Origin of the sequence: Nocardioides sp. zg-DK7169, assembly GCF_013155365.1 — a bacterium.
Classification (GTDB): Bacteria; Actinomycetota; Actinomycetes; order Propionibacteriales; family Nocardioidaceae; genus Nocardioides.
In genome coordinates this window covers 1-55,785 of record NZ_JABJRA010000006.1, presented here as the reverse complement: position 1 = coordinate 55,785, position 55,785 = coordinate 1, and the positions used below count along the sequence as shown (strand labels likewise).

The 55,785-nt window shown below is 69.1% G+C and carries 58 protein-coding genes and 1 pseudogene (1 of these 59 only partly in view); 23 read left to right on the top strand and 36 right to left on the bottom strand.

Going from position 1 to position 55,785, the window contains the following annotated elements; genetic code table 11:
- Positions 1-567, top strand: the 3' portion of a protein-coding gene (locus HOQ23_RS11025) for a helical backbone metal receptor (protein WP_172214653.1). It extends 138 nt beyond the left edge of the window; only the last 567 of its 705 coding nucleotides appear in the window; the start codon falls outside the window, past its left edge; it ends in the stop codon at positions 565-567.
- 15 nt (positions 568-582) lie between these two features.
- On the opposite strand, the gene HOQ23_RS11020 is transcribed toward HOQ23_RS11025, so the two are convergent.
- Positions 583-1,659: an App1 family protein gene (locus HOQ23_RS11020; RefSeq protein WP_172214652.1), complete on the bottom strand. Its 1,077-nt coding sequence runs from the start codon at positions 1,657-1,659 to the stop codon at positions 583-585.
- Complete coding sequence (locus HOQ23_RS11015) at positions 1,656-2,414, bottom strand: enoyl-CoA hydratase-related protein (RefSeq protein WP_172214650.1); 759 nt, start codon at positions 2,412-2,414, stop codon at positions 1,656-1,658. Before HOQ23_RS11015 ends, HOQ23_RS11020 begins: the two co-directional genes overlap by 4 nt.
- A gap of 214 nt (positions 2,415-2,628) precedes the next feature.
- On the opposite strand from HOQ23_RS11015, the gene HOQ23_RS11010 reads away from it, so the two are divergent.
- Complete coding sequence (locus HOQ23_RS11010; protein WP_172214648.1) at positions 2,629-4,161, top strand: hypothetical protein; 1,533 nt, start codon at positions 2,629-2,631, stop codon at positions 4,159-4,161.
- A 27-nt stretch (positions 4,162-4,188) separates the two neighbouring features.
- Here the strand turns inward: HOQ23_RS11010 and HOQ23_RS11005 are convergent, their stop codons facing one another.
- From HOQ23_RS11005 to HOQ23_RS10975, 7 genes are all read right to left on the bottom strand, one after another.
- Positions 4,189-4,497, bottom strand: coding sequence for a hypothetical protein (locus HOQ23_RS11005; protein ID WP_172214646.1), 309 nt, complete (start codon positions 4,495-4,497; stop codon positions 4,189-4,191).
- Positions 4,498-4,587: 90 nt separating this feature from the next.
- Positions 4,588-6,291 (bottom strand): DUF4012 domain-containing protein, encoded by a 1,704-nt coding sequence (locus HOQ23_RS11000; RefSeq protein WP_172214645.1) that lies wholly within the window; start codon positions 6,289-6,291, stop codon positions 4,588-4,590.
- A 139-nt stretch (positions 6,292-6,430) separates the two neighbouring features.
- Positions 6,431-6,832 carry an Ig-like domain repeat protein gene (locus HOQ23_RS10995; RefSeq protein WP_172214644.1) on the bottom strand — a complete coding sequence of 134 codons (402 nt, stop codon included), beginning with the start codon at positions 6,830-6,832 and terminating at the stop codon, positions 6,431-6,433.
- Positions 6,833-6,991: 159 nt separating this feature from the next.
- A complete protein-coding gene (locus tag HOQ23_RS10990) occupies positions 6,992-7,684 on the bottom strand; it encodes a dihydrofolate reductase family protein (protein WP_172214643.1) in 693 nt (230 codons plus the stop codon).
- Complete coding sequence (locus tag HOQ23_RS10985; RefSeq protein ID WP_172214642.1) at positions 7,672-8,172, bottom strand: hypothetical protein; 501 nt, start codon at positions 8,170-8,172, stop codon at positions 7,672-7,674. The genes HOQ23_RS10990 and HOQ23_RS10985 overlap by 13 nt, the downstream gene beginning before the upstream one ends.
- Complete coding sequence (folP, locus tag HOQ23_RS10980; protein ID WP_367650457.1) at positions 8,169-9,032, bottom strand: dihydropteroate synthase; 864 nt, start codon at positions 9,030-9,032, stop codon at positions 8,169-8,171. Before folP ends, HOQ23_RS10985 begins: the two co-directional genes overlap by 4 nt.
- Entirely contained in the window at positions 9,029-9,949 is a 921-nt protein-coding gene (locus HOQ23_RS10975; RefSeq protein ID WP_172214641.1) for a glucosyl-3-phosphoglycerate synthase, read from the bottom strand. The genes folP and HOQ23_RS10975 overlap by 4 nt, the downstream gene beginning before the upstream one ends.
- Before the next feature lie 96 nt (positions 9,950-10,045).
- Here HOQ23_RS10975 and galE point away from each other — a divergent pair, with 96 nt between their 5' ends.
- The 3 genes from galE (at position 10,046) to HOQ23_RS10960 (ending at position 12,924) form a co-directional block, all read left to right on the top strand.
- Complete coding sequence (galE, locus tag HOQ23_RS10970) at positions 10,046-11,023, top strand: UDP-glucose 4-epimerase GalE (protein WP_172214640.1); 978 nt, start codon at positions 10,046-10,048, stop codon at positions 11,021-11,023.
- 83 nt (positions 11,024-11,106) lie between these two features.
- Positions 11,107-11,280, top strand: a complete 174-nt coding sequence (locus HOQ23_RS10965; RefSeq protein ID WP_172214639.1) for a hypothetical protein — start codon at positions 11,107-11,109, stop codon at positions 11,278-11,280.
- A 207-nt stretch (positions 11,281-11,487) separates the two neighbouring features.
- Positions 11,488-12,924: a sugar transferase gene (locus tag HOQ23_RS10960; RefSeq protein WP_253945429.1), complete on the top strand. Its 1,437-nt coding sequence runs from the start codon at positions 11,488-11,490 to the stop codon at positions 12,922-12,924.
- 91 nt (positions 12,925-13,015) lie between these two features.
- Here HOQ23_RS10960 and HOQ23_RS10955 read toward each other — a convergent pair whose 3' ends face one another.
- From HOQ23_RS10955 to HOQ23_RS10935, 5 genes are all read right to left on the bottom strand, one after another.
- Positions 13,016-13,375 (bottom strand): phosphomannose isomerase type II C-terminal cupin domain, encoded by a 360-nt coding sequence (locus HOQ23_RS10955; RefSeq protein WP_253945414.1) that lies wholly within the window; start codon positions 13,373-13,375, stop codon positions 13,016-13,018.
- 96 nt (positions 13,376-13,471) lie between these two features.
- Positions 13,472-13,753 (bottom strand): DUF2516 family protein, encoded by a 282-nt coding sequence (locus HOQ23_RS10950; RefSeq protein ID WP_172214637.1) that lies wholly within the window; start codon positions 13,751-13,753, stop codon positions 13,472-13,474.
- A 117-nt stretch (positions 13,754-13,870) separates the two neighbouring features.
- The gene (locus tag HOQ23_RS10945) at positions 13,871-14,545 is read right to left on the bottom strand and encodes a hypothetical protein (protein ID WP_172214636.1); all 675 of its coding nucleotides are present in this window, start codon (positions 14,543-14,545) and stop codon (positions 13,871-13,873) included.
- Between the two features lie 52 nt (positions 14,546-14,597).
- Positions 14,598-14,984 (bottom strand): helix-turn-helix domain-containing protein, encoded by a 387-nt coding sequence (locus tag HOQ23_RS10940; RefSeq protein ID WP_172214635.1) that lies wholly within the window; start codon positions 14,982-14,984, stop codon positions 14,598-14,600.
- A 108-nt stretch (positions 14,985-15,092) separates the two neighbouring features.
- On the bottom strand, positions 15,093-16,049 hold the full coding sequence (locus HOQ23_RS10935; RefSeq protein ID WP_172214634.1) for an asparaginase: 957 nt from the start codon (positions 16,047-16,049) through the stop codon (positions 15,093-15,095).
- Between the two features lie 41 nt (positions 16,050-16,090).
- Between HOQ23_RS10935 and cysC the strand changes: the two genes are divergently transcribed.
- Genes cysC through HOQ23_RS10920 form a run of 3 tightly spaced genes read left to right on the top strand, consistent with a single transcriptional unit; the run spans position 16,091 to position 19,482 of the window.
- On the top strand, positions 16,091-17,893 hold the full coding sequence (cysC, locus tag HOQ23_RS10930; protein WP_367650456.1) for an adenylyl-sulfate kinase: 1,803 nt from the start codon (positions 16,091-16,093) through the stop codon (positions 17,891-17,893).
- Positions 17,890-18,903, top strand: coding sequence for a sulfite exporter TauE/SafE family protein (locus tag HOQ23_RS10925; RefSeq protein WP_367650455.1), 1,014 nt, complete (start codon positions 17,890-17,892; stop codon positions 18,901-18,903). Before cysC ends, HOQ23_RS10925 begins: the two co-directional genes overlap by 4 nt.
- Before the next feature lie 9 nt (positions 18,904-18,912).
- Positions 18,913-19,482, top strand: coding sequence for an acetyltransferase (locus HOQ23_RS10920; RefSeq protein ID WP_172214633.1), 570 nt, complete (start codon positions 18,913-18,915; stop codon positions 19,480-19,482).
- Here HOQ23_RS10920 and HOQ23_RS10915 read toward each other — a convergent pair.
- Genes HOQ23_RS10915 through HOQ23_RS10905 form a run of 3 tightly spaced genes read right to left on the bottom strand, consistent with a single transcriptional unit; the run spans position 19,466 to position 23,126 of the window.
- On the bottom strand, positions 19,466-20,656 hold the full coding sequence (locus HOQ23_RS10915; RefSeq protein WP_172214632.1) for a glycosyltransferase family 4 protein: 1,191 nt from the start codon (positions 20,654-20,656) through the stop codon (positions 19,466-19,468). The two genes, HOQ23_RS10920 and HOQ23_RS10915, sit on opposite strands and share 17 nt — an antisense overlap.
- 20 nt (positions 20,657-20,676) lie before the next feature.
- Positions 20,677-21,807, bottom strand: coding sequence for a glycosyltransferase (locus HOQ23_RS10910; protein ID WP_172214631.1), 1,131 nt, complete (start codon positions 21,805-21,807; stop codon positions 20,677-20,679).
- A 5-nt stretch (positions 21,808-21,812) separates the two neighbouring features.
- Entirely contained in the window at positions 21,813-23,126 is a 1,314-nt protein-coding gene (locus HOQ23_RS10905) for a UDP-glucose/GDP-mannose dehydrogenase family protein (RefSeq protein WP_172214630.1), read from the bottom strand.
- Positions 23,127-23,328: 202 nt separating this feature from the next.
- Between HOQ23_RS10905 and cysD the strand changes: the two genes are divergently transcribed.
- Both cysD and HOQ23_RS10895 read left to right on the top strand, forming a co-directional pair.
- Positions 23,329-24,243, top strand: a complete 915-nt coding sequence (cysD, locus tag HOQ23_RS10900) for a sulfate adenylyltransferase subunit CysD (RefSeq protein ID WP_172214629.1) — start codon at positions 23,329-23,331, stop codon at positions 24,241-24,243.
- Entirely contained in the window at positions 24,243-25,517 is a 1,275-nt protein-coding gene (locus tag HOQ23_RS10895; RefSeq protein WP_253945413.1) for a sulfate adenylyltransferase subunit 1, read from the top strand. The genes cysD and HOQ23_RS10895 overlap by 1 nt, the downstream gene beginning before the upstream one ends.
- Before the next feature lie 59 nt (positions 25,518-25,576).
- On the opposite strand, the gene HOQ23_RS10890 is transcribed toward HOQ23_RS10895, so the two are convergent.
- The 7 genes from HOQ23_RS10890 to HOQ23_RS10860 form a co-directional block, all read right to left on the bottom strand.
- The gene (locus HOQ23_RS10890; RefSeq protein WP_172214628.1) at positions 25,577-26,548 is read right to left on the bottom strand and encodes a GDP-L-fucose synthase; all 972 of its coding nucleotides are present in this window, start codon (positions 26,546-26,548) and stop codon (positions 25,577-25,579) included.
- Positions 26,545-27,591, bottom strand: coding sequence for a GDP-mannose 4,6-dehydratase (gene gmd / locus HOQ23_RS10885; RefSeq protein WP_172214627.1), 1,047 nt, complete (start codon positions 27,589-27,591; stop codon positions 26,545-26,547). Before gmd ends, HOQ23_RS10890 begins: the two co-directional genes overlap by 4 nt.
- Positions 27,592-27,624: 33 nt before the next feature.
- Complete coding sequence (locus HOQ23_RS21570) at positions 27,625-28,362, bottom strand: glycosyltransferase family 4 protein (protein WP_367650479.1); 738 nt, start codon at positions 28,360-28,362, stop codon at positions 27,625-27,627.
- A 323-nt stretch (positions 28,363-28,685) separates the two neighbouring features.
- On the bottom strand, positions 28,686-29,945 hold the full coding sequence (locus HOQ23_RS10875; protein WP_172214625.1) for a polysaccharide pyruvyl transferase family protein: 1,260 nt from the start codon (positions 29,943-29,945) through the stop codon (positions 28,686-28,688).
- Positions 29,945-31,339, bottom strand: a complete 1,395-nt coding sequence (locus tag HOQ23_RS10870) for a lipopolysaccharide biosynthesis protein (protein WP_172214624.1) — start codon at positions 31,337-31,339, stop codon at positions 29,945-29,947. The genes HOQ23_RS10875 and HOQ23_RS10870 overlap by 1 nt, the downstream gene beginning before the upstream one ends.
- The gene (locus HOQ23_RS10865) at positions 31,336-32,256 is read right to left on the bottom strand and encodes a hypothetical protein (RefSeq protein WP_172214623.1); all 921 of its coding nucleotides are present in this window, start codon (positions 32,254-32,256) and stop codon (positions 31,336-31,338) included. Before HOQ23_RS10865 ends, HOQ23_RS10870 begins: the two co-directional genes overlap by 4 nt.
- Before the next feature lie 77 nt (positions 32,257-32,333).
- Positions 32,334-33,176: a glycosyltransferase family 4 protein gene (locus tag HOQ23_RS10860; RefSeq protein WP_172214622.1), complete on the bottom strand. Its 843-nt coding sequence runs from the start codon at positions 33,174-33,176 to the stop codon at positions 32,334-32,336.
- A 554-nt stretch (positions 33,177-33,730) separates the two neighbouring features.
- On the opposite strand from HOQ23_RS10860, the gene HOQ23_RS10855 reads away from it, so the two are divergent.
- Positions 33,731-34,972: a hypothetical protein gene (locus HOQ23_RS10855; RefSeq protein WP_172214621.1), complete on the top strand. Its 1,242-nt coding sequence runs from the start codon at positions 33,731-33,733 to the stop codon at positions 34,970-34,972.
- A 158-nt stretch (positions 34,973-35,130) separates the two neighbouring features.
- Here HOQ23_RS10855 and HOQ23_RS10850 read toward each other — a convergent pair whose 3' ends face one another.
- The 3 genes from HOQ23_RS10850 to HOQ23_RS10840 are packed head-to-tail and all read right to left on the bottom strand — an operon-like array spanning position 35,131 to position 36,796.
- Positions 35,131-35,427 carry a DUF1416 domain-containing protein gene (locus tag HOQ23_RS10850; protein WP_172214620.1) on the bottom strand — a complete coding sequence of 99 codons (297 nt, stop codon included), beginning with the start codon at positions 35,425-35,427 and terminating at the stop codon, positions 35,131-35,133.
- A 2-nt stretch (positions 35,428-35,429) separates the two neighbouring features.
- The gene (locus HOQ23_RS10845) at positions 35,430-36,278 is read right to left on the bottom strand and encodes a sulfurtransferase (protein ID WP_172214619.1); all 849 of its coding nucleotides are present in this window, start codon (positions 36,276-36,278) and stop codon (positions 35,430-35,432) included.
- Between the two features lie 53 nt (positions 36,279-36,331).
- A complete protein-coding gene (locus tag HOQ23_RS10840; RefSeq protein WP_172214618.1) occupies positions 36,332-36,796 on the bottom strand; it encodes a DUF4395 domain-containing protein in 465 nt (154 codons plus the stop codon).
- A 303-nt stretch (positions 36,797-37,099) separates the two neighbouring features.
- Between HOQ23_RS10840 and HOQ23_RS10835 the strand changes: the two genes are divergently transcribed.
- Positions 37,100-38,119, top strand: coding sequence for a GDP-mannose 4,6-dehydratase (locus HOQ23_RS10835; protein WP_172214617.1), 1,020 nt, complete (start codon positions 37,100-37,102; stop codon positions 38,117-38,119).
- Between the two features lie 273 nt (positions 38,120-38,392).
- Here HOQ23_RS10835 and HOQ23_RS10830 read toward each other — a convergent pair whose 3' ends face one another.
- Positions 38,393-38,677 (bottom strand): thioredoxin family protein, encoded by a 285-nt coding sequence (locus tag HOQ23_RS10830; RefSeq protein WP_253945423.1) that lies wholly within the window; start codon positions 38,675-38,677, stop codon positions 38,393-38,395.
- Between the two features lie 166 nt (positions 38,678-38,843).
- Here HOQ23_RS10830 and HOQ23_RS10825 point away from each other — a divergent pair.
- Positions 38,844-40,033, top strand: a protein-coding gene (locus tag HOQ23_RS10825; protein ID WP_172214616.1) for an IS3 family transposase whose coding sequence is annotated in 2 segments (ribosomal slippage) — positions 38,844-39,122 and positions 39,125-40,033 — 1,188 coding nt in all. Because the reading frame shifts where the segments join, the coding sequence is not laid out codon by codon here.
- A 223-nt stretch (positions 40,034-40,256) separates the two neighbouring features.
- Complete coding sequence (locus HOQ23_RS10820) at positions 40,257-40,460, top strand: hypothetical protein (RefSeq protein WP_172214615.1); 204 nt, start codon at positions 40,257-40,259, stop codon at positions 40,458-40,460.
- Between the two features lie 105 nt (positions 40,461-40,565).
- On the opposite strand, the gene HOQ23_RS10815 is transcribed toward HOQ23_RS10820, so the two are convergent.
- Both HOQ23_RS10815 and HOQ23_RS10810 read right to left on the bottom strand, forming a co-directional pair.
- A complete protein-coding gene (locus tag HOQ23_RS10815; protein ID WP_172214614.1) occupies positions 40,566-44,036 on the bottom strand; it encodes an Ig-like domain-containing protein in 3,471 nt (1,156 codons plus the stop codon).
- Positions 44,037-44,202: 166 nt separating this feature from the next.
- Positions 44,203-44,478, bottom strand: coding sequence for a MoaD/ThiS family protein (locus HOQ23_RS10810; protein WP_172214613.1), 276 nt, complete (start codon positions 44,476-44,478; stop codon positions 44,203-44,205).
- A 108-nt stretch (positions 44,479-44,586) separates the two neighbouring features.
- Here HOQ23_RS10810 and HOQ23_RS10805 point away from each other — a divergent pair, with 108 nt between their 5' ends.
- The 3 genes from HOQ23_RS10805 (at position 44,587) to HOQ23_RS10795 (ending at position 46,083) form a co-directional block, all read left to right on the top strand.
- The gene (locus HOQ23_RS10805; protein WP_172214612.1) at positions 44,587-45,327 is read left to right on the top strand and encodes a response regulator transcription factor; all 741 of its coding nucleotides are present in this window, start codon (positions 44,587-44,589) and stop codon (positions 45,325-45,327) included.
- A gap of 199 nt (positions 45,328-45,526) precedes the next feature.
- Entirely contained in the window at positions 45,527-45,724 is a 198-nt protein-coding gene (locus HOQ23_RS10800) for a hypothetical protein (RefSeq protein ID WP_172214611.1), read from the top strand.
- A gap of 185 nt (positions 45,725-45,909) precedes the next feature.
- Complete coding sequence (locus tag HOQ23_RS10795; RefSeq protein WP_172214610.1) at positions 45,910-46,083, top strand: hypothetical protein; 174 nt, start codon at positions 45,910-45,912, stop codon at positions 46,081-46,083.
- Between the two features lie 38 nt (positions 46,084-46,121).
- On the opposite strand, the gene HOQ23_RS10790 is transcribed toward HOQ23_RS10795, so the two are convergent.
- Genes HOQ23_RS10790 through HOQ23_RS10780 form a run of 3 tightly spaced genes read right to left on the bottom strand, consistent with a single transcriptional unit; the run spans position 46,122 to position 48,031 of the window.
- The gene (locus HOQ23_RS10790) at positions 46,122-47,096 is read right to left on the bottom strand and encodes a folate-binding protein YgfZ (protein ID WP_367650454.1); all 975 of its coding nucleotides are present in this window, start codon (positions 47,094-47,096) and stop codon (positions 46,122-46,124) included.
- Entirely contained in the window at positions 47,093-47,524 is a 432-nt protein-coding gene (locus HOQ23_RS10785; protein ID WP_172214609.1) for a Fur family transcriptional regulator, read from the bottom strand. Before HOQ23_RS10785 ends, HOQ23_RS10790 begins: the two co-directional genes overlap by 4 nt.
- Positions 47,525-47,536: 12 nt before the next feature.
- Positions 47,537-48,031, bottom strand: coding sequence for an FABP family protein (locus HOQ23_RS10780; RefSeq protein ID WP_172214608.1), 495 nt, complete (start codon positions 48,029-48,031; stop codon positions 47,537-47,539).
- A gap of 121 nt (positions 48,032-48,152) precedes the next feature.
- Here HOQ23_RS10780 and HOQ23_RS10775 point away from each other — a divergent pair, with 121 nt between their 5' ends.
- On the top strand, positions 48,153-49,526 hold the full coding sequence (locus HOQ23_RS10775; RefSeq protein WP_172214607.1) for an SGNH/GDSL hydrolase family protein: 1,374 nt from the start codon (positions 48,153-48,155) through the stop codon (positions 49,524-49,526).
- On the opposite strand, the gene HOQ23_RS10770 is transcribed toward HOQ23_RS10775, so the two are convergent.
- The gene (locus tag HOQ23_RS10770; protein WP_172214606.1) at positions 49,510-50,169 is read right to left on the bottom strand and encodes a GDSL-type esterase/lipase family protein; all 660 of its coding nucleotides are present in this window, start codon (positions 50,167-50,169) and stop codon (positions 49,510-49,512) included. The genes HOQ23_RS10775 and HOQ23_RS10770 overlap by 17 nt on opposite strands.
- Positions 50,170-50,416: 247 nt before the next feature.
- On the opposite strand from HOQ23_RS10770, the gene HOQ23_RS10765 reads away from it, so the two are divergent.
- The gene (locus HOQ23_RS10765) at positions 50,417-50,917 is read left to right on the top strand and encodes a hypothetical protein (protein WP_172214605.1); all 501 of its coding nucleotides are present in this window, start codon (positions 50,417-50,419) and stop codon (positions 50,915-50,917) included.
- A gap of 222 nt (positions 50,918-51,139) precedes the next feature.
- Complete coding sequence (locus HOQ23_RS10760; protein WP_172214604.1) at positions 51,140-51,502, top strand: DsrE family protein; 363 nt, start codon at positions 51,140-51,142, stop codon at positions 51,500-51,502.
- 9 nt (positions 51,503-51,511) lie between these two features.
- Here the strand turns inward: HOQ23_RS10760 and dtd are convergent, their stop codons facing one another.
- Positions 51,512-51,970: a D-aminoacyl-tRNA deacylase gene (gene dtd / locus HOQ23_RS10755; RefSeq protein ID WP_172214603.1), complete on the bottom strand. Its 459-nt coding sequence runs from the start codon at positions 51,968-51,970 to the stop codon at positions 51,512-51,514.
- Between the two features lie 42 nt (positions 51,971-52,012).
- Here dtd and HOQ23_RS10750 point away from each other — a divergent pair, with 42 nt between their 5' ends.
- A complete protein-coding gene (locus HOQ23_RS10750; protein ID WP_172214602.1) occupies positions 52,013-52,873 on the top strand; it encodes a 3-keto-5-aminohexanoate cleavage protein in 861 nt (286 codons plus the stop codon).
- 25 nt (positions 52,874-52,898) lie between these two features.
- Here the strand turns inward: HOQ23_RS10750 and HOQ23_RS10745 are convergent, their stop codons facing one another.
- Positions 52,899-54,290, bottom strand: a complete 1,392-nt coding sequence (locus HOQ23_RS10745; RefSeq protein ID WP_172214600.1) for a polysaccharide biosynthesis tyrosine autokinase — start codon at positions 54,288-54,290, stop codon at positions 52,899-52,901.
- Between the two features lie 124 nt (positions 54,291-54,414).
- On the opposite strand from HOQ23_RS10745, the gene mshD reads away from it, so the two are divergent.
- The gene (gene mshD / locus HOQ23_RS10740; RefSeq protein ID WP_172214598.1) at positions 54,415-55,230 is read left to right on the top strand and encodes a mycothiol synthase; all 816 of its coding nucleotides are present in this window, start codon (positions 54,415-54,417) and stop codon (positions 55,228-55,230) included.
- A 158-nt stretch (positions 55,231-55,388) separates the two neighbouring features.
- Positions 55,389-55,785, top strand: a pseudogene (locus tag HOQ23_RS10735) (hypothetical protein); the annotation flags it as partial.

The following is a 55,785-nucleotide window of genomic DNA, read 5'->3' as shown; positions in this document are numbered from 1 at the left end:
AAGAACCCCGACCTCGCCAAGATCCTCCAGCTCGCTCCCGACGTGGTGGTGGCCAACAAGGAGGAGAACCGCGAGCTCGACGTACGCCGCCTCCGCGACGCGGGCGTCACCGTCTGGGTCAGCGAGATCGAGAGCGTGCCCGACGCGTTCACGGCGTACGACGAGCTCTTCGACGACGTCCTCGGCTGGCCCCGCCCCGACTGGCTGGAGGAGGCCCGCGCGCTGTGGGCCGGGCCGCCGCCTGAGGTGACCCGCCGGGTCGCGATCCCGATCTGGCGCGACCCGTGGATGGTGGTCGGCTCGCGCACCTTCACCGGCGACCTGGCCCGGCGCCTCGGCCTGGCCAACGTGTACGACGGGCACCCCGAGCGCTACCCGCGGGTCGAGCCGGCCGACCTGGACGCCTGCGGCGCCGACGTGGTGCTGCTGCCCGACGAGCCCTACCTCTTCACCGCCGAGGACGGCCCCGAGGCGCTCGCGCTGCCCACCGAGCTGGTCAGCGGCCGCCTGCTCACCTGGTACGGCCCCTCGCTCCTCACCGCCCATGCCTCGCTGGCGCGCCCGTAACCGAGCAGCAAGCCCTCAGCGGCCTCCGCGCACCGCCGCCTCGACCGCAGCCACGTCGGCGTCGGTGAGCAGCCCGAGACCCACGGCGTGATGAGCCACCGCGGCGGAGTCGTGGGCGAGCACGAACGGCACGTCGTGCTCCCAGCTCTCCGCGACCTGCTCGACGCGCCCGTCCTCGGGGTCCAGGCGCACCTCGCGGATGTAGACGGCCTCGATGCGCCCGGGGTGGCGGCGTACGACCTCGGCGTAGATCTCCGGGTCGTGCTCGCCGGAGTCCCCCACCAGCACGAAGCGCAGCCGGGGGTGCAGGCGCAGCACCTCCTCGATCCGGGCGAGCTTGTGCCCGCGCGAGCCGATCCGGCCGTCGCCGACCAGGTCGCGCAGCAGCAGCGGCCCGGCGGGGAAGCCACGGTGGTCGAGGAAGCCGAGCAGGAAGTCGTGGAGGTTCCAGGGGCTGGAGGAGACGTAGAAGAACGGGTTGCCGGGCCCCTCCAGGGCCCGGTACAGCTCGGCGGCGCCGGCGAACGGCGTCCGGGTCAGCGCGGAGCCGGTCAGGGTCTGGCGCACCATCGACCAGGTGCGCTGCACGCCGGTCTGCAGGATCGTGTCGTCGACGTCGGAGATCACCCCGAGGCGCGCCTGCGGGCCGGCGACGCGCACCTGCACGACGGCGCCGGCGGCCTCGATGCCGCGGTACGGCGCGGCGAGCGAGACCCGCGCGTCGGTCCAGGGCGCGACCAGGTCGTGGGCCTCCAGCTCGACCTCGAAGTAGCCGTCGCGGTCGGTCTCGGTGGTGGCCTCCGCGACCCCGATCCGGGCCTTGAGCCGCACGCCGGGCATCTGTCGGGTGAGGAACCCCGCGGCGCTGCGGCGGACCGCGGCCCACACGGCCTCGCCCTCGATGGTCTCCGCCGGGGCGGGGTTGTCGAGCACCCGGCCGCGCAGGATCACCCGCCCGGGGCTGCCGTGCCCGACGTAGGCCACGATCCGGAAGTGCGCGGGCCGCTCGTCGCTGCGGCGCCGGTCGCGCAGGTCGTCGAAGCGCCGCTCGACGGCGGCGAGCACGGCGCGGGCGCGGGAGGCGTCGCTCATCGGAACGCCGGCTTCTCCTTGGCGAGGAACGCCCGCACGCCCTCGGCGAAGTCCGGTCCGGTGTAGACCTCGCGCAGCAGCACGTCGTCCTCACGCGGGGAGGCCTCGGCGACCCGGGCGCGCGCCAGTAGCTGGGACTTGGTGGCGCGCAGGGTCACCCCGGAGGCGGCGCGCAGGCCGTCGAGGACGGTGGCGACCTCGGCGTCGAGGTCGTCGGTGACGGCGAGCAGCGCGCCCACGGCGTACGCGCGGTCGGCGGCGAGCAGCCGCGAGGTCAGCAGCATCTCGCGGGTCAGCGACTCCCCGAAGACGGCGGCGCAGCGGTAGACCACCGAGGCGGAGAGAGCGTTGCCGAGGGTGCGCGCGATGGGGTAGCCGAAGCGCGACCCGGGGGTCGCGATCCGCAGGTCGCAGTGGGTGGCGACCGCGAGGCCGCCGCCGACGCAGACGCCGTCGACCGCGGCGATGGTGACCTGCGGGAGGGCGTGGAGGGCCTCGAGGAGCTCGCGGATCCAGCCTTCGTAGGCGACCGCGTCGGTGTCGAGGAAGTCGCTGATCTCGTTGCCGGCCGCGAACGCCTTGCCCCCCGCGCCGCGCAGCACCAGCGCGCGCACGTCGTCGGCGCCTTGGAGCTCGGCGCACAGGTCGCGCAGCTCGGCGTACATCGCCCGGGTGAAGGCGTTGCGGCGCTCCGGCCGGTTGAAGGTCACGGTGACGACGCCGTCGCCCCGCTCGATCAGCACCTCGTCGCTCACGTCGGCGAGCCTATCGGGCGGCTGGGACACTCCCCCGTGGACCGGCGGCACGCATCCTCCCGACCCGAGAATGGGGAAAAAATCCCCCAAAAGGATGGTTGGCAAGCCACTCGACTTAAAGACCGGTAAAATCGACCCCGATCGGCGCCCGGGGGATACCGTCGTCGGACCGCGACAACGACGTCGCAACAATCCAGGGGGACGACCACTTCGCATGGCCGCGCCACTCACCGTGCTCGAGGACACCACGCCGCTCCTCGGTCCCACCATCGACACGGGCGCGCGCATCGGCTGGCTGCTGCGGATGGCCCGGCTGGTCGCCGGCGAGGGGCGCTTCGTCCGCCTCGAGGACATGGCGGCGGTCGTCGAGACCAACGTGACCGCGCTGCACCGCATCGAGACCGGCCGGACCCGGCGCGGGGTGGTGATCGACGCCTACGAGCGGGTCCTGGGTCTGCCGCCCGGGGCGCTGCGGGCGCCCGTGGACGTGCTGTGCCGCCACTTCGGCAACGGCCCGGTGGACCGGGAGCCGGGGCAGGTGGTCGACACGGTCGCCGGGCTCTCCGCGCTCACCGATCTGGTGCTCGACGGGGACCCGGACGGCAGCGAGTGGCTGACCTGGGCGCGCGCGATGTCGCAGCCGTTCGCGCTCGGGCTCCCCCACCGCATCGCCGAGCCGCTGGTCCGCCGCCTGGCCGGCGAGCTGGGCCGCTCCCAGGGGCGGGCCTACCCGATCCGGCACGAGGCGCTGGCGCTGCTGCGCCGCAGCGGGTACGGCGCGGTGGTGCTGGAGGCGGTCAAGGACATCGTGGCCGACCCCCACGCGCAGATGGTGGGCGGCCCGCTGAGCGTGCTGGCCGAGCAGCCGAGCTCGGACGCGGCCCGGTGGCTGGCCACCCAGCTCGGCGACCCGCGGATGCAGATCAATGTCAGCGCGGCGGTCGCGCTGGAGAAGATGGGGCAGGCCAGCCCGGACCCGGAGTTCTGGGTCCCGCTGGTGGACCTCGTCGCCGCGGCGTACGAGACCACAGAGCCGGGCTCCCAGCACTGGGAGTGCGTCTCCCACGTGCTGCGGCTGATCCCGCCGGACCAGCGCCGCCGCCGGCTCGCCGGGTGGGCCCCGCCGCACCGGCTGTCCTCGGTCGGGGTGGAGACGCTGCGCGCGGCCGACGACCAGGACAGCGCGATCTGGCTGGAGTGCGTCGAGCGGGCCCGGGCGGTGTGCCGCGAGGTCGAGGTCCCCTACCAGCCGATGCTGGCCCGGCTGCTGTTCGACAGCGCCTTCGGCCCGTACGACGTGCGCGCCAGCACCGCGTTCGCGCTGCTCTCGGGCCTGCCCGCGATCACGGTGCCGCTGCACGAGCAGATCGCCCAGATCGCCACCGAGCACACGGATCCCTACGTCGTCCTGCGCGCCCGCTCCCGGCTGTCGTTCTCCCGCCTCGGCGCGGTGCCCCGCACCGCCCGCACCTGGGTCGACCACCCGGACCCGGTCTTTCGCCACATCGGCCTGCTGCTGCTCGGCACCGCCGGGGAGAAGCCGCCCGAGCGGCAGGTCGAGGAGGCGCTGCGCGGCGACATCAACGCCGCCAACGCCGCCCTCCAGGGCCTCGGCATGGTCGGCGACCCCCGCCTGCGCACCATCGTCGCCGACGACACCCTCCCCCAGGTCGTCCGCGACAACGCCGCCTGGTGGCTGCGCAACGGCACCCGCGTCGTGGACGACAGCGACCACGTGGCCCGCTGAGGGGCGTCGCAGGACGGCGCGCGCGGGCTACGCGCCGGGCCCGGTGGCGTGGCCCTCCTGCGGCTGTCGGTCCAGACCGAGCCCGAATCCGAGCTCGACGCGATGAGGCGGGTGTCCGAACTCCTCGGCAGCGCCCCGCCACTCCTGACCGGCGAGCAGGATCCCGACCGTGTTGACCAGCAGCTGCACCGCGGCGGTGTGCGCGGCGCTCGGTGAGGAGTAGCGGCGGATGGTCCGGTAGGCCTCGATCCCGCCCACTCGCACGACTCCGACGAAGCCCCACGAGTCCGACGCCTCGACGGTCTCGACCGAGATGATCAGGTGGTCGTCGGTCATCGCAGTACCTCCCGAGGCTGCCGACCCGGCGTGGGTTCGGTGGAGGCACTATGACCGGCCAGGAACGACTGAAACTTCGAAGGGGGCGGCTCAGCAGGCGCTGCGCGCCACCGACGACTTCGCACCCGGCTGCACGCCCGGGGTCACCTGGACCTCGGTGTCGCCGGTCTGGTCGGCGCCCGACTTCATGGTCCAGCGGATGTTGCTCTCCTGGCCGGGCTCGAGGGCGAGCTGGATCTCGGCGATCTTGCGGCCGTCCTGATCGATCGGTCGGTCGTTGATCGACATGGCGTCGAGCTTGACGCCGGCGACCTCGCCACCGGCCGGCGAGTAGAGCCGGATCGCCACGAACTGGGTGCCGGGATCGGCCGGGGAGGCCTCGCCGCCGGTGATGTAGCTCGGCAGCGACGCCGCGTCGTCCGGGGCGCTCGACTTCACGCGCATGTGGCCGGTGTAGGCCTGGCGACCGCCGCCGCAGTGGGTCGCCGTGACGCTCACGTCGTAGTCGAGGAAGTAGGACATCTTGCTCATCGTGAGGTCGTTGAGCGTGACCGTGACCTGCGGGTCCGCCGCCACGTCGGTGACGAACTCGCCGGCGACGTCACTGCCCACCAGTGCCTGCTGCTCGCCGTCGTCAAAGGAGTGCACGTAGATGCGTCCCTCGTCCGCGCCCTGGGCGAGGGCACTCATCAGTGCCCGGACGTCGCCGCCGCCCGTGGAGATCAGGTCGAACGTCGTGCGAGCAACCTCGCGGAAGAACTCGTCCTGCTCGGCGGGATCCTCGTAGCGCAGGTAGACCTCGTGCAGCAGCTCGTCAACGACGTTGTCGGCCGTGAGCTCGACGTCGCGCACCGTGACCGGGCCGGTCGCCTTCAGCACGTAAGACAGCGCGACCGGGTCCAGCGACACGACGCTGTCGATCGTCTCGGGCTGCTCCCGCTCCCAGCGGGCCCTGATCAGCTCCGCGACGCGGGGGAAGTCGGGGGTGAAGGTCGCGTTGAGCATGAAGGTGCCGAGGAACGGGCCGTAGAGCCGCTTCTCCGCGTCGGTCAGCGGCAGCACCGGCTGAGGCAGGCGGGTGAACGAGTTCGCCGCCTCCTGGCGGACCAGCTCGATCTTCCCGTTCCGGGCGGTCGCGAGCGTGACCGCTCCCGGGAGCCCGCCGGTGGCGCGGATCTCCGCGTTGTTCTGGAAGATCAACAGGTGGTTGCGGGGGCCGTCGGCGCCCAGCATCGTCGGCAGCACCGCCAGCGCGGTGTCGACCGAGGAGAGCGCGTGGTCCGCGTCGCGGACGACCGCGGCGAGCTCGCGGTACTTGGTCTTGAGCCGGCCGACGTAGCCGGACGGGTCCTCCTCGCCCAGCCGCGCCGAGGCGGCGGACAGGGCCGTGGAGGCCTGCGCGACCGGGTCGCGCAGCTCGATGAGCGCGTCGACGTCGACGCGCGCGTCCTTCGGCGCCAACCGGTCGAGGCCGTCGGAGGCGCTCACCATCGGCTCCACCCCGTCGGCACCAAGGTCGCTCACCACCTCGGCGACCGCCCGCACGCCGCTCGCGTCGTCGCCGACGACCGGAAGCCAGGTCAGCGCCGTCCACCCCAGGCCGTCGGTGCGGTCCCGAGCCGTGTCGCCCGCGGCGCGCAGGTCCTCGAGCGCGGCCTGCATAGCCGCGGAGTCCCCGGTCTCGACCGCTCCCTCGATGGCGTCGACCTTCTCCACCGCGACGTTGAGGTCGCCGTACACCTTCCAGGTCTGCCACGCCGCCCAGGCCCCCCAGGCACCGACGAGCAGGACCACTGTGAGAAGGGGCCACAGCCAAGCCCGGCGAGAACGCATGGCGATCACCCTATGCATTCCTGTGCCACGAGCGACTTCTGTCCCGAAATGCAACGGTGCCCCGCGGCCACGCCGCGGGGCACCGTTCAAGAGCTGGAGATCAGCGGACGCGGATCGTCTTCTTGTTGTTGGCGTTCTTGAAGCCGTCGTCGCCGTTGTAGCGAATGGTGAGGTTCCACTTGCCCTTGCCGAGCTTGCCGAAGTTGATGGCGGTCGCGGCCTTGCGAGCCGAGACGGTCCTGGTGATGGTGCGACCGTTGGGCGCCTTCTTCAGGACGACAGTGACGGTTCCCTTGGGCGCGATGTTGCCGTTGGTGCCGACGCGGAACTTCACCTTGACGGGCTTGCCGCGCTTGACGACGTTGGCACCCGCGATGTTCACCCGGGTGTTGACGCAGGTGTAACCCTGCTTGCAGGCGGCCTGGGCCGGAGCGGAGGAAACCGCAACCAGGCCGGCGGTGGTCAGGATGGCCGCAAACAGGCCTGCGATGAGCTTCTTCATAAGTCTTCTCCCCGGTTTTCTTGGCACTGGAGGGCGTGTGCCGTATAGGTCCGTACCACAGACCTAAGCACACCTTTTGGATGTGATGCACATCCATCCCACGATTTGACGGGGATCACACGAGCATTTAATGGCGGCTCGGGTCGAGGTAACCGGCGATTAACCTCGCGCGCCGGGACCTCGGACATCGGGTCGGTTCAGCCACCACCGGCCGAGCATGGTGCCGCTCTCCTCGAGCAGGAGGTGCGGTGACGCCCTCACGTCGAGCGGCGCGCCCGCGGTGATCCGCGGGCCCACTCCCCCCACCAGCGCCGGCACGTAGGTCGCGGCGAGCTCATCGACCAGCCCGGCGGCCAACAGGTCGGCCAGCAGCCGCGGACCGCCCTCGCAGAGCAGGTGCCGCAGCCCGCGGGCGTGCAGTGCCCCGACCAGCCCGGCGAGGTCCACCTCAGTGTCCCCGCAGACGAGCACCTGCTCCACACCGAGCATGCCGACCGCCTCGTCGAGGTCGGGCGCAGCCGCGCAGGTGGCCAGCAGCACCCGGCCGCGCTGGGCGGCGCGGAGCGTGGGCGGCACGCCGCCTTGCCGGCTGACCACCACGATCGGGCGCGCGGCGGGGCCGTAGCCCTCGGCCCGGGCGGTGCCCGCGCCGACCAGCACCGCGTCGCAGGTGCGCCGCAGCAGGTCGAAGACCTGCTTGTCGGCGGCGTTGTTGATGCTGCCGCTGCGCCCGTCGGCGCCCGTGGCGGCGCCGTCGAGGGTGCTCACCATGTTGGCCCGCAGCCACGGCAGCCGCGGCGGGGCGTAGAGCTCCTCCAGCGTCGCGTCCGGGTCGCCGATCAGGACCCGCACGTCCACCTCATCACCCACCACTGCACGCCGTACGGCGCGGCGTCGTGGTCCACGCTCACCTCGGCGTCCGGGCCGAGCAGGTCCCCGAGCGCCGGGATCCCGCCGAGGCGGGCCCACAGCTCATCTGCCAGGGAGAGGTCCAGTCCGCGCAGGTCGCAGCGGCGCAGCGCGGCGCCGAGCGCCTCGTCGAAGGCCTCCGCGCGCTCGTCGAGGTGGCCGGGGGCCTTCTCGCTGCGGGTGGCGCTCCCGTTGCCGACCACCAGCACCGCCCGCTCCACGCCCGGCGCGCGGCCGGTGACCCCGGCCTCGGCGACCAGGGCGTCGGCGACCCGGCGTCCCTGCGGGTCGGCCAGCACCTGGTCGGGTGCCCCCAGCCAGGCGACGGCGGCCAGGCAGGCGGCGCGCAGTTCCGCGACCGGGTCGTTCAGCGAGGCGTGCTCGGGCAGCAGCGCGAGGGTGCCGGGCACCAGCACGATGCGGGTGCTCATGCCAGCCCCCGGATCGCCCGGGCCGGCGGCCGGCGCCCGGCGATGGTCCAGACCATGTCGACCGTCTGGCGGGTCTCGACGACCTCGTGGACGCGGTAGATCCGGGCCCCGGCCAGCGCGCAGACCGAGGTGGCGGCGAGGGTGCCGACCAGGCGCTCGCCGACCGGGAGGTCGAGGGTCTCGCCCACGAAGTCCTTGTTGGACAGCGAGACCAGCACCGGCCAGCCGGTCGCCACCATCTCGCCCAGGCGGCGGGTGAGCTCGAGGGAGTGGCGGGTGTTCTTGCCGAAGTCGTGGGCCGGGTCGATCACGACCGACTCGCGCGCCACGCCAGCGGCCAGCGCGCGCTCGGCGTAGGCGAGCGTGTCGTCGATGGCCGCGCGGACCACGTCGTCGTACTCGACACGGAACGGGCGGGTGCGCGGGCGGGCGCCGCCGGTGTGGGTGCACACGATCGCGGCGTCGTGCTGGGCGGCGACGTCCACCAGCTCGGGGTCGGCGCCGCCCCAGGCGTCGTTGAGCACGTCGGCGCCCGCGGCGCAGACCGCGTCGCCGACCTCGGCGCGCCAGGTGTCCACCGAGATGACCAGCGCGGGGTAGGCCTCGCGGACCCGGGCCACGAAGTCGACGACGCGCGCCTTCTCCTCCGTGGCGTCGATCTCGGCGCCGGGCGCGGCCTTGATGCCGCCGATGTCGACGATCTCGGCGCCCTGCGCGACGACGCTGGCGACCCGCTCGAAGGCCTTGTCCTCGGCCCAGGTGGCGCCGCGGTCGTAGAAGGAGTCGGGGGTGCGGTTGACGATCGCCATCATCAGCGTCGTGTCGTCGGCGAACGCGTGGCGTCGCAGGCGCAGGGTCACGGGGCCTCCAGCAGCGGGGCGGCGGGCGGGCGCTCGGTCACGGGCACCTCGCGGACCGTGGGCACCGCCCCGGGCAGGAACTGGGTGAGCGGGATCGCGTCGGCGTGGTGGCTGTGCGAGGAGCGGGCCCAGCCGGCGGTGAGGATCTGGGTGGCCATCGCGCCGAGGTCGTGCAGCCCCTGGTGGGAGTGCGAGCGACTCCCGAGGTCGACCTGGGCGATCGCGTTCAGACCGTGCGTGCGCCAGGTGTCGATCAGCGCGGCGAGCTCGACGGCGTAGCCGCTGGGCACCGAGAGCGAGGCGAAGTGCGCGCGGCGCACCGCCCACTCCCCCGCCAGCGGCTGCACCAGCCCGGCCAGCGGCGGGAAGAGCAGCGCGATCAGCGGGCGCGCGACCAGCTCGGTCACCCGGCCGCCGGCGTACGGCGTGGACGCGCCGGTCGCCTCGTCGAGCCCGGGGCGGGCGTAGAACCCCTTGACCAGCTGCACCTCGGGACGGGTGAGCAGCGGGCCGAGCAGGCCGGGCACGAAGTGGGTGTCCCACTCGACCAGGTCGGCGTCCATGAAGACGACCACGTCGCCGGTGGTGACGAACAGCGACTTCCACATCGCCTCGCCCTTGCCGGGGCGGGTGCCGAGGTCGGGGCGGATCTCCGCGGCCCGGTGCACCGCGGCGCCGGCGTCGGTGGCGACCGCGAAGGTCTGATCGGTGGAGTCGGAGTCGATGACCACGATCTCGTCGACCAGCGCGACGGTGTCCACCAGCGCGGTGCGCACCCGCCCGACCACGTCGCCGACGGTCTTCTCCTCGTTGCGCGCCGGCACCACAAGGCTGACCCGCTGGTCGCCCTTCGCGGCGAGGAGTGCGTCGAGCGCCCACTCGTCCCAGCGGTGGGTGTTGCGCGCGGACCAGCTCACCCGGCGAGGGTAGCGACGAGCCGGACGACGTGGCGGACGGGGCGGTCGCGGGCCCGGCCGCTATCGTGACCGGTCCGCGATCGAGAGGACGAAGAGATGAGCTGGCTGGTCACCGGAGGTGCGGGCTACATCGGCTCGCACGTCGTGCGCGCCTTCCGCGAGGCCGGTATCGCCCCGGTGGTGGTCGACGACCTGTCCTCGGGGGTGGCGTCGTTCGTCCCCGACGACGTGCCGTTCCTGCGCGCCTCGCTGCTCGACACCGACGCGGTCGCCGCGTTCCTGCGCGAGCACGACGTCGAGGGCGTCGTGCACCTGGCCGGCTTCAAGTACGCCGGGGTCTCGGTGAGCCGTCCGCTGCACACCTACGAGCAGAACGTCACCGGCACGGTGCACCTGCTCCAGGCGATGGAGGCCGCCGGCGTCGAGCAGATGGTGTTCTCCTCCTCCGCCGCGACGTTCGGCACCCCCGACGTCGACCTGGTCACCGAGCAGACCCCGACCGCCCCGGAGTCGCCGTACGGCGAGAGCAAGCTGATCGGCGAGTGGATCCTGCGCGACGCCGAGCGCGCCTACGGGCTGCGCCACACCTCGCTGCGCTACTTCAACGTGGTCGGCTCGGGCTCCCCCGACCTCTACGACACCAGCCCGCACAACCTGTTCCCGCTGGTCTTCGAGGCGCTCTTCCACGGCAAGACCCCGAAGATCTTCGGCGAGGACTACCCCACGCCCGACGGCACCTGCGTGCGCGACTACGTCCACGTGCAGGACCTGGCGATCTCCCACGTCGCGGCCGCCCGCCGCCTCGCCGCCGGCGAGCTGGTGGAGCGGGTCTACAACCTGGGCAGCGGCCACGGCGCGTCGGTGCGCGAGATCATGGACGCGATCCGCGAGGTCACCGGCATCGACTTCACCCCCGGGGTGCAGCCGCGCCGTCCGGGCGACCCGGCGCGGATCGTCGCCACCGGCGAGCTCGCGGCCCGCGACCTCGACTGGGTGATGCGCCACGACCTGCGCGCGATGGTGGCCAGCGCCTGGGCTGCCCGCCAGGCCGCAGGGGACGCCTACCCCAAGTGAGGTAGGCCGCGCCCCGATCCGGCACAAAACCGGCGGGCGGGCCTCCGACGGGCGCATGCTGTGCCCGACTCGGAGGAGGGTCCATGGGGGGACACAGCCGCTGCACGCGCTGCGGACACGACGTACAGCACCCGCTGCCGGCGGGCGAGCGACTGCGCGGCCTGCTGCCCGGCACCCGCCCGTCGCGGGTGCCGTGCGGAGCGCCGACCGACCACGGCTGGGCGTGCCAGTGCCGCAGCCGCTTCCACGCGACCTGAGAGATTCGCACCAAGCGATGCCGCTCCGCCGCGAAGAAGTCGATGTTGCTGTGACGTGAACGATTGACACAGGTCACGAGATTTTGTGCGATGACGCACGAGAACGGCCACAATGGTCGGCGGACGGCCTGACGGGGCGAAAACGGGGATACGGCGTTTCAGGAACGCCAGCGGGAGCACTAGGTGACGGTTCTGTCCGACCAACAAATGCAGCGGGTGGTGACCGCGTCGCCCAGCCGGGCGCTTCGGTATCTGCCGGCCACTGCGCTGGTCATCGACCTCGCAGTGGTGACGGCCGTGACCGGGCTGGCGACCTTCGGTCGGGAGCGGTTCGGCCTTTTCGACAATCCCACGGACGTGTCCGGAAGCCTGGGCGTCGTCGGCCCCCTGATGGTCGTCGGCTGGCTGCTGACCATCGCCCTCTCCGGGGCCTATGAGAAGTCGCTCTTCGGCGCCGGGCCCGACGAGTTCAAGCGAGTGTTCAACGCGACGCTCGCGACGGCAGGCCTGCTCGGCGTCGGCTGCTACCTCGCCAGCTTCGAGTTGAGCCGCGGCTTCTTCCTGCTCGCCTTCCTCCTCGGCGCGCCAGCACTCCTGTGCGGGCGCTTCGCGCTGCGCCGGACCCTGCACACCGCCCGCCGCCGCGGCGTGCTGCGCCACCGAGTGCTGATCGCCGGGTCGCCGTCCCACATCGACGAGGTGGCCGGTGTGCTGCGCCGTGAGCCGTGGCTCGGCTACCAGGTCGTCGGGTGCCTCACCCCGGCGCACGACCTGTCAGAGGAGACCCAGCTCGGCGTCCCGGTGCTCGGCAACTCCGACGACGCGACCTCGGTGGTGGTCGCCTCCGGAGCTGACGTCATCTTCTTCGCCGGCGGTGCCCTCAGCTCGGCCAACCAGATGCGTCAGGTGGTCTGGGACCTCGAGCACCACGACGTCCAGGTCGTCGTGGCGCCGAACGTCACCGACATCTCCAGCGAGCGAGTCAACGTGCGCCCGGTCGGCGGTCTCCCGCTGATGCATATCGACCCCCCGGCCTGGAGCGACGCCTCGCGCTGGGGCAAGCGTTCGTTCGACGTGGTCGGGTCGGCGCTGCTGCTGCTGGCGCTCAGTCCGCTCTTCGCGCTCGCCGCGCTCCAGGTCAAGCTCGCCGACAAGGGCCCGGTCCTCTTCCGGCAGACCCGCATCGGGCGAGACGGCCACGAGTTCAGCTGCCTGAAGTTCCGCACCATGGTCACCAACGCCGAGGAGATCCTGAAGCAACTCCACGAGGAGCAGGGCTACGACGGCGGCCTATTCAAGATGAAGGACGACCCGCGGATCACCAAGCCGGGCAAATGGATGCGGCGCCTCTCGGTCGATGAGCTCCCGCAACTCGTCAACGTCCTGCGCGGCGACATGAGCCTGGTCGGGCCGCGCCCGCCCCTCCCGATCGAGGTCGCCGGCTACGCCCCCGACGCCGCCCGACGCCTGCATGTCCGTCCCGGACTGACCGGCCTATGGCAGGTCAGTGGGCGCTCCGACCTGTCCTGGAGCGAGGCGATCCGCCTCGACCTCTACTACGTCGACAACTGGTCGATGCTGCAGGACCTCTCGATCCTGGCCCGCACCGTGAGCGCCGTCTTCAGCAGCCGTGGCGCCTACTGACGCCGGCCATGAGGCCTGCGCGTAGGCCCAGCATATGACGAAGCCCCGTCCGGAACACCGGACGGGGCTTCGTCATAAGGGCTCGCGCGGACTATTCCGGCGAACGCCCGTAGTCGTCCTCGAGCCGGACGATGTCGTCCTCGCCGGTGTAGCGCCCCATCTGGATCTCCACGATCTGGAGGAGCTCGTCCTCCTCGTTGGTGATCCGGTGGGGCTGCCCGATCTCGACGTCCACGGTCTCGCCGGGGCCGGCGATGATCGTCTTGCCGTCGATGACGCAGGTGGCCTTGCCGGTGACGATGAACCAGTGCTCGGCGCGATGCTCGTGGGTCTGGTAGGACAACCGCTGGTGCGGCTGGACGTCGATCCGCTTCACCTTGAAGCCGTCGCCCTCGTCGAGGACGTACCACGCGCCCCACGGTCGCTGCTCGGACTCACCCGTCATCGTCATGTCCACCCTGAAGTGTGTAGGCGTGGGACAGCCCCGTCCCCGTAAGCCACCAGCCTAAGGGTTCGGGCGGTCCTTCTGGACCAGTTCAGGCAGAGTTCAGCGGCGCCGCAGACCACGCAGCGCCGGGCGCACGTCGGCGAGGAAAACGAACGCCGCGATCACGAACGCGAGGCTGATGAAGAACGGCAGGATGCCGATGAACGAGAACAGGACACCCAGGCCGAGCACGATCGTCCAGCCCTGCTTGGTCCACTTTCCGGCGGCGACGTACTCCTCCGCCGGGTGCATCAGGCTGGTCACGAAGGCGAAGATCGCCACCACCAGCAGGGCGAAGCGCACCAGCAGGCCGACCAGGCCCTCGATCTGCAGGATCTCCATCACTCCTCCAGCCTACAGAGCCGGGAGCGGCAAAGAAGCCCACGACGGCATGAGGCCCCGCGGACCAGGTCCGCGGGGCCTCATGGCCAATCTTTCGGGCAGGTCTGGCTGCCGACGTCAGTCGCCGACCTTGGCGGCGCCCTCGGCGGCGGCGGTGCCGGCCGCGGAGACCGTCTTCTTGGCGGCGGTGGCGGTGGCCTTCGCGCTGCTCTTGGGCGCGGAGGACTTCTTGGCGGCGGCCTTCTTCGTCGTGCCGGCTGCCTTCTTCGCGGTCGAGGTGGCCTTCTTGGCCGTCGACTTGGTCGCCGCGGCGCCCTGGGTGCGGGTGGTCTTCGCCTTGGCCGTGGTGGTCTTGGCGGCGCTCACCGCCTCCTGGGTGGACTGCTGGCGCCGGATCCGGGTGAGCAGGGCCTCGCCGCGCTGGGCGAGGTCGCCGTAGGCGCCGACGACGGTCGCGACGTTGTCGTCCACGACGCCCTGGAGGCGAGCGGGCAGGGCGAGCGCCTCGGCCTGGAGGTCGGCGACCCGGGCCTCGACGGCGCTGCGCCGCTCACGGGCGTCCTTGCTGAGCGCCTCGAAGCGCGAGCTGACCGCGGTGGTCGCCTGCTCGCGCAGCGCCTGGGGCTCGAGATCGATGGCGGTAACGCTCTGCTGCACCTGGGCGACGTACCCGCGAACCGCCGAGACGGCGAGGTCCGCGACGCCGGCGCCGGCATAGAGGGTGCGGGTCGCGCCCGCACGCAGGTCGAGGTTCTTGAGGTCGAGCTTGGTCTCAGACGTGGTCCTGGCCATGACGGCCTCCTTCGGGTGGGTGCGGCCCGACCCCATGTCGGGCCGTCGGGTGCTAGCGGTCGTCGCCCGCCGGGCGCTGCTCGGCGGCGTTGAGCGCGAGGAACGACGCGTAGACGTCGAGCAGGGACTGCTTCTGCCGCTCCGTCAGCCCCGTGTCGTTGAGGACCGCCAGCTCGACCGAGCCGCCGACCCCGTCCTCGGGGCTGAGGATCCCCGCCCGCAGGTAGAGCTGCTCGGCGGAGATGCGCAGTGCCTTCGCGATCTGCTGCAGCACCTCGGCCGAGGGCTTGCGCAGGCCGCGCTCGATCTGGCTCAGGTAGGGGTTGGAGACCCCGGCGAGCTCGGCGAGCTGCCGCAGCGAGAGCTGCGCGGAGGTGCGCTGCTCTCGCAGGTAGTCGCCGAGTGTCTCGACGGTCTTGCCGACCTTGCCCTTCGCCATGCGCCCACTGTGCTTGCTGTTGCTAGCAAATGCAAGCACTTGTGCCCGGAACGCCCAGATTTCTTGCGGGTTACGGCGCTTGCCTCTGCAAGCAGAGGAGGTGGCCCGCTACAGGACCGCGCGCACCTCGCCCACCACCGCTCCCCCGCCGCGCAGCGGCGCCTCCCCGGTGGCGCGCAGGGCCGCGCCGTCGACACCGGGCTCCGTGTCCACCCCGCTGCGCACCAGCGCGGCAGCCATCAGCACCGGCCGGGCCCGGTCGCCGCCGTCCTCGATCTTGAGCGCGAAGGCGCGCCCGTCCGCCAGCGCGACCACCTCGCAGGCCTCGGCGCCGAACTTCGCGATCGCTCCGGGCAGCGCGCCCAACAGCAGCCGCTCGTCGCGCCGGGTGCCGGAGACGTACGCCGGGTGCCGGCGGATCGCCTCGGCCACTCGGTGCTCGGGCCCGTCGGTGGCGGTCGCCAGCCGGGCGAACGCGCGCGCAAGGCCCGTGAGGGACGTGGACAGCAGCGGGGCGCCGCAGCCGTCCACCGCGACCCGCGCCTCCTCGCCGGTGAGCTCCTCAAAAGTGGCGCGGATCGCCACCTGCAGGGGGTGCGCGGGGTCGAGGTAGGTGTCGGTGTCCCAGCCGTTGGCCACGCAGGTGGCCAGCATCGCGGCGTGCTTGCCCGAGCAGTTCATGTGCACCGGGTCCGCCGAGCCGCCGGCACGCAGCACCCGGTCCCGCTCGACCGGGTCCAGCGGCAGGTCGGCCGGGTTGCGCAGCGCGCTCGCGTCGAGGCCGGCGCCGGCCAGGATCCGGCGCACCCCCTCGACGTGGATGTCCTCCCCCGAGTGCGACGCGCAGCCCAGCGCCAGCAGCTGCGGCGGCAGGTCGAGGCCGACGCGGACCATCGCCACCGCCTGCAGCGGCTTGTTGCACGAGCGCGGCAGGACCGGGGACGTCACGTCCCCGACCGCCCAGTCGACCCCGCCCCCAGCGTCCAGCGCGACCACGGAGCCGTGGTGGCGGCCCTCGACGAACCCGGAACGGACGACCTCGGCGACGACGACAGGCAGTGGCATGGCTGCCAGCATGCCAGCGGCCCCGTGACAGGATTGCCGCCGTGTCGACCCCACCCCTGCCGCAGTTCTGCCCCACCGCCCGGGAGCTCGACGACCTCGAGCTGCTGATCACCGGGGCGCTGCGCCCGACGGTGGCCTTCAACGAGCCGGGCAGCCCGGTCACCCTCACGCTCTCCCCGGAGGTCGATGAGGCCGCCACCGCCGCGGGCGGCGTCGAGCTCGTCGACCCCGAGGGCCTCCCCCTCGCGCGGGTCACCGTGCCGGGCGGGCAGGTCGAGGCGCTGACCCACGCGCAGTTCGGCCCGTTCCGCCGCCTCTACCTCGACCCCGCGACCGTGCGGGCGTCGTACGCCGGGCGCACGTTCGTGCCGGTCACCGACGCGCTCACCCGCGCCCAGCTCGAGACGCTGCGCGCCGCCGGCCCGGTGGTGCTGCTGGCCCTGGTCGGGCACGGCACCCCGCTGCTGTCCCCGGTCGCGCTGCTGCGCGCCACGCTGCGCGCGGCCGACCTGCTCGACGACGCCGCGGTCGTGGCGGTGCCGCTCGCCTCGCGCGGCGACGCGACCCTCGACCACGAGCTGGGCCTGCAGGTCGTGGCCAACTACGCCGGCGCCGACCGGGTGCTCGGGCTGAGCGACGACAACGGCGAGCTGCCGGCGTCCGTGGCCGAGGTCGTCGACTTCGACCAGCCGCCGACCGAGCGCCAGGGCCTGGTCCTCTTCTTCACCGGCCTGTCCGGCAGCGGCAAGTCCACCCTGGCCCGTGCCCTGATGGACCGCCTCCTCGAGCAGGGCACCCGCACCGTCACCTCGCTGGACGGCGACGTGGTGCGACGCAACCTCTCCGCCGGCCTCACCTTCTCCAAGGCCGACCGGGAGACCAACATCCGCCGCATCGGCTGGGTCGCCGCGGAGATCTCGCGCCACGGCGGCGTCGCGGTGTGCAGCCCGATCGCACCGTTCGACGAGACCCGCCAGCAGGTCCGCGCGATGGTCGACGAGGCCGGCGGCGCCTTCTTCCTCGTCCACGTCGCGACCCCGCTGGAGGAGTGCGAGCGCCGCGACCGCAAGGGCCTCTACGCCAAGGCCCGCCGCGGCGAGATCCCCGAGTTCACCGGCATCTCCTCGCCCTACGAGGTCCCCGACGACGCCGACGTCGTCGTCGACACCACCGGCCGCACCATCGACGCCGCCCTCGACGACGTCCTCACCGCCCTCCGTGCCAGCGGCCACCTCGACCTCATCACCCCGCCGGTCGAGCCCACCCTGTCGGTCGAGCCCGGCGAGACCCCCGCAGCGGACGAGCCGCTCAAGGTCCTGTTCGTCTGCACCGCCAACATCTGCCGCTCCGCCTTCATGGAGCGCCTCGCCCGCCACCTGGCCGGCCCCGACGCCGCGGTCACCTTCGCCAGCGCCGGCACCCACGGCTTCGCCGCGCACGCGATGGACGACGTCATGGCCACCACCCTCGCCCCGCGCGGCGTGGAGGGCCACGAGTCCTTCCGCAGCCGTCCGCTCACCCGTGAGCTGCTCGACGAGGCCGACCTGGTCCTCACCGCGGAGGCCGCGCACCGCGCGTTCATCCTCGACGACCACCCGGGCCTGTTCCGCAAGGTCTTCACCCTCGGGCAGTTCGACGAGGCCGTCCGCGCCGCCGGATCCGAGCTCACCGGGCGCGACCTCCTCGCGGTCGTCGCCGAGCGACGCGGCACCGCCTCCCCCGATCTCGACGTCGCCGACCCCTACCGCCGCGGACCGGACGCGGCCGAGACCGCCGCCGCGGCGATCGAGGCCCACCTGCGCCACATCCTCCCCGCCCTCACCGGGACGGAGACCCGCGCGTGAGCGACCTCCTCCTCGAGCTGGTCACCCTCAGCGCGCTGTCGATCCTCATCGCCGGCTTCGTCGTCGGCATCGTGGTCGGGCTCACCGGCATGGGCGGCGGCGCGCTGATGACGCCGGCGCTGATCTTCCTCGGCGTCGGCGACACCGCGACTGTTGTCACCGCCGACCTCACCGCCGCCGCGGTCTACAAGACCGGCGGGGCCGTGGTGCACGCCCGGGAGGGCTCGCCGAACCTCAAGATGGCGAAGTGGCTGGTCCTCGGCTCGGTGCCGACCGCGCTGGCCGGGCCCCACATCCTGGCCTGGTTCACCGACCCCGGCGACCTCGACGACGTCCTGAAGCTCTGGATCGGCTTCGCGCTGCTGCTGGCCGCCGCCACCTACGCGCTGCGTCTCTACATCAACCTGCGGCGGGTCCGCGCCGGCGGCCCGAGCGGTGACCCCGACCCGGCGATCCGCCCGATCCCGACCCTCCTGGTCGGCGCCCTCGGCGGCCTACTCGTCGGCATCACCAGCGTCGGCTCGGGCTCGGTGATCATGATCGCGCTGCTGATGCTCTATCCCGGGCTCTCCGCCGTCCGGCTCGTCGGCACCGACCTGGTGCAGGCGATCCCGCTCGTGCTGGCCGCCGCGATCTCCAACATCGCGCTGCACGGCCTCGACCTCGCCCTGCTGCTGCCGCTGATCGCCGGGTCGGTGCCGGGCACGATCCTCGGCTCCAAGATCGCCCCGCGGGTGCCGCAGTCCTTCATCCGCCGCGCCATCGTCGTCGTGCTGACGATGTCCGGCGTTGCGCTGCTCGACAAGGCCGGCTGGGCGCCCCTGGGCGTCGAGGAGACCCACCCGATGCTGATCGCCGGCGTGGGCATGGTGATGGTCCTGCTGGTCCCGCTGATCTGGGGCTTCCTGCGCAAGGGGCAGGGGCTGCCAATGTTCGGAACACCCACCGTCGCCGAGCTCGAGGATCCATCGTTCGAGCCGACACCTCGCACCTCGGCGGACCGCCGATAGCGTGGCGTCATGCCCAGCTCCGATGTTCCCGTGATCGACCTGTCCAAAGCTCCCGGATCGCGCGAGTCATGGGACCGACCGCTATGGGTCGTCGCACTCTGGAGCCTGTGCGAGATCGTGTTCGTGACGAACAGCTACCAGCTCAGCTCTGCCCTTCGGGTGTGGGTCCTGAGGAAGTTCGGCGCGCAGATCGGGCAGGGCGTCATCATGCGCCCAGGCCTAAAGGTTCGCTTCCCGTGGAAGCTCACGGTGGGAGACCGCTGTTGGATCGGCGAGCGGGTCTGGCTCCACAATCAGGACCAGTTGACGATCGGCCACGACGCGGTGGTCAGTCAGGACTCCTTCGTCACGACCGGCACTCACGCCTTCAAGCGGGACATGGCGCTGCTGACCCGACCGGTCGTGATCGAGGAGGGCGCCTGGGTCACGTCGCGCTGCATGGTCCTCGGAGGCTCGCAGATCGGGCGATCTGCTCTGATCCTCCCCAACACAGTCGTGAAAGGCACCGTGCCGGCCAACGCCATCTTCGGGTCGTCCGACCCGAGCGTCGTGGGCGAGAGGTTCAGCGACCCCGCTTGATCAGGTCCCGCACCCAGTTCCGGTAGGAGTCCATGGCGTTCTCCTCGGACAGCCGTCCAGTGGCGTAGTCACGCCCACGGCTTCCGAGGGCAGTGCCGTCCTCCTTCTGGAGGATGGCGAGTCCCTCCAAGAACGCCGACGGATCACCGGGCTCGACGACGATGCCAGCCCCGCTGGCCTGGATCTCGAAGGCCGCGGCGCTGTCGGGGTCGGTCGCTCCGAGGACCGGGCGCCCCGCCGCGAAGTAGGACGTGAGCTTGGACGGCGCGCACATCTCCTTGAGGCCAGGACGCTCGTGCAGGAGCAACGCGTCCGCAGCGGCGACGACGTCCGCGAACTCGGCGCCAGGCACCGGATCCATGAACTCGACCCGACGGACACCTGATGCCAGAGCCTCCAGCCCACGACGGCGCGCGCCATCTCCCATGAGAACGATGCGCACGTCGGTGCCGCGTTCGTCGGCGAGGCGCGCCGCCTCTACGACATGCTCGAGCCCCTGTTTCGCGCCCATGTTGCCCGCATGCAGCAACACGAACTCACCGTCCCACCCGAGCCGCGTGCGGGTGCTGTCGCGGTCACCGGTGGGCGGTGAGATGTGGGTCCAGTTGGGGATGACCCTCAGCCGATCCGCGGAAACACGATGGTCATCGGCGATAGAGCGCGCCATCCGCTCGTGGATCGTGGTCACGGCCGACGCGGAACGGAGAAGGCGACCCTCCAAGGCGTTCACGGCGCGGTCAAGCCTGCCGCCCATCAGGCCGAGCTCACTCGCCGCCTTGCCGTAAAGATCCTGGACGACCACACCGACGGGGATGCCACGGCGCGCGGCCTGCGCCACAGCGGGCAGAAGCGGCAGCAGCGCGGGGGTGATCGCGACGATGGCATCTGGCTTGCCGGCGCGGCTCAACCCAATCCGCGCAGCAAAGGATGCTTCGCTGAGGATGCGGCTAGCACCGCCGGGGTTCCCGGGCACATAGTGACGCAGCCTACGGACCGGGACACCGGCATCTGACTCAGACATGCTCCAACCGCTATACCCCGGCGCAATCTCCCACTGCGGGTAGTGCGGATAGGCCGTCACGACGCTGACGTCGAACTCCTGCGCCAGCCCTCGCACCATTCCGGCCGTATATGGGGCAATACCCGTCTCCTCGGGGGCATAGTTCAGGCCCACTACGAGGACTCTCGCACGACTCATGAACCGACCACCTGACGCAAACTGCCACCTCTGTAGGTAGTTTCCAGACTCTCGGCAACCGCCTCACAGCTGAAGTGGGCCGATATATCGGCCCGGGCAGCGACCGAGGCAGCAGCCCACCTCTCCGGATCCGTGAGCAGTGCCTTGACCGCCTCCGACAGCACCTCGGGCGAACCGTCGGTCACTTGCGCAGAACCCCGTTCTGCGAGCTCGAGCGACAAGCCCGTCTGGTCCGTGATCACCGACGGCAGACCCACGGCCATGGCCTCGAGCAGGGACATCGGAAAAGGCTCGTCGACACTCGGCAGCACATACACCTGCGCACCTCCGAGCTTGGCGAGAACCTCATCGGGGCCGATCGGTCCGTGGTACCTGACCACATCGTCCAGCTCACGATCACGGATCGCCGCACGCACCGCGTGGCCTTCACCCTCGTCAGCCCCGAACATGTCGAACCTGACGTCCAGGCCCTGCCGCCGAAGGATCGCAGCCATCTCAACAAAGGCGAGGGGCCTCTTTCGCGCCTGAAGGCGAGCGACATAGATAACCCGAGGAGAACCAATAGCTGGCCATGCCGCATGAACGAGCGGGACCTTCACGGCGTTTCGAATCATGGACGCGTTTCGCGCGGACTTCTCCACAAGAGCGAGGTCCTTTGCTTCCCGGTCGGTCAACAGGAAGTGATTCTTAGCCGCCCGATAGACAGGCCGGACAAAAACCAAATCTAGGAGCTTCGCCAGCAGCCGCCCATCCGGCCGCACCATCCCGTGTGCCTGCAAAAAAACCGGCGCACCACGGCGCTGGGCGTAGCGCGCCGCGGGGAGTTGCACCAGATCTCGAGCGAAGTGGAAGTGGACGGCGTCCGCATTGGGCAGGAGTGCTCTCAGTTCCCTGAAGGCCCCAGCGGAGAAGTACCCCGCGAACCCAAGCCCCGGGATCTTATGAACTCGGTGGAGATGAACGAGGACACCCGGGATGGTCAGCTTCGCTTTCCCATCCCACCCCGCCACGAGGTGCACCTCATGCCCGAGGTTTGCGAGTTGCTCGCACTGCATCCGCGCGACTGCGACCGGTCCCCCGTATGCACCGTCCTCGCTGACATAGGTCAGCACCTGAATGATCTTCACAAGGACTACGGACGCCCGAGCGCCCGGTAGGTCCAGCCCGCCGCCCGCCAGGTGGCCGGGTCGAGGCAGTTGCGGCCGTCGATGAGCTGCTTGCCCTGCACGAGCGGTGCGAGCTCCTCGGGGTCCAGCGCGACGTACTCGGGCCACTCGGTGAGCACCATGACGACATCGGCGTCCTGGACCGCCTCCTTGACCGTGGAGGCGTAGGCCAGCTCGGGCCACTTCTTGCGCGCGTTGTGGATGGCCTGGGGGTCGGTCACGGTGACCTTGGCGCCCTGGAGCTGCATCTGGGCGGCCACGCTGAGGGCCGGAGAGTCGCGGATGTCGTCGGAGTCGGGCTTGAAGGCCGCACCGAGCACCGCGATGGTGCGACCGACAATGGAGCCGCCGCACTGCTCACGGGCCAGGTCGACCATCCGCACCCGGCGGCGCATGTTGATCGAGTCGACCTCGCTGAGGAAGCTCAGCGCCTGGTCCACGCCGAGCTCGCCGGCGCGCGCCATGAACGCCCGGATGTCCTTGGGCAGGCAACCGCCACCGAAGCCGACGCCGGCGTTGAGGAAGCGGCGCCCGATGCGCGCGTCGTGGCCGATCGCGTCGGCCAGCAGGGTCACGTCGGCCCCGGTGGCCTCGCACAGCTCGGCCATCGCGTTGATGAAGGAGATCTTGGTGGCGAGGAACGAGTTGGCTGCGACCTTCACCAGCTGGGCGGTGGCCAGGTCGGCGATGATCCGGGGGGTGCCATCGGCCAGCGCGTCGGCGTAGACCGCGTCGAGGACGGCGGCGGCCGCCCGGCCCTGCTCGGTATCGGCGACCCCGTAGACAAAGCGGTCCGGGTGCAGCGTGTCCTTGACGGCGAAGCCCTCGCGCAGGAACTCGGGGTTCCAGATCAGCTCGGCCTCGGGCTGCACCTCGTGGATGCGTCGGGCGATCTCCTCGGCGGTGCCGACCGGGACGGTGGACTTGCCGACCACGACGTCGCCGGCCTTGAGCAGCGGCAGCACCGCCTCGACCGCGGAGTTCACGAACCGCATGTCGGCGGCGTTCTCGCCGGGCTTCTGCGGCGTCCCCACGCAGATGAAGTGCACGGTGGCCTCGGCGGCCGCGGTGGCGTCGGTGGTGAACGCGAGGCGACCGGAGGCACCCGCCTCGGTGAGCAACTCCGGCAGGCCGGGCTCGAAGAAGGGCGCCTCGCCGCGCGAGAGGGCGGCAACCTGGGCCGGCAGGACGTCGACGCCGACCACCTCGTGCCCGAGCTTTGCCATGCACGCCGCGTGCACGGCACCGAGATAGCCACAACCGAAGACGGAGATACGCATGGCCGTCATCGTAGGGGCGCACGGCACCGCCGTCCGGCGGGTCCCCCAGACGTAATACAGAGCACGTCCGGGTCCCATCCAGCGGACCCCGACACGCACCCCCCGCGTGACCCAACACACTCGGTCAGGTGCGCTTTCCTACCCCGCGCCGACTCGCCGCTACGATGGCCGCTGCTACCCCGATGAGAGGTCCCCTGTTTTCATGACCGAAACGCATGCCGACTACCGGCTGAGCCAGCTCGACCAGCTGGAGGCGGAGTCGATCCACATCTTCCGTGAGGTCGCCGCCGAGTTCGAGAAGCCCGTCCTAATGTTCTCGGGTGGCAAGGACTCCATCGTGATGATGCGCCTTGCCGAGAAGGCCTTCTATCCGGCCAAGATCCCGTTCCCGGTGCTCCAGGTGGACACCGGCTACGACTTCCCCGAGGTCCTCGAGACCCGCGACAACTGGGTGAACCGCCTGGGCGTGCGCCTCATCGTCGCGAGCGTCGAGGAGGCGATCGCCAACGGCGTCGTCGTCGACGACGGCAAGACCAGCCGCAACCGCATGCAGATCGGCACCCTGCTGCACGCGATCGAGGAGAACGGCTTCACCGCCGCCTTCGGTGGCGGGCGCCGCGACGAGGAGAAGGCCCGCGCCAAGGAGCGCGTCTACTCCCACCGCGACGAGTTCGGCCAGTGGGACCCCAAGATGCAGCGTCCCGAGCTGTGGAGCCTCTACAACGGGCGCATCCACGAGGGCGAGCACATGCGGATCTTCCCGATCTCCAACTGGACCGAGCTGGACATCTGGGACTACATCGGCCGCGAGGGGATCGAGATCCCCTCGATCTACTTCTCCCACCAGCGCCGTGTCTTCGAGCGCGACGGCATGCTGCTCACCGAGTCGCCGTACAACCCGTGCCGCCCCGGCGAGGTCGCCGAGGAGCGCACCGTGCGGTTCCGCACCGTCGGTGACCTCACGCTGACCGGCTGCGTGGAGTCCACCGCCTCGACCATCGAGGAGATCATCGACGAGGTCGCCGTGGCCCGAGTCACCGAGCGCGGCGCCACCCGTGGCGACGACCGGTTCTCCGAGGCCGCCATGGAGGACCGCAAGAAGGAAGGCTACTTCTGATGGGCACCATCAAGAGCGACAAGATGGACCTGCTGAGGTTCGCCACCGCCGGCTCCGTGGACGACGGCAAGTCGACCCTGATCGGCCGTCTCCTCCTCGACTCCAAGTCGATCTTCGAAGACCAGCTCGAGGCCGTCGAGGCCACCAGCCAGTCCAAGGGCTACGACTACACCGACCTCGCGCTGCTGACCGACGGCCTGCGCTCGGAGCGCGAGCAGGGCATCACCATCGACGTGGCGTACCGCTACTTCGCGACGCCGAACCGCAAGTTCATCATCGCGGACACCCCGGGCCACGTGCAGTACACGCGCAACATGGTCACCGGCGCCTCGACCGCCGACCTCGGCCTGGTGCTCGTCGACGCCCGCCAGGGCCTGACCGAGCAGTCCCGCCGGCACGCTGTGATCCTGTCGCTGCTGCGGGTCCCCCACCTGGTGCTCGCGGTGAACAAGATGGACCTGGTCGGCTTCGACCAGGAGGTCTACAACAAGATCCACGCCGAGTTCACCCAGTTCGCCACCAAGCTCAACATCCCGGACCTCGAGGTCATCCCGATCTCCGCGCTCCAGGGCGACAACGTCGTGAACCGCTCCGAGAACATGGACTGGTACTCCGGCCCGACGCTCATGCACCACCTCGAGCACGTCCACGTCGCCTCCGACCGCGACCTGATCGACGCCCGCTTCCCGGTGCAATACGTCGTGCGCCCGAAGTCGGATGAGCACCACGACTACCGCGGCTACGGCGGCATGGTCGCCGGCGGCGTCCTCAAGCCCGGCGACGAGGTCGTCGTGCTGCCCTCGGGCATGACCTCCAAGATCGCCGGGATCGACCTGTTCGACCGCGAGATCACCGAGGCGTTCCCGCCCATGAGCGTGACGATCCGCCTCGAGGACGACGTCGACGTGTCCCGAGGCGACATGATCGCCCGGATCAAGAACGCGCCGCAGCCCAGCCAGGACATCGACGCGATGATCTGCTGGATGACCACCACCCCGCTCAAGCCGCGGCAGAAGTTGGCCATCAAGCACACCACCCGCACCGCCCGCGCCCTGGTCAAGGACATCCAGTACCGCCTGGACGTCAACACGCTGCACCGGGACCAGGAGACCAAGGAACTTGGGGTCAACGAGATCGGCCGCGTCCAACTGCGCACCACGGTGCCGCTGCTTTGCGACCCGTACTCGAAGAACCGCACCACCGGGTCCTTTATCCTGATCGACGAGGCGACCGGCATCACCGTCGGTGCAGGGATGATCAACAGCGCCAGCTGACAGCAGATCGAAAGGAAAGGCCCGGCGAGTGATCGCCGGGCCTTTCCTTGTCTAGCGTGTCAGCCTGATTCCCGAAGGCTGTCAACGTGCTGGCGGTACCACTCAACGGTGGACTTCAGTCCGTCCCGTAGGCCGATCCGGGCCTCCCAGCCCGCGTCGCGCAACCTGCTGACATCGAGAAGCTTCTGCGGAGTGCCATCCGGCTTGGACGTGTCCCAGAGGGTCTTCCCCTCGAAGCCCACGACCTCCGCGACGATGTCCGCGATCTCCCGGATCGTCGCGTCCCGACCGGTCCCCACATTCACCTGGCTGGCGCCGTCGTAGTGCTCCATGAGGTGCAGACACGCGTCCGCCATGTCGTCGACATGCAGGAACTCACGCCGGGGCGATCCTGAACCCCAGTTGGTGACGCTGACCGCACCCGCCTTCGCCGCCTCGTCGTAGCGGCGAATCATGGCGGGTAAAACGTGGCTACCAGTTGGGGAGAAATTGTCCCCGGGGCCGTAGAGGTTCGTCGGCATCGCCGAGATCCACGGACGGCCGTACTGTCGACGCACTGCCTGAACACCCAGGATGCCCGCAATCTTGGCAATCGCGTAAGCATCGTTGGTCGGCTCGAGATGCCCGGTAAGCAGCGAATCCTCTTGGATCGGCTGAGGGGCAAGCTTGGGATAGATGCAGGATGAACCCAGGAACAACAGACGTTCCGTGCCGTGCTCGAGAGCCGCATCCATGACGTTGGTCTGGATACGCAGATTCTCGGACAAGAACTCGACAGGGTACGTGCTGTTCGCGAGGATGCCACCGACCTTCGCAGCAGCCAGAAACACATACCTCGGCCGATGCTGCGAAAAGTAGTCGAAGACCTGATCACGATCGCGCAGGTCCAGCACAGACGAGCGCTCGCCGATCACATGGTTGAATCCCGACGCCAGCAGACGGCGATGGATCGCAGACCCGACCAGCCCACGATGCCCCGCGACGTATGTGCAGGCGTCGCGGTCGAGCGGCTGCGAAACAGCAGGCGTCACCCGCGGCCCCCAACGACCGGCCAGCCCCCGAGCTGCACCTGGTCAATCCAGGGCCGCCCCTCGCACTCGAGGGCCGCGACATCGGCGTCCACCATAATCCGCGCGAGCTCGTCCGTCTGGACCGTCGCCTTCCAGCCCAATTTCGCGTGGGCCTTATCGGCGTCTCCAACGAGTGCATCCACCTCGGTCGGACGGAGGTAACGCTCGTCGAAACGCACGTGCTTCTCCCAATCCAAACCCGCGTGCTCGAACGCGGTAACGACGAAGTCACGAACCGTGAAGTTACCGCCGGTAGCAAGGACGAAGTCGTCGGGCTCCTCGGCCTGGAGCATCCGCCACATGCCCTCGACGTACTCGGGGGCGTACCCCCAGTCACGAACGGAGTCAAGATTGCCGAGGTACACGTGCGACTCCAGGCCAGCCTTGATACGTGCTACGGCCCGAGTGATCTTGCGGGTCACGAAGGTTTCACCTCGGCGCGGAGACTCGTGATTAAAAAGAATCCCATTGACCGCGAACATACCGTAACCCTCACGGTAGTTCTTCGTCACCCAGTACGCATACACCTTGGCTGCACCGTACGGCGAACGCGGATAGAACGGCGTCTCTTCATTCTGAGGGGGCGGGGTGGCCCCAAACATCTCAGAACTCGATGCCTGGTAGTAGCGGCACTGAATACCCGCCATTCGAACCGCCTCCAGGAGACGCATCGCACCGATCCCGGTTGTATCGCCAGTGTGCTCCGGTTCGTCGAAACTCACGCGGACGTGAGACTGCGCCGCAAGATTGTAGACCTCGTCCGGCTGAATCTCATGAAGGAGAGTAACCAACCGAGCTCCATCCGAGAGATCTCCATAATGAAGAAACAAGCGCGCCTCTGGATCGTGCGGGTCCTGATACAGGTGATCAATGCGGGCAGTATTAAACGTGGATGCACGCCTAATAAGGCCGTGAACCTCATACCCCTTACCAAGCAGAAGTTCGGCGAGGTAAGAGCCATCTTGACCCGTGATGCCTGTAATTAATGCGCGTCGAACACCCATCCCAGCACTCCTATCGAAGAACAAACCAACCAACTATGCTGTGCTCGAGACCCACCGCTTAATTTCGGTAGCCCACCTCTGAACGTCATGCCCACGACTAAATAAAACCGCAGCGGCACGAGACCGTGAAAGCAACTCGCGATCGCGCGCGAGCCGCTCGATCGTAGCCGCCCAATCACCCGCTGCCTCCGGGTCGAGCACCCACCCCCGCCCATCGGCTAATCGCCAAGATATGTCCCCTGCGCGATCCGAGGAGATGACCGGCAGCCCAGCGGCAAGAGCTTCATCAACCACTAGACCGTAGGGGTCACCGAGTGTAGGGAACAGCAGCACGTCAGAGTCCCCGTAACGCGAAGGCATCGAAGCAGACTGCACGAACCCGTCAAATACAACGGCGTCAGGCCACCGTGCCACGAGCGACTGAACCTCGGCTTCTAGAGCACCGCTGCCCACGATCCGAAGAGTGATCGGAAGCCCACGCTCCAGTAGGTCCTCAACAACCGAAAGGATGAAGGGCACGCCTTTGTCCTCGACCAGGCGTCCAACATACAGAAGCCGCAGTTCAGGAGAGTCAACACGATGTGAGCCCGCGGCGCTCAATGCCTCAACATCGACGGCGTGATGCAGCCGGAACAGATTCCGAGCACCGTAGCTACGAGCCCACGCATCCGAGTCTGGGCCAGGAGTAAGCGTCGAACTGCTTAGCCGGAAAAAGATCTTCTTGGCAAGCTCTTTGGACTTGGACCGCTGAACCCAGGAGTCCCACGTCATCAAGCAATAAAGCGCAACATGGCGCCCCCTCAACCTATGCGCCCAAACCAACCAAAGCCTAGGCTCATAATGGAACGTGAAAACGCGAGCGGGTGACGCGCGTAGGTAGAGCTTCCGAAGGGTTGAAAGCAGAGATTCGCGCGAGTCCGAGAGAAACGTGTGAGGGTACGTCATATCCGCTTCATCAACAACCCAGTCTCGGTCTGGGTCGACGTGATCCAAGAACCAACACTCGAAATCGACCTCGCCGGCCGAATGGAGCGCTACAAAGCGCTCATGCCAGTAGGGATTGATCGCCGGCAGCCAAAAAACGACGTCTCGCATCACTTAAGCACCCTACCGTAATGGTCCGCGACTCGCGCGCGCATATCGGCCGACCGCCCAACGCCTCGACGGCGCGCATCACCGCCTTGAGTCAACGAGCGGACCCGATTGAAAACCTCGTCAGCACGAAACTGATCGGCCATGAAAGTTGATTGCTCTAAACCGGAGTCGCGCATTACCCCGACTGCCTTTGACTGGTACGCAAGCGCGATCGCGGGCGTCCCTACGGAGAGCGCCATGATGCAGGCATGGAGCCGCGTGCCGATCACAACCTGGGCGCTCTGATACATGCTCAGAAGATGACTGACGTCACAATTATCGTCTACCTCGGTTGCTGACGAGACTCCTTCTGCAATGACACGTGCCACTGCGATGTCATCCTGGTCGTGCTCCGGAAGCCGCGAGTGACCGCCAAGAACGACGCGATAACCAGCGTTGTCAAGCAGACTAATCAACTTTGAAATCTCACATTTGTACCGGTCGAATGCCTCCGCGGACACCGATGTGGACCAGCGCCAGTCCATGACGGCGATCCGAACCGTTGGAATCGAACTGACCGCGGCAACTTCGTCGCCATCTCGAAACGGATAGAACGCCACGTCTGGGACCACAGCCGATACGCTGACCCTTGGCGGACAGACAGAACGCTCAAGCGACTCGCGCTCGCGCACTATTACTTGCGTGCGCGACAGAGCACGTTCGATCACCCAGCGATCAAACGCATTATTCACTGGACCAAGACTCTGCGGGAACATCGCAGTCTTGCCGATATGCAGTTGCGCTAGCCGAATCGTGAGCAAGCTGTGCCAGAGACTAAGGTTCAGAAGTCGTTTCGCCGAATACATGTATCCCCCACCCGCGATCGCTAGCAACTGATACCGGCCATGCAGCCCTCGCGTACGCGGGAGAAGGAAACGCGACAATACTCGCCCGACTCGGGGCAGAAACGTCCCGACTGCGATACACAAAGCCGCCGCTGTTAGTCCGAAGGCCGCTGCTGTAGCCTGCCCGAGCGCGGACGTGTCACCGCGATTCGGAAACGGGATCAGTTCGGATACCACGCCGACGCCGTGAGGTCGGTAGTTCGCCCCATCGTCGTATCGACTAGAGATGACCACCTCATCAAAGCCGTTCTCGAACAGGATCCGCGCACTCGAAAGCATGATGGCCGCATCGCCAGCATTCTTGTATGAGTACGCATTGATCATAAGCGCACGCGTCAGGCCGCCATCGCCCGCGCTCTCGCTGACCGAACTCATCACGACCGACTCCCCGTCCTACTCATTCCTAGGTCTTCTGGCGCTCTCCGAAGTAGCCCGACCACAAGGCAGCTGGCCACAACCACGCCGGCCCCGATTAACAACGTCCCGGCGCCGGGACCAACGACTGTGCCAACAACCGTGAGGATAAAGGACATCTCGAATCCTATCGCAACGGCCGCACGCAGACCGACTGGTATCTCACCTAGCGCGATCGACGACCGAGCGAGGGCGAAGGAGGCCTTCCAAGCGCTCAGGATAATTGCGAATGCCATAAAATCCACAAACAAAAGCATTAATGCGCATATCGCGGTCCCGATCGCATCGACGAAGTTAAACGCACTACTCCGCCACCAGCGCCCAACCGACTGGAGATAAGAATCCACCACCGGAGTCGTCATACGGGCGGGAAGACTTGCCATCAAGATGATGGCACCAGGGACGACCTGCGACCATTCCTCAGGAACGCGGTCTGTGCCATACAATGCTGCCGTTCCTCCGATGCCAACCACTACCGCCATTCCACTCCCGAGCAGGCTGCCGAATCGAAACGCAATCGCCTCTCTAACCCCAGCGGGACTCTTCGAGAGTACTGAGAGGACCACTTTCGCGACCGGACCAGACACAGTACCGCTCACCGCCAGTGCGATCTGGTTGGCGAGATAATAGAGTCCGACTATTGCCGGCGCCGCGACAAATTGAGCAACAAAATAGCCGATCTGAAGCGGAATTGTCACCAGAAGCGAGTTTACGGCCCACGCGGCGCGTTCTCGGGCTGTCGTCCTCACGACCACGTCTCGGGCTGGCGCAGGCCCGGATAAGGTCGCCCGACGTTGCACACCCGATAGAACAAGGTTCATTGCAACCGTAGCGCCCAACTGCGCAACTGCAAGAGCGATCGCTGACGAGCTGGCGGCAGCCACGGCGACGCCGATTGCCAACCTCACCGCCGCTCCGACCAATTGAGCAGCGACAGCCCGCCCGTACAGGCCCGAATCAATCGCTGCCGCGTGCAACAGCCCGTTTCGTCCCTGCACTGGCACGGTGAACCCGAGGACCACGCACAGCAGCGCCACATCGTGCCGCCCAGCAGTCCAGTAAAATCCTGCGATCAGGAAAACGCCCGCCACTAGCCCTAGGTTCAGGAGCGTGGCGATACGCATTGATCTCGCTAATGACTCAGAACGTCCTGAAAGAAACCCGTTAACCTCACCGAAGTTTGCTACTCCGACTAAGAACGCTGTTGCCGATAGTGCGGCAGCCCATTGCCCGAACTCATCCGGGCTCAGCCAAATCGCCAGAACGAATTGCGCTAGGGCAGCGAGCCCAGCCGCGACGATCGACCCAAGGGTTAAGGTCGCTACACCGCGGGTCGCCGTGGTCTTCGTCGTCAAGGCTTGCGAGGTACGAACAGAAGGTTGGACATACCGCGGAGCGACTGCTCATACACGCCCTGAAGCTTGTGGTAGCCAGCCTCAACTAAGATGACCCGCTTACCCATGATGACCGCGGGCAGGGCCACGTGTAAACGGTTCGTCACGACCATGTCCGCCGACTGAAGAATTCGGCGATACCGTTTGAAAGTCGCATATTGGGGCGCACTCAGGTCGATTGTAGTGCGACGACTGTGCTCCTCGCTTTCACCCCTAATACTGCTTGGAACGTCGCGCATCAGGGTCTCCGCCGCATGCGCCCGCCTTTCCCTGCGGGAAGCGCGCGCGACGGCGGTATAAATAGCGCCTTGGGGCACGCTCTGCTTCAGTCTCGCGAAAGCGCGCGACGTCGCCGCGGACGCCGGAGAACTGTCGAGCGCCGCCGGTGTCGCCTCGCGGTCCTCGCGCGCTGCAACAAGCAGTCCGCCGCCAGTGAGTGGCGGCCCAAGTATATCGGTAACGTGTTGGTTACCCGACGCAACAATGTCGTGATCTAAGATCAACGATACCTCCGCCGAATCCAGGACGTCACCCCATCTATCGACAAGATGATCCAGGGAGTGTTTCTCGCGCAAGATCCAAACAGTCTCGGAATCTCTGTCTCCGAACATCGCGGTCGGATCCACGTTGGGAAAATAGGCGGACGACGGGAAGATCACGAGGGGGAGACGCTCTGTGCCGATTAGCCGATCTTTGAGTAGACGCGGAAATGCGTAGGTCTCGACCAGCGCACCGTTCGGAGGGACGACCACGAGATCAGCGTTCTGCGGTGTGCTAGTGATTGCGATCTGTAGGTCCTCTTCCAGGACTCTACGGAAGATCCGGTTCATAAGGTGATCACCGTTGTTGCCCAGGACCCGTCCGTCCGAGAACGTCATCGGCACAAGCCAAGCGGTTTTGCCGACGTATTTTCTAAGCGAGCTTCGCAGACCGTCGATCGTTGGTAATTGGTCGTTCACCTTGTCCTCAGTTCCGATTGGTGAGCGTGAATCAGTTGAATATACTCTCGCGCAACCTGCTCTGCAGAGAAATTCTGCGCAGCGAATGCGCGCGCTGACGAGGACGCCTTAGTGAGGGCATCCGGATTCGCGCGGTAGCCGTCTACGCAGGCCGCTATACCATCACTGCTAGGTTCAATAACCGATCCGCCGCCAGACGTCCGAACAACGTCCCCCATCGCACCCACATCAGTTACTATGCAAGGAACTCCTGCGGCCATGGCTTCGACCATTGCTCCCGGCAGACCTTCGCTGGCGGACGGAAGAATGAATAGGTCCATTGAGGCGATGTGGTCGCGCGGATCCGCGACGAAACCCGTCAGCTCGACAGCCTCCTCAAGCCCAAGGCGTGCGACCAATTGTTCAAAGTATCGCCGATACTCCGGCGTAGCGAAGGGACCCACAAACAGGCCTCGCACATTAGCCCCACTGTCAATTTGATTCCGAATCGCCTCGAGGATGAGGTGTGGGCGCTTGACTGGGCCCAACTTCCCCACGAATCCAAGCACGTTCACGTCCGGCCTGGGTGCCCGTTCGACGACGCGTCCAAACTCGACAACATTTCCGAATCGGGCGACTTGCTCCCCCGCCATGCCGGCCGCTTGAAGCTCCCGAGCAATACCGTCACTTATCGCAATACCGACTGCCGCTTTGGCGATCACATTCCGCACGAGAATGCGTTTCATGAGTCCCGTCAGCGCTTTACTGCTTACGAGATCTCCGTCCTCGAGGACCGGGAGCACCGTAGTTGTCGGCAAGCCCTTAGCGGCGAGTAATGATAATTGGTTCGGAAGATACACGCCCTGCAAGTGGAGGCACTGATACCTTCCACGGGATCTTCGCAAGAACCGATTGGCGCCTAGTCCCCAGCGGACCTGGTCCCCCGTGGAGAATCCTGACGATTTACGTGGGCCGACGAAGATCACGTCACTCGCCCAAGACGGGGCCACCTCATCTGGGCGCTCTCGCGCAATGATGTCGAACGAAATACTCGGATCTTCGCTCTTGACTGCCCCGAAAAGTCGATCCATGAAGGTGAGGGGACCACTATATCCGCCGCCTGCACCCCATGGGCTCAGAATCGCGACCCGCACTTAACCTCCAAGTTGTTCCTGCCAGGGTTCGTGCCCCGTCGGTCGAGTACACTACATACTGGCGGTCGATCATGGGCCTCAACGGGAGGGGAACCTCCTTGCTGTTGGTCACATTCCTTCGACCGCATTCCGCCAAGCGGAATGCCTGAGCAGGCACGCGACGTCACACTTGACTGTTACGGGGTTGGATTTCTATGGTAATGCAGCGAGTTGCGACACGCTCTCCGAGTTGGCCTACACCTCGGGCTCAGGGGCGAGACTTGGACGGTCAGGAGATCTGGCGCTGGGTCTTCTTCGGGACTCTTGTTGGGTACCTCGCGGTCTTTCAGAACCCAGCCTTGCCAGCGGCGCTCAAACTACTCTTCGTGCTGACTCTGGTAGCCATCGGTGCGGTCGCATGGTTTTCCCTAGGTGACGAACCTGCGCGATTGTCGATTCTTCCGCAGTTGCGCGCATCGATCATCACCCTAGCTCTGGTCACATACTTCTCGGCTTTCCACCTGCTCGCAAACGATGTCCCTCTGACCGACTGGATTCGTGACGGCTTAAACTACCTGCTAATCCCAGCAAGTATTGCCGTCGGGGCGCGTGCAGGTAAGGTCCTTAGTCATCGTGTCGTGGTGTCACTTACTATCATTTCGGGCGTCGTTGCTAGCTTTTCCTTCGCGTCTAGTTGGCTGTCGCGGCGCACTGGCGGGTCGGTCGAGCTGCCCCAGTTCGGTCTCGCATCCTCTTATGCTGCACTCCCTGGAATTGCAATCTGTTTATCGATCTATTTTTGCTCCAGTCGCCACCGACTTGTCTATCTGATCCTCGCCTACCTCCAGCTTGGGCTCCTCCTGCTCTCAGGCGGACGAACCCCAATGCTCTATGTAGCAGTATCGCTCACGGTCTGCATAGGATTCTCCCTTATCTGGATGAGGAATGTGGTTCGGCCAGTTATAGCAGGGCTCATCGGATCGGGCGCTCTCGTGGCGATCCTATTCATCTCTGACGCCGTGGGAGGTGGGGTCGCCTCCAGTCGCCTGGGCTGGTTCTTGGACCTATTCGCGGTCGGGAGTAGTGCTATCACCGCCGACGCGTCCGCCAATGCGCGAGACACCGCTACTTCTTGGGCGATCGGGCTTTGGGATCAGAATCTGGTTCTCGGTCGGGGCCTCGGGCATACGTTTCCCCATCATAACGTCACCGCAGATTCAGTGGATAATTTCACCCTCGATACTCCGATCGTTGTTTTGGTCAAGTTCGGCATCCTAGGAACGCTTATCATTTCAATCTGCCTTATTCGCCTGCATCGCCTTCTCTATCGTTCCGCGACTGCACTTGGTCCACAAGCGACCGCCGGTCGGCTGTTCGTCGTGATCTGTGGTTCTTTGACCGTTGCGCTACTTTTTAATGGCTTCCCGGCAGAAAACCGCGGCTATGCCGTGATGCTATTCCTCATGACCGCGCTATGTTTCTCAGACGTACCCCCTGGTAGTCGTCAAGAAAAGCGTGGATAATCGATCAGTATGGCTCTGGAGGTTGATCGTCCCGCGTGATGGACGGGTCCCGCGAACAGTCGGGATACATTGCCGTAGCCGTGCAATGGTCTTCGGGGTGGAATGCAACAGGCGCCGGCATTTCTATGCCGGCGCCGTTGCTATTTCTATTGCTTCCCCTATAGCGAGATCAGGATCTCTGCGATCACGCCAGTCTGAGCGCGCACCCTTCGATCGCTCGGCAGCGCCTTCGGCGCCAGCGTCCGCAATGTCCACTCGCCATCGTGCGCGAAGAAGCGGAAGTGCCCGCTCGCCGAGGTGGGCACCTCGGCGGTGAACTCGCCGGTGGCGTCGAGCAACCGGACGTAGGCATTGCCGACTGGCTCGCTGTCACGCAGTACCTGGCCTTGGATGATGGCCTCCTTGGCGACGTTCACGCCGTCGAGCGACAGGCCGCCCGCAGTTGCACCGCACATGCTCAGGCCTCCCCGGGCTCGTCGCCGAGGACGACGGGGACGCCGACGAGCGAGCCGTACTCGGTCCACGAGCCGTCGTAGTTCTTCACGTTCTTCTTGCCCAGCAGCTCCTGGAGGACGAACCAGGTCAGCGAGGAGCGCTCACCGATGCGGCACAGCGCGATGGTGTCCTTGTCCTCGTCGAAGCCGACCTCGTTGTAGAGCGCCTCGAGCTGCTCGTCGGACTTGAAGGTGCCGTCGTCGTTGGCGTTCTTGCTCCACGGCACGTTCACCGAGGTGGGGATGTGGCCGGCGCGCTGAGCCTGCTCCTGGGGGAGGTGTGCAGGGGCCATCAGACGACCGGCGTACTCGTCGGGGCTGCGCACGTCGACCAGGTTCTGGGTGCCGATCGCGGCGACGACCTCGTCACGGAAGGCGCGGATCGAGTGGTCCTGCTCCTTGGCGACGTAGGTGGTCTTCGCGCGGGTGGGGACCTCGGAGACCAGCTCGCGGGAGTCGAGCTCCCACTTCTTGCGGCCGCCGTCCATGAGCTTGACGTCGTTGTGGCCATAGAGCGTGAAGTACCAGTAGGCGTAGGCGGCGAACCAGTTGTTGTTGCCGCCGTAGAGCACGACGGTGTCGTCGTTGGAGACGCCGCGCTCGGAGAGCAGCGCCTCGAACTGCTCCTTGTTGACGAAGTCGCGACGGACCTGGTCCTGGAGGTCCGTGGTCCAGTCGAGCTTGATCGCGCCACGGATGTGGCTGCGGTCGTAGGACGCGGTGTCCTCGTCGACCTCGATGACGACGACCTTCGGGTCGTCGAGGTGGTCCTCCACCCACTGGACGGAGACGAGGGCGTTCTCGCGGCTCATGTATCTACCTTTCTGTTGCGTCAGGCGACGCGGGGTCTGATGTGGCGGTGAGGTCAGGACGGTCGGGGCGCCAAGCGGCGGAGCAGCAGGTAGAGCTCGCAGCCGAGGCAGAAGCGGAACAGCGCGTTGAGCAGGGCCGCGACCAGCGCGAACCCGGTGGCGACCAGGCCGACCAGGTCGGCGCCGGCGAGGAAGCCGATCAGGGCGACCATCGCGAAGCCGAGGCCGACGGCCTGGGCGAAGCGCGGCGGCCGGGCGTCCTCGAGATCGGCGGGCGGCGTCAGGCGCGGGCGCACCCAGGCGCGGAACGCCCACGCGGTCGGCGTGTGCTGGACGCCGCGGGCTGCCCCAAGCGCGAAGAGCGCCGCTTGGACGGCGATCAAGACGGTGGCCACCGAGGTCGGCACCACGAGCACAACCAGCAACAGCACCGCGGTCACCGCGGCGGTGAACTGCGGCCCGCGCGGGTCGACGGTCGCCGCGGCGCGGGTGCGCTGGGCGGGAACGGTCGTGGACATGTCATCTCCTGCGAGAAGGAACTCGGTGACGCAACTGGCAACGTCTCGGCACGCCGCGAAGAGCACCTTCGTCGAGTTTAGTGCAGTAGATGACTCGACTAAAGAGCTTCGGGGGCCTTCAGGAGGGTCGACACAGGGACGAGCGCACACGGCAGTGGTCCACTGCGCGTCGCTTGGTCAACCAGGTCGAGGACATGAGCCCACCGTATGTAGGGCGACACGTCGGCTCACCATCGGTCTCACATGCTAGACGGTCGTTCCATTATGCGAGACTCTGCAGTGTGTGACTAGGATCGCCGCACCATGAGCACTGCATCCGGGCCACGCGCCCTCATCACCGGGGTGGCCGGCCAGGACGGCATCTATCTCGCCCGACTGCTCCGGGATCAGGGATACCGGGTGGTGGGCACCGTTCGCCCCGGAAGCTCGACCTTCAGGTCACGCGCCGTCTATCTGTCCGGGGTCGACGTGGTCGAGCTCGACCAGCAGGACCGCGGCGGCTTCGCACGCCTGTTGGAGGACGTCGCGCCCGACGAGCTGTACAACCTGGCCGGATTCACCTCGGTCGGCGCCAGCTGGGACCAGGCCGAGCTCGTGGCCGAGACCAACGGCATGGCAGTGCTCCGGATCTTGGAGGAGCTGATCGCCTACCGGGACCGCCATGGTGCGGCACCTCGTTACTTCCAACCCTCCAGCTCCGAGATGTTCGGCATCGCCGACCATCAGCCGCAGACGGAGGGCACACCGCATCACCCGCGCAGCCCGTACGCCGCCACGAAGAGCTTCGCCCATCACCTCACGGTCAACTACCGGGAGTCCTACGGCCTGTTCACGAGCACTGGCACGCTGTACAACCACGAGAGCCCGTTGCGCGGCGACAGCTTCGTGACACGAAAGATCACTCGCGCCGTCGCGGAGATCGCCCTCGGGCGACGGTCCTCGGTCACTCTCGGCAACCTCGATGTCCGCCGAGACTGGGGGTTCGCTGGCGACTACGCGCGGTCGATGCATCTGATGCTGCAGGTCGACGAACCCCAGGACTTCATCGTGGCCACAGGCACCTCGTGCGCGTTGTCCGACCTGTTGGCGGTTGCATTCGCAGCCATCGGCATCGACGACCCCATGAGCCACGTTGAGCAGGATCCCGCGCTGATGCGACCTGCCGACGTGGCAGACCTCTACGGCGACCCGGCCAAGGCGCGCGAACAGCTCTCCTGGGAGCCGACCCTCGACTTCCCCGCAGTCATCGAGCACATGGTGAAGATCGACATCGAACGCCTGCGCACCGGAATCGGCGAGCACGAGTCCTACCTGTTCCCGTAGTAGTTCTCCCCAACATGGGGTAGCGGGAGCACCCAAACAGTCCGTGATGGCCATCACAGTGGAACTGTCTCGCCATGTTCGGCTTAGTGATGCCCCCGCAGTCACGCACGCGATCGCCGGAGCCTGGAGTCTTGTGCTCTACGTGCGGACATCCCACAACCCGGTTTCGCCGTCGGTTCGGTCGCGACCACACCTGCCACGTCGTCGTCGACGACTACCACACGCATTGGGGTGAACAGTGCGGCTGCACCTCGCCGGTGCACCAGCATTGACCTAGGCCTCGTCGTCCCCGACTCGACCCAGCGCCGCGATCACCTGCTCCTTGCGGGGCGCTCCGGCTGCTCGCGTGACCTCGTCGCCGTGCTTGTCCAGGACGAGCGTCGTGGGCGTGCGCAGGATGCCGAGCTCGCGGGTCAGCGCCAAGTGGTGCTCGGCGTCGACCTCGACGTGGCGCACCCCGGGGACGACGTCCGCGACCTCGGCCAGGACCCGCTTGGTGACCCGGCACGGCGCGCAGAAGGCGGTCGAGAACTGCACGAGGGTCGCCCGCTGCCCCAGCTGCTCGTCCGGCAGTGCCGCCGCGACGGCGTCCCAGGCCCGCGACTCGACAGACGGCGCCGGCTCCGGTCCGTCGACAGGACCGGCGGTGGCAGCGGGGGGACTGCCCCGAGTTTGGTTGATGCCTGACCTGTGAGGATCACTCCTCGCTGGAAGGATGTCCCTCGTGGCAAAGCCCTATCCCAAGGAGTTCCGCGACGACGTCGTGCGAGTGGCCCGCCAGGGCCAGTCGTCACTGGCTCAGATCGCGAAGGACTTCGGCATCTCCGAAGGCTCGCTGGCCAACTGGATGAAGAAGGCCGACATCGAAGACGGCAAGCGTCCGGGTATGACCGACGACGACCGCAAGGAGCTTCGCGAAGCGAACAAGCGGATCCGTCTCCTCGAACAAGAGAACGAAGTCCTTCGCCGGGCAGCCGCCTACCTGTCTCAGGCGAACCTGCCGGGAAAATAGTATTCCCGCTCGTCCGCGAAATGGCCGCGGCCGGTGCCCCGATCAGGGTGCCGGTCGCGGTGGCGTGCAGGGTCCTGGGTCTGACGACCCAGGGGTACTACAAGTGGCTCAAGGATCCCGTGTCCCAACGTGACTGGGACGACGCCCACGTCATCGACGTCCTCTACGACATCCACGAAGACGACGCCACGCTCGGCTACCGGTTCCTTACCGACGAGCTGGCCGACGAGCACGGCATCAAGGTTGGTGAGAACCGCGTGCATCGGCTCTGCCGCATCGCCGGAATCACCGCCAGCCATCACAAGAAACGGTCCAAGCCCGGCTCGACGGGCCCGGCCCCGCACGACGACCTGCTCGCGGTCGTTGATGAGCACGGCGTGATCCGGCACGAGTTCGTCGCCGACGGCCCGAACAAGGTGTGGCTCTGGGACATCTCAGAACACCCCACGCGTGAAGGCAAGCTCTACATCTGCGCGATCAAGGACGTCTTCTCCAACAAGATCGTCGGCTACTCGATCGACTTGCGAATGAAGTCGTCGCTGGCGCAGGCTGCGATGCGGAACGCGATCGCGCTTCGCTCACCAGTCGGCACGGTGTGCCACTCGGACAGAGGCGGTCAGTTTCGCGCCAAACGCACCCAGCAGCTCCTGGCCAACAACGGCCTGGTCGGGTCGATGGGCCGCTCCTACGGGGCCGGTGACAACGCCAGCATGGAGAGCTTCTTCGCACTCCTGCAGAAGAACGTGCTCAACACCCGCCGCTGGGACACCCGCGACGAGTTGCGGCTCGAGATGGTCCGCTGGATCGAAACGAAGTACAACCGCCGCCGACGACAGCGAGGACTTGGCAGGCTCACGCCCGTTGAGTTTGAGATGATCTACGCAGCCGCAGACGCGGCCTGAACACCCCAACCGCTACGCGTCAACCAAAGCGGGGGCAGTCCCGGGCTCCCCCTCCGTGCTTCGGCGCGCGGCACGGAATCGGCCGTCGGTGCGCGCGCGGTAGGCACCGAAGGAGAGGGCGAGCACGAGCGCGCCGAGCGCGATCCAGATGCCGGGGGTCACGAAGGTCCAACCCGCGCGGAGACCCGCACATTCCGGCGCATCGCGCGCCTACGATGAGCGGGTGCTGCGGATGACCCTCGCCCTCGTCGCCGCGCTCTGTCTCACCGCGCTCGCCGTGCTGCTGATCGCCGGGCACGGGCCCTGGTCGGGCCGCACCCTCTTCCCGGTGGCTCCCGGGCACGGCATCAACGTCGGCGACCTCCCCGTCTTCGGGTTCTGGGGCCTCGGGGTGGCCGCCTGCGCCGTCCTGGCGCGTCCCCGCTGATCAGCGACGCCGCCGGCCACGACGTACGACGAGGGCGGGAGATCGGTGATCTCCCGCCCTCGCGGTGCTGCACGGGGCGCGCGGGCCCCGGTGGTCACGCGTTGATCAGCGCAGCGTCACGCGGACCGTCTTCGACGCACTGCCGGCGTAGCTGCCGCCACCGAGGTGACGGGCGGTGAGCGTCAGCTTCGCGCCACGTCGCGGGGCGACGAGGGTGAAGCGGACGGTGCCGGCGGGGCCGACCTTGGCGGTGCGGGTCGTCGACGCGGCGCCGGCGACCTTGAGGCGGACCTTGCCGGTGACCGCGGTCTGGGCGACCTTGCCGCCGACCTTGACCGTCACCTGGAGCTTGGCGCCCTTGCGGACCTGCTTGGCGACCTTGAGCGACGTGGTGGTCGCCTTCCTGGTCACCCGGTAGGTCGTGCTGACGGTCTCGGTGGCCGCCGTCTCGTCGGTGCCGAGGTAGCGCGCGGTGATCGTGTGGCGACCGGCCGGGAGCGACGCCGGGAGGGCGTGCGTGGCCACGCCGGAGGCGTCGACCGGCACCGCGACAGTGGTGTCGCCGTAGCCGAACTCGACCTCGCCGGACGTCTCCTCGACGCGGGCGGTGACCGTGCTGGCGGCGCCGAACACGTTGCTCGCGGCGTCGAGCTCGACCGCGATCGTGGCGACCCGCTTGACCCGGGCGAGCTCGCCGGTGGCGATGCGGCCGGTGGCCGCGCCGGTGGCGGTGACCGGGACGAGGCGACGGGTGTCGTCCTCGGGCACGGTCAGGCTCGCGGTGGCCGTGCCGCTGGCGTCGGCGACGACGGTCACCGGCTCCAGGCCATCGGCGGCGAAGGTGACGGCCTCACCGGCGCGGAAGCCCGCGGCGCTGAGCCCGGCCTCGGTGCCCGGGGTGAAGGCCTCGGGCGCGGTGACGGTGCCGCCCGCCTGGACGGCCGCCAGCTCGGCGCAGACGTCGCCGGGCTCGCCGAAGGCGGGGAGCTCGGTGGCGCTGCCGGTGACGCCGTCGTCCTCACGGATGGTGGTGAAGACGATGGCGTCGTGGCCCATCACCGCGTTGGCGGTGTTGATGACGCTGGCGGTGACGGAGGTGCCGTTGGTGCTGCTCGCGTCCGTGTCGCCGGGCAGCGGCGCGGTGACGACCTTGCAGGTCTCGCCGGGGGCGAAGGTGACCTTCTCCATCGCGGCGGCGGCGCGGCTGGTGGCCGAGCCGAGCAGCGAGACGTAGCCGGTGACCGGGGCCGACGCCGGGGCGTCGAGGTGCACGGCGATGTCGTAGGTGCCGGGGGCGTTGCCCTCGTCCACGCCGGGGGCGAAGACGCCGAGCACCGGCTCGCGCTTCACGGTGGGCGTGCCCACGGAGGAGCTCTCGAAGGCGAGGTCGGAGAGGTACGCCGCGCCCTGCTCGGCGCCGGGGGCCGCGGCGAAGCGGACCTCGCGCAGGTTGGCCACGTCGAGACCGGCGGCCGCGAGGTCGGCGGTCGCGACGTTGACCTGCTGGAGCACGATCTTCTTCAGCGTCGACGTGGCGGCGCTGCTGGTGGAGGTCGGCATCCGCACCAGGGCGTAGGGGTTGAGCTCGGAGACCGGGGCGCTGAAGGTCCTGCCCGCCCCGTCGACGACCGAGAGCACCAGGTCGGTGGCGGTCTCGACGGTCTCGTCGGCGGCCAGCTTGACCGAGAGGCGGTCGTAGGCACCGGCGTCACGGCGCGCGGCCGGGACGCTGACGCGCAGCTGGCCGTTGGCGCCGGTCCACGAGAACCGGGTCACCGGGGTGGCCGGCACGTTGCCGCCGTTGGTGGCGGGGGTCCAGTGCGGCAGCTGGGCGGAGGCCAGGGAGGTGCTGCACGCGGCGAGCGACTGCACCGTGGTGCGCGCGCCCATGCTGGCGCACGGCGCGGCGGTGGCGCTGCCGACCGGGCGCACCAGCGAGGAGGCCTTCTCGAAGGAGGCGATGGTCGAGCGCGCCGAGGAGGGCGCGGTGGCGACGGTGCGCACGTCGGCGCCGTCGAGCGAGGCCGGGACCGTGCCGGAGCCGTCGAAGAGCGGCAGGAAGCGCTCCTCCCCGCCGAGGGTGGCGCGGAACCAGGCGGTCATGTAGGCGTTGCCGAGCTCGTACTGCTCGGACGGCGAGAGGCGGATCGAGGTGCCGGCGACCGACGGGTCGGTGCCGCAGATGGCCTCGGTGCGCCGCGCGGCGCTGTTGCTCCAGTCGTCGCTGACGCTGTACTTGTACTCACCCGGGGTCCAGGCGGTGTTGAAGAAGTTGTGGTTGGCGCCCATCACCCAGGTGCCCGAGCGCAGCACGTCGTCGCCGAAGGCGTAGCGCGAGTCGTCGAGCATGTGCTGGCCCTGCTGGTTGGAGACGTCGCCGTCGCAGTAGGGCAGGACCACGTTCATCGGGACGTTGGGCACCGTCATCCGGCCGAAGTCGACCGGTGCGAGCGGCAGGATCGACTCGATCGCCCACGGCGTGTCGAGGCCCTGGTTGAGGGTGGCCGCCGCGGTGACGCCCTCGCCGCCGCGGGAGTGGCCCATCATGCCGATCGAGCTGAGGTCGAAGCGGCCGACGAGGTCGGCGGCGGTGACCTGGTCGAGGTCGGGGGCGCCGTTGACGAAGCCCTCGCGGCGCAGCTCATACGAGCGCGCGCCCTCGACGAGCGCCTCGTCGAGGGTCAGGGTGCGGTCGGTCCACTCGTCGTGGAAGGCGACCTTCTCGCCGGCGTTGGCCTTGCGCAGCATCTCCAGGGTGTCGAGGAGCAGCTGGCCGCGGGCGACCGCGCCGCGGTCGGCGGCGAGCTGGTTGTCGTTGGAGTTGATGGCGTTGGCCGAGATCGAGACGACGGCGTAGCCGTGGCTGGCCAGCGCCTGCGCGGTGCCGTCGTAGCCGGCGTAGCTGGGGATCGACATCCGCAGCTCGTTGTCCGGGGCGGTGGCGCACGGCCAGCGGTTGTTGTGCGTCGGGCCGGTGCCGTAGCAGGAGGTGTGGCGCCCGTGCAGCAGCAGCACGGTGGGCCGGGGCCCGCCGGTGGTGGGCAGGTAGACCTTGCCCTCGAGCTCGCCGCGGACACCGCCGATGGCGGCCAGGTCGATCGCCTGGTCGCCGAACTTGTAGATCGACTCGGTCCAGGCGTAGCTGCCCTTGGCGGCGGGGTCGGCGGAGATCTCCGACGGCGCCGGCGCGTCGGGCACCTCGACCGCGCGGTCCGGAGCGGAGGAGCCCGGGACGGACTGGCTGGACCAGCCGGCCTCGGCGCTCTCGGCGCCGGCGACCGCCGGGTCGGAGGTGAACGCGGTCAGCGAGAGACCGTCGGCGGACTCGACGGCCGCACCGACGGCCTCGCCGTCGACGACGATGGTCGGGGCGTCCGAGCGCATCGGCAGCGGCTCGTCGAGCTCGACGGTGACGAGGTAGCCACCGGGCGCCGAGACGACGTTCCAGTCGGATCCGGAGGCGAGGACGGGGTCGGCGGCCGAGGCGGCCGGGGCCAGCGCCATGCCGGCCAGGGAGCCGGCGAGCAGCGCGGCGGACAGGCCGACCGATGCGCGTCGGCGCAGATAGTTGTGCAAGGGGCACTCCTCGAGGACTGCCTCCACCGAGCGCCCGAACGGCGGCGGAGGGATGCGGGAGACCGCACCGTAGGAGCGCCGACGTCCTCGAATGTTTCGAACTGTTACGGCTCGGTGACACCCCGCGGGGAGCCCGAGACCCACGTCACGCGGCAGCCCTCGCGGCTCATCCCCCGGCGAACGGCGGCAGGAACTCCACCGACGAGCCGGGCGGCACGACGACCTCGTCGGGGTCCCGGGTGCTCACCGGCTGCTCGCCCAGCAGCACCGAGCAGGAGGCGATGACGTCGCCCAAGCGGCTGTCCTCGTGGCGCGCGAGCACCGTGCGCACCAGATCGCCGAGGCGGACCGGGCCGTCGACCGGCACCTGCTCCTCGGCCACCCCGGCGGCCGCGCGGGCCGCCGCCCAGTACCTGATCCGGATGACCTGCGTCTCATTCACCAGCGGGCACCTTCCACCATGTCTGTGACGTTACCTAAACTCCCCGGTTAACAGGCCGGAGCCCAGCGTTGCGTTTCGGTCCCCTGCCCCCCTCGGGAGGAGACCACTGTGAGCACACTCCTGCTCCTCACCAGCGCCCTGCAGCCGTCCTCCGGCGTGCTGCCCGGCCTCTCGTTGCTCCCCCACCAGGTCAAGATCCTGCCCGCCGAGGGCAGCGCCCTGCTCGAGGCGCCCGACTCCGACCTGCTGCTCGTGGACGGGCGGCAGGACCTCGCGCAGGCCCGCGACCTGTGCCGGTTGATCCGCACCACCGGCACCGACGTCCCGGTGCTGCTGATCGTCACCGAGGGCGGCCTGTCGGTGGTCACCCACGACTGGGGCATGGACGACGTCGTCCTGCACACCTGCGGGCCGGCCGAGCTGGAGGCGCGCATCAAGCTCGCCGTCGGCCGGATGGCGGCGCAGCGCGAGGCCGCGGACCCCGACGCCCACGTGATCCGCTCCGGCGAGGTGGTCGTCGACGACGCGACGTACACCGCGAAGATCGGCGGGCGGTCCCTTGACCTGACGTTCAAGGAGTTCGAGCTGCTGAAGTTCCTGGCCCAGCACCCGGGTCGGGTCTTCAGCCGCCAGCAGCTGCTCCAGGAGGTGTGGGGCTACGACTACTTCGGTGGCACCCGCACCGTCGACGTCCACGTGCGCCGGCTGCGCGCCAAGCTCGGCCCCGAGAACGAGACGCTGATCGGCACCGTCCGCAACGTCGGCTATCGCTTCGTGCTGCCGACCAAGGAGAAGGACGCGCCCCCAGCGGCCGCGTCTGCCGACGACGCCGTCGACGAACGGGTCTGAGGTCTGGACCGGTCCGGCCAGCCGGACGCCAGTTCCGCGATCCCCCGTCCCGCGCCAGCGGCACTCCCTATCGTCTTCCCGGAGCGTGTCGCTGTCGTGGGGAAACCGGCGGCCGGTCCCGTCCGCGACCCCGGATGCCGTGCCCCGGGTGTGCGCTGGTGCTCTCGCCACCCATCTCGGCCCAGCATCGAGGGAGACCATGAACGATCTGCGCAGCCGCGACCACCTGTCCACGCCGGCACCACAGCGCCGGATGACGATGCGGCGCCGCTGGCGCCACCTGCGCCAGCACCCCAACGTCGAGCACCAGGTCATTCGCACCGTCCAGCTCGCCGCGCTGGCGGTGCTGCTGGTGATCACCGCGGTGCTGGTGTATCGCGCGCTCACCGTCGTCTGACCCCGACCCGGTTGCCGAGCGACCGACATACCCAATCTGGGGTATGACGCGACTCACATGCGTGGCGTGTACTGGCAGCGCCGCACCCTCACGTCGCTGGAGGGCCTTCTGAGGTAGCGACGTGGGTTGACGCCCCGCCTGTACGCCAGGCGGGGCGTCTTGGCATCCGGACCTGGGGAGGACCGATGGCGCTGATCCACAGCACACCGCAGGAGTTCACCGTCAAGCACCTCGTGACCGCGAGCGAGCTCGAGGCGCTCACGGCCCTGTTCGCCGCGGAGCTGGCCCGCGGCTGGATCCCGCACCGCGCCGACCTCGAGGACGCCCTCGACCGCCTGCGCGCCGCCCGTCCGGCCTGATCCCCGCCATCGTGTCCGCCGGCCATCGGCCGGCAAGGTCAGCGCAGCGGGCGGACGTGCAGACCGACCTCGGGGTCGACCACGACCTCCTGGGCCGCCGCGAGCCCGCCGGCGAGCAGCTGGGCGTCGAGGGGGACGTTGCGCTTGACCAGCGCGAGCGCGATCGGGCCGAGCTCGTGGTGGCGCGCGGAGCTGCCGACCCGGCCGACGACCTTGCCGTCGTCGTTGGTGAGGTCCGCCCCGACCTCGGGGAGCACGTTCTCGGAGCCGTCGAGGTGCAGCAGCGTGAGCCGGCGCGGCGGGCGGCCCAGGGTGTGCACCCGGGCCACCGTCTCCTGGCCGCGGTAGCAGCCCTTGTCCAGGTGCACCGCGGGGCCGATCAGGCCGACCTCGTTGGGGATGGTGCGGGTGTCGGTGTCGGCGCCGATCCGCGGCTCGCCCCGTGCGATCCGCAGCGCCTCGAAGGCCCAGGTGCCGGCGGCCGGGCCGGCCGCCTCGGCGTAGGCCGTGAGCTGCTCACGCGGGACCAGCTCGTAGGCGTCGTACCAGCCGGCGTCCTCACCGGCGCGGCTCGGACGCCAGGTGACCGCCAGCTCATCGCTGACGTCGGTGACCTCGACGCGCATCATGAACCGCATCCGGTCCAGGAAGCCGGCCAGGGCGGCGCCGGCGCCGGGCTCGGTGTGGGCGATGAAGGTCTCGCCGTCGTCGATGCCGACGAAGCCGTGCTCGATGTGGCCCTGCGGGCTGAGGATCAGCGCCCCGGTCCAGCGGCTCGGGACGAGCCCCTCGAGGAACTGTGTGGTCAGCGAGTGCAGCCAGGTCAGCCGGTCCGGGCCGCTGATGCGCACCACGTCGCGGTGGGACAGGTCGACGAAGCCCTCGCCGGCCTCGAGCGTGCGCTGCTCGCCGTAGAGGCTGCCGTAGTGGGCGGCGACCGGGGCGTCGGGGCCGTTGCCGGCGACGGCGCCGGGCAGGGCGAGCAGCGGGCTGGCGGGGCGGGAGCTGGTCACGGGAGGTCCTTAGCGGTGGACTGGCAGTCGGCGCAGGTGCCGAACACGGTCAGGTGGCCCACGTCGGGTGCGAAGCCGTGGCTGGCGCGCAGCGCCTCGATCGCGGGCGCGATCACGTCGGGGTCAACCGAGGTGACGCCCTGGCAATTCCGGCACACCAGGTGGAAGTGCTCGTGGTCGCCGACCGCGTGGTAGGTCGGCGCCCGGTCGGTGATGTGGGCGTGGCGCACCAACCCGAGCTCCTCGAGGACCTCGAGGGTGCGGTAGACGGTGGAGCGGTTGACGGCGCTGGAGGCGGCCTGGACCTCGGCGTACACCTCGTCGGGGGTGGCGTGGCGCAACTTCTCGACGGCGCGCAGGATCAGCTCGCGCTGGGGGGTGAGCCGGTAGCCCTTCCCCCGCAGCCGGTCGCGCAGCTCCTCGGTCACGGTGTCCGCACCTCAGGCACGCTTCAGCCGGGCCCACAGGTGGGGCTGGAGCTCGTGGCCGGTGGCTGCCATGTCGTAGGCGTAGAGCAGGTCGCCCTCGACGTTGCCGTAGAGACGGTGCCCGGCGGTGACCTCCTTGGCGGTCTCGGTGAACGCCACGCCGGCTGTGTGCATCTCGAGCTTGCCGCCCTCGGCCTGGCCGTACCAGATCTCCGAGATGCCGGTGTTGTGGGCGAGCACCATCTCGACCTTGCCGCCGGGCTGGGCACGCAGGAAGCCACTCTCGAGGGCGGCGTCGCGGACCTTCTCGCCGTTGTCGTCGATGATCCACGCGCGCGACATGTAGTGGAAGAACGGGCGTCCGTCGTGGGTGAAGATCAGCTCCTGGCCGAACTGGAACTTCTCGATCGAGGGGTAGTCGCCGTGCCCGTTGCCCCGCCAGGTGCCGAGCAGCCACGCCAGCGGGGCGCAGTCGGGGTGGAGGTTCTGGGGGATCTCGAAGGGCATGGGGTCCAGTCTAGGAGTTCGGGCTGGTTCATCGGCATGCGACAACTAGCGCGCCCTCGCGGCGCTGCTATCTGCCTCGATTGCGGCGGGGGTGAGCCGGGCGCGCCTGAACGCTCGCACTGTGGACGAAGCGATCGCCGCGCTCGACATGCGAGCGATGAGGTCGGTCGTGATCGCCTCGGCCGGCGACTCGACGGGCGACTACGCCGACGAGTTCTACGAGACCGCGCTCAAGGAGCTGTTCGCCGAGCACTGGCCTGACCGCCCGGCGCGCCTGCTCCGCTGGCAGAAGACCCCCGACGCCTACCCGTCGGACTTCACGATCTGGCAGACCGCCGAGTCCCCCGCGACCCCGGGCACTCCGGGAGGCACGGTGCCGAACACGCTGATTGGATACGACAGCTTCGCCCGAACCGGCCCGCTTGTCGGCTCTGCGCTCGACACGGGGGCGGGGGCCTGGACCGGGACCACTGGCGTGCTGTCCACCGATGGGGACCGCCTCGTGACCACGGGGGCCTCCAGTGCCATCGTCGCGGCGCCCCTCGCTGCCCGCAGCGGCGCCGACTTCGCGGCATCGTGCACGATGCGCATCGCGAGCAACAACGCCAGCAACAAGCAGACCAAGTTCTACGGCGTGCGCAAGGACGCCTCGAATGACCTCGAGATCGCCCTCGCCGGGTCCACGAGCGTGGCCGTGACGGTGGTCAAGCGGATCGCGGGCACCGCGACCGTGCTGGGCACTCTCCCGGCCAACACGATCCCCTCCGGCCAGCCCGCGGCCGACTACGTCTTCGCCCTCTCTCTGAGCGGGACCACGCTGACCGCAACAGTCAACGGACAGTCGATGTCGTTCGAGCTCACGGGCGGCGATCTCGCTGCCGTCGAGGCGATGACGACGGTCGGGTTCAACTCGCCCGCCGACCCGACGTGGCAGGCCGAGACGCTGGAAGTGCGAGGCGCCGTCACGACCGCCCCGAGCGACCCGACCCCTGCGGTTCCGAGTCCTCTCCCGTGGGCGACGGTCTACAACGGCATGATCGCGGGCTCGACCATCGCCTCTCAGCTGGCGCGGATCGACGCGATGTATCCCGAGCGCCCTGACGTCCTGGTCGTCAACCACGGGCAGAACTACGGCGCCGACACCGGAGCGGCGTTCCTGGCGGCAGTGGACGGGTTCGTGTCCGCGATGCACGCCAAGTACGACGACCAGATCCCCGTCGTCGTCTGTTCGCAGAACCCTCGCTTCACAGGCGATGCGAACGAGGTCGGCCAGCGCGCTCGGATGGCCGCTCTGCGTGCGCACGCCCGAGAGCGGGACTGGGTGTACGTGCCGACGTTCGAGGCGTTCGCCGCGCGCGCTGATGGAGGGAAGTCCCTCGTGAACGCCGGCGACAACGTGCACCCGCTGCCCGTGAGCGGCGCGGCGGACCGAGGCGCCCGGCGCCAGGCGGATGTGTTGAAGCGAGAGCTGCTCGCCCTCAGCGGTCGCCCTTGACGACCTGAGTGGCGACGGCTTCGCCCAAGACCTCCGCGCCCTCGCGGTTCGGGTGGATGCCGTCGCTGCTCAAGCCCCGCTTGTAGCCACCCTGGGGAGCGGCGAGGGCCGTGTGCCCGTCGATCAGCGGGACGCCCAGCTCCTTGGCGAGAGCCTCTTCCGCGGCGATCAGGGCCGAGACCTGCGCGGCATAGTCGGCACGGGGCGGCGGCGAGATCAGCCAGACCTCGAGGTCGCGACGCTGCGCTGCCTCGATCATCGCTCGCAGGTTGGCGATGGTCTCAGCGGTGGTCACGCCCTGGCCGATGTCGTTGGTGCCGGCCAGAAGCACCACGGCCTGAGGCTTGCGGGATAGCACGTCTGCGGCGAACCGCGCGCGGATCTCGGTCGTGGTCTGACCCGCCACCGCGGTCGTGGCCCGGTACTCCCACGGAATGTCCTTGTACGACAACGCGTGCCCGACCCACGACCCCTGCCCGGGGAAGGAGTCGAAGGTGTCGGTGTCTGCCTGCGTGATGGAGTCGCCGTGGAAGACCGTGGATAGGCCGGGCTCGGGCGTCGGGAACGGGTCCAGCGGGGGCGCCGACTTGGCGCGATCCGCAGCGGCCTGGACCTCGCTGCGCCACTGACTCAGGCCAACCATGCAGCCGATCGCGACCGCAAGAACCAGGGCAACGCCGGCCGCGGCTCGTAGTTTCCGACCGACCGACGTATCGCGGCTGGACCTGGACCTGGACCTGGACCGCCCCCGTGACTTCACCACGAGCCGAAGGCTAGGTCATGGGGCGAGGGCCCGTCCTCCGCCCTGTCGAAACGTGAGCACTCGCACTGTCTGCGACCGGGTTAGCGACTCGTCAGCAAGCCTCGCCCGGACGCCCTAGGGTCCGCGTATGCCAGTTGTTGCCGTCTGCCCAACCCACGGCTCGTTCGCGTCTCGTCGATTCGGCGTCAGTTCCAGTTCGAACGTCACGATTCAGAACTGCTTTGAGAGTTGCCCGAGGTGCGGGGCCGAGTCAGCGGTAATGGAGGGCACCTACGACTTCGATGTCGAGGGCCTTGCGACAGCCATCTCGGCGCCTTCCTGGTCGCGATTCGCTCTGCGGCAGGTCCAAGCCGAGGTACAGCGACTCGTCAATGCTGCCGAGGACCCCGGGCTCTCCGATGCTGATCTCCAGCACATCGCGGATGCTGTTGCCGTGACGGTCTCGGCGCGCGACCAACGCCTAGCCGAACTCATCCGCAACGAGATCAGTGACAAGCCTCGCGCGGCCATAGTGGCGTTCCTCGTCTCACTCGTCACGATCCTGGGGATGCTCGATGGGGCTGTGGCCGGGGGCACCTTGACCTACGAAGTCACAAAGAAGGTGGTGAGCGATGTCCTCAGCCGATGAGGCCGCCACGTTGATCGCCGAGTGCCTCCGCGGCCAATTGACCGCGCTCCGACTCATGTACCTCTCCCTCGGGTTCCTCCTGGGCGCCTTCGTCGGCGGCCTCGTGGCCGCCTGGCGTTATTAGCCGCGATCGGCCGGGATAGCAGCGCGACCACCTGTCAGAAAATGTTCTTTGCCGCCGGGCCGCAGATGCTGGAGGACGTCGTCCTCTAGCCTCAGCCCATGCCTCGCCCCCTCCTCGTCAAGGTCACCTGCGGCGCCGACGACCCCGAACGGTCCAACCAGGCCTTCACCGTCGCTGGCGCTGCCGTCGCGGCGGGGGCGGAGGTGTCGCTCTGGCTGACCGGCGACGCCGTCTGGGCCGCGGTGCCAGCTAGAGGCCTCGACCTCGGCTTGGAGCACGCCACGCCGGTGGCGGCGCTGCTCGAGGTGGTGCTGGGCGGCGGGTCGGTGACGGTGTGCACCCAGTGCGCCACCCGTCGCGGGATCACCCAGGCCGACGTCGCTGAGGGCGTGCGGATCGCGGGGGCTGCGGTGTTCGCCGAGGAGGCGCTGCGCGACGGGGTGCAGGCGCTCGTCTATTGAACCGCCCCGCTAGGGGCGGGGGCTGTCCAGCAGCAAGGTGATCGGGCCGTCGTTGACCGACTCGACCCGCATGTCCGCCCCGAACACGCCCCGCTCGACGTGGGCGCCGAGGCGCTCGAGCTCGGCGCAGAACGCGTCGTACAGCGGCTCGCTGACCGGCCCCGGCGCCGCCGCCTGCCAGGTGGGGCGCCGGCCCTTGCGGGCGTCGCCGTACAGCGTGAACTGGCTGACCACCAGCACCGGGGCGCCGATGTCGGAGGCGGAGCGCTCCTCGCGCAGCAGGCGGAGGTCCCAGACCTTGCGCGCCGTCCAGGCCACGTCGGCCGGGCCGTCGTCGTGGGTGACGCCGAGGTAGACCAGCAGCCCGGGCTCCGCGATCTCGCCGACCACCCGGCCGACCGGGTCGACGGACCCGTCGTCGACGACGCGGACGCTCGCCCGCAGGACACGCTGGATCACCGCTCGCACGGAGGCATGTTCTCGCACCGCGGTCTCTGGCAGCATGCCGGGATGACGGCCGCCCCGGACCCCAGCCCGCTCCCCCGCAACGCCCTGCTCGTCACCGTGGCGCCCACCGGCGCGGAGACGGCCAAGAGCGACTGCCCCCAGCTCCCCACGACGCTGGAGGAGCTGGTCGTCGCCGCCAAGGCCTGCGAGGCCGCCGGCGCCGCGATGGTGCACGTGCACATCCGCGACGCCGAGCACCGGCCCACGCTCGACCTGGGGCGGCTCACCGAGACCGTCACGGCGCTGCGGGAGGGCACCGGCCTCGTCGTCCAGCTCTCCACCGGCGGCTCGGTGCACGACCCGCTCGACGATCGGCTGCGGGTGCTCGACGCGGCGCCGGACTCGTGCAGCCTCACCATGGGCACGGTGAACTTCGGCGACGAGGTGTTCCTCAACCCGTGGCCGTTCGTGCGCGAGCTCTACCTGCTCAGCCAGGAGCGGGAGGTGGTGCCGGAGTTCGAGCTCTTCGACCTCGGCCAGGTCGCCGCGCTGCGCCGGCTGCTCGACGCCGAGGGGCTGCCGTACGGCGGGCGCGTGCACTGCGACCTGGTGATGGGCGTGCCCGGCGGGATGCCCGGGACGGCGCCGGCCCTGGTGGCGGCGGTCGCGATGCTGCCGCCCGAGGTGACCAGCTGGTCGGCCACCGGCGTGGGCCGCTCCACCCTCCCGGTCGCGCTGGCGGCGCTGTCGATGGGCGGACACCTGCGCGTCGGGATGGAGGACGTGCTCTCCTACGCCCCCGGCCTGCCGGTGGAGTCGAACGCCCAACTCGTGGAGCGGGCCGTCGCGCTGGGCCGGCTGGCCCAGCGCGAGCCGGTCGACGGCCGCGGAGCCGGGGCGCTGCTCGGCGTCCGACCCCGCTGAGCGGGGCCGGACGCGGGGAGCGGGGTCAGGCCTTCTTGCGCTTGCCGGAGTCGACGGTCTCGGGGGCGTAGCCGTAGCCATAGCCGTACCCGTAGCCGTAGCCGCTGCCGTGGCGTCGCGAGGGCACCATGTTCATGACCAGGCCCAGCGGCTTGGCGTCCACGCTGGACAGCCGCTCCACGGACTGGGTGAGCTGCTCGCGGGTGGTGGAGCCGTAGCGCACCACCAGCAGCGCGCCGTCGGCGTGCGAGGCCAGCAGCGCGGCGTCGGTGACCGGCAGCAACGGCGGGGCGTCGATGATCACGACGTCGAAGTCGGCGCGGATCTTGGCCAGCAGCTCGGTCATCGCGTGCGACTGGAGCAGCTCGGCCGGGTTCGGCGGGATCGCGCCGGCGCTGAGCACCGACAGGTCGCTGTCGGGGTGCTTCTGGAGCGCCTCCTCGAGGCTGACCTTGCCGACCAGGATCGTGGTGACGCCGACCGCATGGTCGAGGCCGAGCGCGGCGCTGGCCTTGGGCCGGCGCAGGTCGCCCTCGATGAGCAGCGTCTTCTGGCCCGCCTGGGCGAGGGAGAGCGCGAGGTTGAGCGCGGTGCTGGTCTTGCCCTCGTTGGGCAGCGCGGAGGTCACCACGACGACCTTCTCGGGGTGGTCGACCTCGAGGAACTGCAGGTTGGTGCGGATCACCCGGAACGCCTCGGCGCGCGGCGCCGTGGAGGGCAGCGAGGTGATCAGCGGCTCGGTGCGGGCCGCGGCGTCGTAGGCGACCGAGCCGAGCATCGGCGCGGTGCTGAGCGTGGTGGCCTCGGCCGGGTCCTTCACCGAGGTGTCGAGCAGCTCGCGCAGCAGCGCCAGGCCGACGCCCAGCAGCAGGCCGAGCACCAGGCCGAGGCCCAGGTTGCGCACCGGCTGCGGGGAGGACGGGTCGCTGGGCAGCGAGGCGGCGTCGGAGAGGCTGGCGCGGATCGGGGTGCGCCCGCCGACGGTCTCGATCTCGTCGATCCACAGCGAGAGCTGCTCGGCGTAGGACTGCGCGATCGCCTGCGCCAGGGCCGGCTCGGGGTCGGTCGCGGTGATCTTGACCATCACGGTCTCGGGGAGGACCGAGGCGGAGACCTTGTCCTTGAGCTCACCCGGGGTGAGGTCGAGGTCGAGGTCGGCGATCACCGAGTCGGCCAGCTGCGTGGTGCCGACCTGCTGGGCGTAGGAAGTCACCCGCTGGCCGGAGAACAGCGCGCCCTGGTAGGCGTCGCTGCCGCCGCTCTGGCTGGAGACGGAGACGAAGAGCTGCGCCGAGGACTGGTACTGGGGGGTCGCCGTGAAGGTGAGGGTCGCCGCCGCCGCCAGCACCACCGCCGTGACGGACAGGATCATCAGCCAGCGCCGCCGAAGCAGCCTCAGATAGTCACGCAGCTCCACGCGGGCACTCCAGTCGATGCAGGGGGGTCGGCCCGGCGACCCTATCGGGCGGCGAGCCGGCCCGCGTGACCGGCATCGCAGTGTGGTCAACCCCACCCTCCGGGCGCCGTGGCAGGGTGGCCGCATGAGCATCGAGGAGATCGCCCGCGAGGCCGAGGAGGCGGACGGCGCCGCGCCGCTGGACGAGGCGACCTGGCGCGCCCTGCGCCACCCCGACCGGGTGCGCACCTGGGAGCGCGAGGACGGCTTCGCGCTGCTGGTCGGGGACGAGCTGACCCTCGTCGTGCGGCCCGCCGCGCGGCGTCGCGGGGTCGGGCGCGACCTGCTGGGCGAGGTGCTGGTCGCCGTGGACGGCGCCGGGCCGCTGCTGGCCTGGTCGCACGGCAACCACCCCGGGGCGGCCGCGCTCGCCGCGGCGTACGACTTCGCGCGGGTGCGCGACCTGTGGGTGATGCGCCGCGACGCCACCCAGCCGCTGCCGGCGCTGGAGCCGCGCGAGGGGATCGAGGTGCGCGGCTACCGCCCCGGCGACGCCGACGAGGTGGTGCGGGTCAACGCCGCCGCCTTCGCCGCGCACCCCGAGCAGGGGGCGATGGACGCCGCGGAGCTCGCGGAGCGGATGAGCGCCGACTGGTTCGACCCCGCCGGGCTGCTGGTCGCCACCGAGCCCGGCTCGGACCGGCTGCTCGGCTTCCACTGGACCAAGCGCCACTCCCCCGAGCTCGGCGAGGTCTACGTCGTCGGCATCGACCCCGCCGCCCAGGGCCGCGGGCTCGGCACCCTGCTCACCCTCGCCGGCCTGCACCACCTCACCGACGCGGGCGTGCGCGAGGTGCTGCTCTACGTCGAGTCCGACAACGCCCCCGCCATCGCCGTCTACTCCCGCCTGGGCTTCCGCCACGACGACGTCGACACGCACGTGCAGTACCGGCGGGGCTGAGCGGGCGGGTTCGTCGGTCGGCCGACAACGGGGGCTGTGACCAGTGGGGTTCGTGCGGCGGAACTCGACTACGCTCAGCGCCGATGAACGCGGCCACCTCACTCGACGAATCCGACCAGACCGGCGGGCGCCGCTGGCGGCGTCGCGACAAGGCACCTGTGCCTGCTGGACCCACCGAACCCGCTGCTCCGGCCGCTCCCCTCCTCAGCCCCGAGGAGTACGCCGCGCGGCTCGGCGAGGCCCAGGCCACCGCCGAGCAGGCGACCAACCTGCGCCGGGCGGCCGAGCTGGCCGCCGCCGAGGCGAACGCCGAGCGCCTCGTCGCCGAGGACGCCGCCCGTGAGGCGACCGTGGCCCGTGCCGCCGCCGACCGGCTGGTGGCCGAGCGCGCCGTCGCTGTGGGGGAGGCCTTCGCCGCGCGTGCCGCCGCCGAGCAGGCCGCCACCGAGGCCGCCGAGGACCGCGCCGCGGCCGAGCAGGCCGCCACCGAGGCCGCCCGGCTGCGCGAGGAGGCCGAGCAGGCCGCCCGCGCCCAGGCCGAGGCCGCCGCGCAGG

Excerpts from the sequence above, each read along its gene's own strand:
- HOQ23_RS10760 (WP_172214604.1), top strand. The coding sequence starts at position 51,140 with ATGCCTCGCCCCCTCCTCGTCAAGGTCACCTGCGGCGCCGACGACCCC.
- HOQ23_RS10935 (WP_172214634.1), bottom strand. The coding sequence starts at position 16,049 with ATGCCACTGCCTGTCGTCGTCGCCGAGGTCGTCCGTTCCGGGTTCGTC.
- HOQ23_RS10765 (WP_172214605.1), top strand. The coding sequence starts at position 50,417 with ATGCCAGTTGTTGCCGTCTGCCCAACCCACGGCTCGTTCGCGTCTCGT.
- HOQ23_RS11010 (WP_172214648.1), top strand. The coding sequence starts at position 2,629 with ATGGCCGCGCCACTCACCGTGCTCGAGGACACCACGCCGCTCCTCGGT.
- HOQ23_RS10840 (WP_172214618.1), bottom strand. The coding sequence starts at position 36,796 with ATGTCCACGACCGTTCCCGCCCAGCGCACCCGCGCCGCGGCGACCGTC.
- HOQ23_RS10895 (WP_253945413.1), top strand. The coding sequence starts at position 24,243 with ATGGGCACCATCAAGAGCGACAAGATGGACCTGCTGAGGTTCGCCACC.
- HOQ23_RS10950 (WP_172214637.1), bottom strand. The coding sequence starts at position 13,753 with ATGGAGATCCTGCAGATCGAGGGCCTGGTCGGCCTGCTGGTGCGCTTC.
- HOQ23_RS10875 (WP_172214625.1), bottom strand. The coding sequence starts at position 29,945 with ATGAGTTCGGTCAGCGAGAGCGCGGGCGATGGCGGCCTGACGCGTGCG.
- HOQ23_RS10960 (WP_253945429.1), top strand. The coding sequence starts at position 11,488 with ATGCAGCGGGTGGTGACCGCGTCGCCCAGCCGGGCGCTTCGGTATCTG.
- HOQ23_RS10835 (WP_172214617.1), top strand. The coding sequence starts at position 37,100 with ATGAGCACTGCATCCGGGCCACGCGCCCTCATCACCGGGGTGGCCGGC.
- mshD (WP_172214598.1), top strand. The coding sequence starts at position 54,415 with ATGAGCATCGAGGAGATCGCCCGCGAGGCCGAGGAGGCGGACGGCGCC.
- HOQ23_RS10920 (WP_172214633.1), top strand. The coding sequence starts at position 18,913 with ATGCCCAGCTCCGATGTTCCCGTGATCGACCTGTCCAAAGCTCCCGGA.
- HOQ23_RS21570 (WP_367650479.1), bottom strand. The coding sequence starts at position 28,362 with ATGACGTGGGACTCCTGGGTTCAGCGGTCCAAGTCCAAAGAGCTTGCC.
- HOQ23_RS10800 (WP_172214611.1), top strand. The coding sequence starts at position 45,527 with ATGAACGATCTGCGCAGCCGCGACCACCTGTCCACGCCGGCACCACAG.
- HOQ23_RS10780 (WP_172214608.1), bottom strand. The coding sequence starts at position 48,031 with ATGCCCTTCGAGATCCCCCAGAACCTCCACCCCGACTGCGCCCCGCTG.
- cysD (WP_172214629.1), top strand. The coding sequence starts at position 23,329 with ATGACCGAAACGCATGCCGACTACCGGCTGAGCCAGCTCGACCAGCTG.
- HOQ23_RS11005 (WP_172214646.1), bottom strand. The coding sequence starts at position 4,497 with ATGACCGACGACCACCTGATCATCTCGGTCGAGACCGTCGAGGCGTCG.
- HOQ23_RS10905 (WP_172214630.1), bottom strand. The coding sequence starts at position 23,126 with ATGCGTATCTCCGTCTTCGGTTGTGGCTATCTCGGTGCCGTGCACGCG.
- HOQ23_RS11020 (WP_172214652.1), bottom strand. The coding sequence starts at position 1,659 with ATGAGCGACGCCTCCCGCGCCCGCGCCGTGCTCGCCGCCGTCGAGCGG.
- HOQ23_RS10750 (WP_172214602.1), top strand. The coding sequence starts at position 52,013 with ATGACGGCCGCCCCGGACCCCAGCCCGCTCCCCCGCAACGCCCTGCTC.
- HOQ23_RS10965 (WP_172214639.1), top strand. The coding sequence starts at position 11,107 with ATGGGGGGACACAGCCGCTGCACGCGCTGCGGACACGACGTACAGCAC.
- HOQ23_RS10865 (WP_172214623.1), bottom strand. The coding sequence starts at position 32,256 with ATGACGTTCTCGGACGGACGGGTCCTGGGCAACAACGGTGATCACCTT.
- HOQ23_RS10940 (WP_172214635.1), bottom strand. The coding sequence starts at position 14,984 with ATGGCGAAGGGCAAGGTCGGCAAGACCGTCGAGACACTCGGCGACTAC.
- HOQ23_RS10770 (WP_172214606.1), bottom strand. The coding sequence starts at position 50,169 with ATGGTTGGCCTGAGTCAGTGGCGCAGCGAGGTCCAGGCCGCTGCGGAT.
- HOQ23_RS10985 (WP_172214642.1), bottom strand. The coding sequence starts at position 8,172 with ATGAGCACCCGCATCGTGCTGGTGCCCGGCACCCTCGCGCTGCTGCCC.
- gmd (WP_172214627.1), bottom strand. The coding sequence starts at position 27,591 with ATGGGTGTTCGACGCGCATTAATTACAGGCATCACGGGTCAAGATGGC.
- galE (WP_172214640.1), top strand. The coding sequence starts at position 10,046 with ATGAGCTGGCTGGTCACCGGAGGTGCGGGCTACATCGGCTCGCACGTC.
- HOQ23_RS10995 (WP_172214644.1), bottom strand. The coding sequence starts at position 6,832 with ATGAAGAAGCTCATCGCAGGCCTGTTTGCGGCCATCCTGACCACCGCC.
- HOQ23_RS10795 (WP_172214610.1), top strand. The coding sequence starts at position 45,910 with ATGGCGCTGATCCACAGCACACCGCAGGAGTTCACCGTCAAGCACCTC.
- HOQ23_RS10850 (WP_172214620.1), bottom strand. The coding sequence starts at position 35,427 with ATGTGCGGTGCAACTGCGGGCGGCCTGTCGCTCGACGGCGTGAACGTC.
- HOQ23_RS10955 (WP_253945414.1), bottom strand. The coding sequence starts at position 13,375 with ATGACGATGACGGGTGAGTCCGAGCAGCGACCGTGGGGCGCGTGGTAC.
- HOQ23_RS10945 (WP_172214636.1), bottom strand. The coding sequence starts at position 14,545 with ATGGCCAGGACCACGTCTGAGACCAAGCTCGACCTCAAGAACCTCGAC.
- HOQ23_RS10845 (WP_172214619.1), bottom strand. The coding sequence starts at position 36,278 with ATGAGCCGCGAGAACGCCCTCGTCTCCGTCCAGTGGGTGGAGGACCAC.